This is a genomic window from Stenotrophomonas nitritireducens (genome assembly GCF_050984405.1).
GTDB classification, from domain to species: domain Bacteria; phylum Pseudomonadota; class Gammaproteobacteria; order Xanthomonadales; family Xanthomonadaceae; genus Stenotrophomonas; species Stenotrophomonas nitritireducens_B.
This window is the reverse complement of record NZ_CP158790.1, coordinates 283,288-338,873: the sequence shown is the minus strand read 5'-3', so window position 1 is coordinate 338,873 and position 55,586 is coordinate 283,288. Positions and strand designations below refer to the sequence as shown.

General features: G+C 70.7%; 54 protein-coding genes (2 of these 54 only partly in view). 33 read left to right on the top strand and 21 right to left on the bottom strand.

Annotated elements, in window-relative coordinates:
• On the top strand, positions 1–62 hold the final stretch of the coding sequence (locus ABTV91_RS01525) for a cytochrome c oxidase assembly factor Coa1 family protein (RefSeq protein WP_433852891.1). 427 nt of this gene lie to the left of the window's left edge; the window shows 62 of its 489 coding nt (coding positions 428–489); the start codon falls outside the window, past its left edge; the stop codon is at positions 60–62.
• Positions 63–100: 38 nt separating this feature from the next.
• A complete protein-coding gene (locus ABTV91_RS01520; protein ID WP_433852890.1) occupies positions 101–1,891 on the top strand; it encodes a DUF885 domain-containing protein in 1,791 nt (596 codons plus the stop codon).
• A 130-nt stretch (positions 1,892–2,021) separates the two neighbouring features.
• Here the strand turns inward: ABTV91_RS01520 and ABTV91_RS01515 are convergent, their stop codons facing one another.
• Positions 2,022–2,444, bottom strand: coding sequence for a hypothetical protein (locus ABTV91_RS01515; RefSeq protein ID WP_433852889.1), 423 nt, complete (start codon positions 2,442–2,444; stop codon positions 2,022–2,024).
• A gap of 135 nt (positions 2,445–2,579) precedes the next feature.
• On the opposite strand from ABTV91_RS01515, the gene ABTV91_RS01510 reads away from it, so the two are divergent.
• From ABTV91_RS01510 to ABTV91_RS01495, 4 genes are all read left to right on the top strand, one after another.
• Positions 2,580–2,822 carry a hypothetical protein gene (locus ABTV91_RS01510; protein ID WP_433854090.1) on the top strand — a complete coding sequence of 81 codons (243 nt, stop codon included), beginning with the start codon at positions 2,580–2,582 and terminating at the stop codon, positions 2,820–2,822.
• Between the two features lie 79 nt (positions 2,823–2,901).
• Positions 2,902–3,816 carry a bestrophin family protein gene (locus ABTV91_RS01505; RefSeq protein ID WP_433852888.1) on the top strand — a complete coding sequence of 305 codons (915 nt, stop codon included), beginning with the start codon at positions 2,902–2,904 and terminating at the stop codon, positions 3,814–3,816.
• Positions 3,817–3,844: 28 nt separating this feature from the next.
• Entirely contained in the window at positions 3,845–4,834 is a 990-nt protein-coding gene (gene hemB / locus ABTV91_RS01500) for a porphobilinogen synthase (protein WP_433852887.1), read from the top strand.
• A 1-nt stretch (position 4,835) separates the two neighbouring features.
• Positions 4,836–5,138 carry an SHOCT domain-containing protein gene (locus ABTV91_RS01495; protein WP_433852886.1) on the top strand — a complete coding sequence of 101 codons (303 nt, stop codon included), beginning with the start codon at positions 4,836–4,838 and terminating at the stop codon, positions 5,136–5,138.
• Between the two features lie 365 nt (positions 5,139–5,503).
• On the opposite strand, the gene ABTV91_RS01490 is transcribed toward ABTV91_RS01495, so the two are convergent.
• Positions 5,504–6,385, bottom strand: coding sequence for a TolB family protein (locus ABTV91_RS01490; protein WP_433852885.1), 882 nt, complete (start codon positions 6,383–6,385; stop codon positions 5,504–5,506).
• Between the two features lie 53 nt (positions 6,386–6,438).
• On the opposite strand from ABTV91_RS01490, the gene aroE reads away from it, so the two are divergent.
• Positions 6,439–7,287 carry a shikimate dehydrogenase gene (gene aroE, locus ABTV91_RS01485; protein WP_433852884.1) on the top strand — a complete coding sequence of 283 codons (849 nt, stop codon included), beginning with the start codon at positions 6,439–6,441 and terminating at the stop codon, positions 7,285–7,287.
• Positions 7,288–7,292: 5 nt separating this feature from the next.
• A complete protein-coding gene (locus tag ABTV91_RS01480) occupies positions 7,293–7,640 on the top strand; it encodes a hypothetical protein (RefSeq protein WP_433852883.1) in 348 nt (115 codons plus the stop codon).
• Between the two features lie 136 nt (positions 7,641–7,776).
• On the opposite strand, the gene ABTV91_RS01475 is transcribed toward ABTV91_RS01480, so the two are convergent.
• Complete coding sequence (locus ABTV91_RS01475) at positions 7,777–8,250, bottom strand: REP-associated tyrosine transposase (protein ID WP_433852882.1); 474 nt, start codon at positions 8,248–8,250, stop codon at positions 7,777–7,779.
• Between the two features lie 338 nt (positions 8,251–8,588).
• On the opposite strand from ABTV91_RS01475, the gene dinG reads away from it, so the two are divergent.
• The gene (gene dinG / locus ABTV91_RS01470; protein ID WP_433852881.1) at positions 8,589–10,688 is read left to right on the top strand and encodes an ATP-dependent DNA helicase DinG; all 2,100 of its coding nucleotides are present in this window, start codon (positions 8,589–8,591) and stop codon (positions 10,686–10,688) included.
• Between the two features lie 172 nt (positions 10,689–10,860).
• On the opposite strand, the gene ABTV91_RS01465 is transcribed toward dinG, so the two are convergent.
• The 8 genes from ABTV91_RS01465 to ABTV91_RS01430 form a co-directional block, all read right to left on the bottom strand.
• Positions 10,861–11,124 carry a hypothetical protein gene (locus ABTV91_RS01465; protein WP_433852880.1) on the bottom strand — a complete coding sequence of 88 codons (264 nt, stop codon included), beginning with the start codon at positions 11,122–11,124 and terminating at the stop codon, positions 10,861–10,863.
• 63 nt (positions 11,125–11,187) lie between these two features.
• Positions 11,188–11,775 (bottom strand): YdeI/OmpD-associated family protein, encoded by a 588-nt coding sequence (locus ABTV91_RS01460; RefSeq protein WP_433852879.1) that lies wholly within the window; start codon positions 11,773–11,775, stop codon positions 11,188–11,190.
• 94 nt (positions 11,776–11,869) lie between these two features.
• Positions 11,870–13,249, bottom strand: a complete 1,380-nt coding sequence (locus ABTV91_RS01455; RefSeq protein ID WP_433852878.1) for an amino acid permease — start codon at positions 13,247–13,249, stop codon at positions 11,870–11,872.
• 374 nt (positions 13,250–13,623) lie between these two features.
• Positions 13,624–14,487, bottom strand: coding sequence for a hypothetical protein (locus ABTV91_RS01450; protein WP_433852877.1), 864 nt, complete (start codon positions 14,485–14,487; stop codon positions 13,624–13,626).
• Positions 14,484–14,981: a 3-isopropylmalate dehydratase gene (locus ABTV91_RS01445; RefSeq protein WP_433852876.1), complete on the bottom strand. Its 498-nt coding sequence runs from the start codon at positions 14,979–14,981 to the stop codon at positions 14,484–14,486. The genes ABTV91_RS01450 and ABTV91_RS01445 overlap by 4 nt, the downstream gene beginning before the upstream one ends.
• Entirely contained in the window at positions 14,978–16,249 is a 1,272-nt protein-coding gene (locus ABTV91_RS01440) for an aconitase/3-isopropylmalate dehydratase large subunit family protein (RefSeq protein WP_433852875.1), read from the bottom strand. Before ABTV91_RS01440 ends, ABTV91_RS01445 begins: the two co-directional genes overlap by 4 nt.
• Positions 16,246–17,046 (bottom strand): GntR family transcriptional regulator, encoded by an 801-nt coding sequence (locus ABTV91_RS01435; RefSeq protein ID WP_433852874.1) that lies wholly within the window; start codon positions 17,044–17,046, stop codon positions 16,246–16,248. Before ABTV91_RS01435 ends, ABTV91_RS01440 begins: the two co-directional genes overlap by 4 nt.
• A 228-nt stretch (positions 17,047–17,274) precedes the next feature.
• Positions 17,275–18,060, bottom strand: a complete 786-nt coding sequence (locus tag ABTV91_RS01430) for a GntR family transcriptional regulator (protein WP_433852873.1) — start codon at positions 18,058–18,060, stop codon at positions 17,275–17,277.
• A gap of 56 nt (positions 18,061–18,116) precedes the next feature.
• Between ABTV91_RS01430 and ABTV91_RS01425 the strand changes: the two genes are divergently transcribed.
• The 8 genes from ABTV91_RS01425 (at position 18,117) to ABTV91_RS01390 (ending at position 25,220) form a co-directional block, all read left to right on the top strand.
• Positions 18,117–18,896, top strand: a complete 780-nt coding sequence (locus ABTV91_RS01425; RefSeq protein WP_433852872.1) for an enoyl-CoA hydratase/isomerase family protein — start codon at positions 18,117–18,119, stop codon at positions 18,894–18,896.
• A gap of 7 nt (positions 18,897–18,903) precedes the next feature.
• Complete coding sequence (locus ABTV91_RS01420) at positions 18,904–19,236, top strand: DUF1330 domain-containing protein (RefSeq protein WP_433852871.1); 333 nt, start codon at positions 18,904–18,906, stop codon at positions 19,234–19,236.
• Positions 19,233–20,276, top strand: a complete 1,044-nt coding sequence (locus ABTV91_RS01415; protein ID WP_433852870.1) for a nitrilase-related carbon-nitrogen hydrolase — start codon at positions 19,233–19,235, stop codon at positions 20,274–20,276. Before ABTV91_RS01420 ends, ABTV91_RS01415 begins: the two co-directional genes overlap by 4 nt.
• Positions 20,269–21,690, top strand: coding sequence for an aldehyde dehydrogenase family protein (locus ABTV91_RS01410; RefSeq protein ID WP_433852869.1), 1,422 nt, complete (start codon positions 20,269–20,271; stop codon positions 21,688–21,690). Before ABTV91_RS01415 ends, ABTV91_RS01410 begins: the two co-directional genes overlap by 8 nt.
• Positions 21,691–21,892: 202 nt before the next feature.
• On the top strand, positions 21,893–23,080 hold the full coding sequence (locus ABTV91_RS01405; protein ID WP_433852868.1) for a class I SAM-dependent methyltransferase: 1,188 nt from the start codon (positions 21,893–21,895) through the stop codon (positions 23,078–23,080).
• A complete protein-coding gene (locus tag ABTV91_RS01400) occupies positions 23,077–23,439 on the top strand; it encodes a hypothetical protein (RefSeq protein ID WP_433852867.1) in 363 nt (120 codons plus the stop codon). Before ABTV91_RS01405 ends, ABTV91_RS01400 begins: the two co-directional genes overlap by 4 nt.
• Positions 23,440–23,486: 47 nt before the next feature.
• A complete protein-coding gene (locus tag ABTV91_RS01395; protein WP_433852866.1) occupies positions 23,487–23,993 on the top strand; it encodes a DUF3598 family protein in 507 nt (168 codons plus the stop codon).
• A gap of 81 nt (positions 23,994–24,074) precedes the next feature.
• Positions 24,075–25,220, top strand: coding sequence for a nitrilase-related carbon-nitrogen hydrolase (locus ABTV91_RS01390; RefSeq protein WP_433852865.1), 1,146 nt, complete (start codon positions 24,075–24,077; stop codon positions 25,218–25,220).
• Positions 25,221–25,482: 262 nt separating this feature from the next.
• On the opposite strand, the gene ABTV91_RS01385 is transcribed toward ABTV91_RS01390, so the two are convergent.
• From ABTV91_RS01385 to ABTV91_RS01350, 8 genes are all read right to left on the bottom strand, one after another.
• Positions 25,483–26,637, bottom strand: coding sequence for a CaiB/BaiF CoA transferase family protein (locus tag ABTV91_RS01385; RefSeq protein WP_433852864.1), 1,155 nt, complete (start codon positions 26,635–26,637; stop codon positions 25,483–25,485).
• Between the two features lie 17 nt (positions 26,638–26,654).
• Positions 26,655–27,800, bottom strand: a complete 1,146-nt coding sequence (locus ABTV91_RS01380; RefSeq protein WP_433852863.1) for a CaiB/BaiF CoA transferase family protein — start codon at positions 27,798–27,800, stop codon at positions 26,655–26,657.
• Positions 27,801–28,114: 314 nt separating this feature from the next.
• Complete coding sequence (locus ABTV91_RS01375; protein ID WP_433852862.1) at positions 28,115–29,284, bottom strand: acyl-CoA dehydrogenase family protein; 1,170 nt, start codon at positions 29,282–29,284, stop codon at positions 28,115–28,117.
• 11 nt (positions 29,285–29,295) lie between these two features.
• The gene (locus tag ABTV91_RS01370) at positions 29,296–29,814 is read right to left on the bottom strand and encodes a MaoC family dehydratase (protein WP_433852861.1); all 519 of its coding nucleotides are present in this window, start codon (positions 29,812–29,814) and stop codon (positions 29,296–29,298) included.
• Between the two features lie 85 nt (positions 29,815–29,899).
• On the bottom strand, positions 29,900–30,751 hold the full coding sequence (locus ABTV91_RS01365) for an HpcH/HpaI aldolase/citrate lyase family protein (RefSeq protein WP_433852860.1): 852 nt from the start codon (positions 30,749–30,751) through the stop codon (positions 29,900–29,902).
• The gene (locus ABTV91_RS01360) at positions 30,748–31,614 is read right to left on the bottom strand and encodes a polysaccharide deacetylase family protein (RefSeq protein ID WP_433852859.1); all 867 of its coding nucleotides are present in this window, start codon (positions 31,612–31,614) and stop codon (positions 30,748–30,750) included. Before ABTV91_RS01360 ends, ABTV91_RS01365 begins: the two co-directional genes overlap by 4 nt.
• A gap of 23 nt (positions 31,615–31,637) precedes the next feature.
• Positions 31,638–32,480, bottom strand: a complete 843-nt coding sequence (locus tag ABTV91_RS01355; protein WP_433852858.1) for an SDR family NAD(P)-dependent oxidoreductase — start codon at positions 32,478–32,480, stop codon at positions 31,638–31,640.
• A gap of 17 nt (positions 32,481–32,497) precedes the next feature.
• Positions 32,498–32,809, bottom strand: a complete 312-nt coding sequence (locus ABTV91_RS01350) for a hypothetical protein (protein WP_433852857.1) — start codon at positions 32,807–32,809, stop codon at positions 32,498–32,500.
• A gap of 141 nt (positions 32,810–32,950) precedes the next feature.
• On the opposite strand from ABTV91_RS01350, the gene ABTV91_RS01345 reads away from it, so the two are divergent.
• From ABTV91_RS01345 to ABTV91_RS01295, 11 genes are all read left to right on the top strand, one after another.
• Entirely contained in the window at positions 32,951–34,174 is a 1,224-nt protein-coding gene (locus ABTV91_RS01345) for an MFS transporter (RefSeq protein WP_433852856.1), read from the top strand.
• Positions 34,175–34,199: 25 nt separating this feature from the next.
• Positions 34,200–34,874 (top strand): isochorismatase family protein, encoded by a 675-nt coding sequence (locus tag ABTV91_RS01340; RefSeq protein WP_433852855.1) that lies wholly within the window; start codon positions 34,200–34,202, stop codon positions 34,872–34,874.
• Positions 34,871–35,806 (top strand): polysaccharide deacetylase family protein, encoded by a 936-nt coding sequence (locus ABTV91_RS01335; protein WP_433852854.1) that lies wholly within the window; start codon positions 34,871–34,873, stop codon positions 35,804–35,806. The genes ABTV91_RS01340 and ABTV91_RS01335 overlap by 4 nt, the downstream gene beginning before the upstream one ends.
• A complete protein-coding gene (locus tag ABTV91_RS01330) occupies positions 35,803–36,723 on the top strand; it encodes a polysaccharide deacetylase family protein (RefSeq protein WP_433852853.1) in 921 nt (306 codons plus the stop codon). Before ABTV91_RS01335 ends, ABTV91_RS01330 begins: the two co-directional genes overlap by 4 nt.
• Positions 36,724–36,780: 57 nt before the next feature.
• Positions 36,781–38,460 carry an electron transfer flavoprotein-ubiquinone oxidoreductase gene (locus ABTV91_RS01325; RefSeq protein WP_433852852.1) on the top strand — a complete coding sequence of 560 codons (1,680 nt, stop codon included), beginning with the start codon at positions 36,781–36,783 and terminating at the stop codon, positions 38,458–38,460.
• A 37-nt stretch (positions 38,461–38,497) separates the two neighbouring features.
• A complete protein-coding gene (prpB, locus tag ABTV91_RS01320; RefSeq protein WP_433852851.1) occupies positions 38,498–39,385 on the top strand; it encodes a methylisocitrate lyase in 888 nt (295 codons plus the stop codon).
• A gap of 268 nt (positions 39,386–39,653) precedes the next feature.
• A complete protein-coding gene (locus ABTV91_RS01315; protein ID WP_433852850.1) occupies positions 39,654–40,541 on the top strand; it encodes a DUF1838 family protein in 888 nt (295 codons plus the stop codon).
• A gap of 77 nt (positions 40,542–40,618) precedes the next feature.
• The gene (locus tag ABTV91_RS01310) at positions 40,619–43,093 is read left to right on the top strand and encodes a TonB-dependent receptor (RefSeq protein ID WP_433852849.1); all 2,475 of its coding nucleotides are present in this window, start codon (positions 40,619–40,621) and stop codon (positions 43,091–43,093) included.
• An 82-nt stretch (positions 43,094–43,175) separates the two neighbouring features.
• A complete protein-coding gene (locus ABTV91_RS01305; protein ID WP_433852848.1) occupies positions 43,176–44,543 on the top strand; it encodes a flavin monoamine oxidase family protein in 1,368 nt (455 codons plus the stop codon).
• A gap of 57 nt (positions 44,544–44,600) precedes the next feature.
• Positions 44,601–45,773 (top strand): acyl-CoA dehydrogenase family protein, encoded by a 1,173-nt coding sequence (locus tag ABTV91_RS01300; protein WP_433852847.1) that lies wholly within the window; start codon positions 44,601–44,603, stop codon positions 45,771–45,773.
• A gap of 4 nt (positions 45,774–45,777) precedes the next feature.
• On the top strand, positions 45,778–47,334 hold the full coding sequence (locus tag ABTV91_RS01295; protein WP_433852846.1) for an FAD-binding oxidoreductase: 1,557 nt from the start codon (positions 45,778–45,780) through the stop codon (positions 47,332–47,334).
• A 142-nt stretch (positions 47,335–47,476) separates the two neighbouring features.
• Here ABTV91_RS01295 and ABTV91_RS01290 read toward each other — a convergent pair whose 3' ends face one another.
• Together ABTV91_RS01290 and ABTV91_RS01285 are read right to left on the bottom strand one after the other, a co-directional pair.
• Positions 47,477–48,220 (bottom strand): GntR family transcriptional regulator, encoded by a 744-nt coding sequence (locus ABTV91_RS01290; RefSeq protein ID WP_433852845.1) that lies wholly within the window; start codon positions 48,218–48,220, stop codon positions 47,477–47,479.
• Positions 48,221–48,234: 14 nt separating this feature from the next.
• Positions 48,235–49,476 carry an acetyl-CoA hydrolase/transferase family protein gene (locus ABTV91_RS01285; RefSeq protein ID WP_433852844.1) on the bottom strand — a complete coding sequence of 414 codons (1,242 nt, stop codon included), beginning with the start codon at positions 49,474–49,476 and terminating at the stop codon, positions 48,235–48,237.
• A 136-nt stretch (positions 49,477–49,612) separates the two neighbouring features.
• Here ABTV91_RS01285 and ABTV91_RS01280 point away from each other — a divergent pair, with 136 nt between their 5' ends.
• The 5 genes in view from ABTV91_RS01280 to ABTV91_RS01260 are tightly spaced (at most 10 nt apart) and all read left to right on the top strand, a layout consistent with a single transcriptional unit that may run on beyond the window.
• Positions 49,613–50,974 carry an MmgE/PrpD family protein gene (locus ABTV91_RS01280; RefSeq protein WP_433852843.1) on the top strand — a complete coding sequence of 454 codons (1,362 nt, stop codon included), beginning with the start codon at positions 49,613–49,615 and terminating at the stop codon, positions 50,972–50,974.
• Positions 50,965–52,356: an MmgE/PrpD family protein gene (locus tag ABTV91_RS01275; RefSeq protein ID WP_433852842.1), complete on the top strand. Its 1,392-nt coding sequence runs from the start codon at positions 50,965–50,967 to the stop codon at positions 52,354–52,356. The genes ABTV91_RS01280 and ABTV91_RS01275 overlap by 10 nt, the downstream gene beginning before the upstream one ends.
• Entirely contained in the window at positions 52,353–53,750 is a 1,398-nt protein-coding gene (locus ABTV91_RS01270) for a phenylacetate--CoA ligase family protein (RefSeq protein WP_433852841.1), read from the top strand. The genes ABTV91_RS01275 and ABTV91_RS01270 overlap by 4 nt, the downstream gene beginning before the upstream one ends.
• Positions 53,751–53,760: 10 nt before the next feature.
• Positions 53,761–55,158 (top strand): amidase, encoded by a 1,398-nt coding sequence (locus ABTV91_RS01265; protein ID WP_433852840.1) that lies wholly within the window; start codon positions 53,761–53,763, stop codon positions 55,156–55,158.
• Positions 55,155–55,586 carry the 5' end (the start) of a CaiB/BaiF CoA transferase family protein gene (locus tag ABTV91_RS01260; RefSeq protein ID WP_433852839.1) on the top strand. 825 nt of this gene lie beyond the right edge of the window, so only the first 432 of its 1,257 coding nucleotides appear in the window; the start codon lies at positions 55,155–55,157; the stop codon falls past the right edge of the window. Before ABTV91_RS01265 ends, ABTV91_RS01260 begins: the two co-directional genes overlap by 4 nt.

Here is a 55,586-nt window from a genome sequence, read left to right as displayed (position 1 = left end):
CGCCGGTGGACCTGCGCGACGCGCGCGACCGCGACTGCACGATCTTGCCGCGTTGCCGCTGACTGCGTAGGGTCACGGCTCCCCTTCCGGAGCCGCGCGCATGAAACCCATCGTCCTCGCCGTCGCCCTTGCCCTGGTCGCGCCGCTGCCGCTGGCCGCGGCCGCCACGCCTGCGTCCAAGGCCGCTCCGGCCGCGCCGGCGTGGGTGGCGCACAGCAACGAGCTGGCGCAGATCCTGCTGCGCGCGCAGGCGCCGTTCCGGCCGGAGATGGCCAGTTTCTTCGGCGTGCCGGGTTATGACGACAAGGTCGTCGACCTGGGCCCGGACAACGCCGCGCGCTATCGCGCCGCGCTGGAGAAGGCGCGCGCGCAGCTGCGCGAAAAGCTCCAGCTCGAACGCGACCCCAACGTGCGCCAGGACCTGGAGATCATGATCGCCGCGGCCGGGCGCAGCATCGAGGGCAGCGCGCTCGAGGAGCAGCACCTGATGCCGTGGGTGGACGTGCCGCAGAGCGTGTTCGGCGGGCTCAACGGCCTGCTTTCCGCGCAGGTCGCGCCGGAACGCCGCGCCAGGGCGCTGGACCGGCTCAAGGCCTATATCGGCCAGGCGCCGGGCACGCAGCCGCTGGCCACGCTGGCGCGGCAGCGCTACACCGAAAGGAGCGGCACGCCGGGCCTGCTGCAGCCGACGAAGATCGAGGTCGAGCAGGCGCTGGCCAACGTCGATACCTACATCGCCGGCATCGGCAAGCTGTTCGCCGAATACGACATCGAGGGCGCCGACGAGGCGCTGGCCACGCTGTCCACGCAGATGAAGGACTACATCGCCTGGACGCGGCAGGAGGTGCTGCCACAGGCGCGCACCGACACGCGCCTGCCGCCGGAGCTGTATGCCTTCCAGCTCAAGGACGTGGGCGTGGACGTCGATCCGGCGCTGCTGGTGCAGCGCGCGCAGCTGGAGTACATGGAAACCCGCGCGATGATGCGCCAGCTGGCGCCGCTGGTGGTGCAGGCCAAGGGTCTGAAGGTCGGGGATGCGAACGACCCAGTCGCGGTGATCCGCGCGCTGAAGCAGGACAAGATCGGCAACGACCGCCTGCAGGCGCACTACCGCGGCGTCATCGATGCCATCGACCCGATCATCCGCCGCCAGCGCATCGTCGACGTGCCGCAGCGGCCGCTGCAGATGCGCCTGGGCAGCGAGGCGGAGAGCGCCGCGTCGCCGGCGCCGCACTACCTGCCGCCGCCGCTGGTCGGCAACAGCGGCCAGCAGGGCACCTTCGTGCTGCCGCTGGGCAATCCGGCCTCGGGCGGCGAGGCGCAGTACGACGACTTCAACTTCGGTTCGGCGGCGTGGACGCTGAGCGCGCACGAAGGCCGGCCCGGCCACGACCTGCAGTTCGCGGCGATGGTCGAACGCGGCATCTCGCTGGCGCGTACGCTGTTCGCGTTCAACTCGGTCAACGTCGAGGGCTGGGCGCTGTACGCCGAGGCCGAACTGGTGCCGTTCGAACCGCTGGACGGGCAGATGATCGCCCTGCAGTTCCGTCTGCTGCGCGCCGCCCGCGCCATGCTCGACCCGATGCTCAACCTCGGCCTGACCGACCGCGAACAGGCGCGTAGGGTGCTGATGGAAGGCGTCGGCCTGTCCGAGGCCATGGCCACCCAGGAGCTGGACCGCTACACCGTGCGCGCACCCGGCCAGGCCTGCAGTTACTTCTACGGCTACACGCGGATCATGGAACTGCGCATGCGCACCGAACTGGCGCTGGGCGACCGGTTCGACCGCCTGGCCTTCAACAATTTCCTGCTCGACCAGGGCCTGCTGCCGCCGGACCAGCTGGCCGCCGCGGTCGATGAAGTATTCATTCCGGCCCAGCGCCGGAAGTAAACAGAAAGGGCGCCATGCGGCGCCCTTTCCCTGCGTTTACGCAGAAGCAGCTTCAGCCCGAAACTCCCGCAGAGGGTGAAGCCTCCCGGGCGTCTGCCATTGCCGGCTCGCGGCGGACGCTCGCGCGGGGCTACTTGCCGGCGCCCGGCGGCACCCAGATCGCCACGCCCGCGGCGCGCTTCTGCTGGGTGGGGATGCCCACGCTCAGGCCGCCGCCGGTATGCCGGCCGTAGCTGCCGGCGCCGACCGACATGCCCACCGGCGAGCCGCCGGCGCCCACGCCCATCAGGATCACGCCGTTGGCGCCGAGCGCGGCCGCCTCGCGCTTGAGCCGGGCGATGGCTGCGTCGGTCTGGCCCTGGGTGCCGAAGCCGACCGCGCTGGAGGCCTCCAGCTGGGCGATCTCCACCGCGCCGGCCGGCGGCGTGGAGTAGATCTGCACGCTGGCCGGATCGACCGGCGCGCGCGCCTGGCCCAGCATGACCCGGGAGGTGCTGGCGCAGCCGGCGGTGGCCAGGGCGATGCCCAGTGCGATGGCGAGCGGGAATTTCATGGCGTCACTCCCCGGTGGGTGGTGCGGGCATCATCGGCGCCCGTGCGTGAATCGGCCGCGAACCGGCCGGGTGCTTGATCGCCGGCGTTTCCGGGCTATCGTGCGCGCAGTATCCGCTGGAGAAACGACATGGGACTGATCAGCCTGGTCTGGGGCATCGTGGCGCTGCTGTGGATGGTGTTGGCCTTCATCCCGTTGCTGGGCTGGGGCAACTGGTTCCTGATTCCCTTCGCGGCGGTCGGCGCGGTCATCGCCGCCATCGCCCTGCTGTTCACCCGCGCCGGCAACCGCAGCCGCGCCAAGGCGGGGCTGCTGCTGAACGTGGCGGTGATCGTGGTCGGCGTGATCCGCCTCAGCCTGGGTGGCGGCTTCGTCTGACCGGCAGGCGTAGAATGGCGGGCCCTGCCGGCAGTCCGTTCCGGCGCACAGGGCCCGCAGCCGGCGCGACCCCCCACCGATGATCATCCGACCCCGCCCCCGCGGCTGGCAGCTGCTGTACATCCTGCGCGGTTCGATCGTGCCGGCCATCGCCCCGCGGGTGCTGGCGATCGGCGCGCTGGCGGTGGCCGTGGCCCTGTTCGCCAAGCTGCATCATCCGTTCGCGGCCGATGGCCTGGCGGTGGCGCCGTTCACCCTGCTGGGACTGGTGCTGTCGATCTTCCTGAGCTTCCGCAACAACGCCTGCCACGAGCGCTGGTGGGAAGGCCGCAAGCTGTGGGGCCAGCTGCTGATCGAAGCGCGCAGCTTCGTGCGCCAGGCCAACGCGCTGCTGGCCGACGACGCGCCGCTGCGCCGGCGCGTGTCGCGGCTGCTGGTCGGGTTCGCCCACGCGCTGGCCGCGCGCCTGCGCGGCCGCGACGAGGCCGCCGCGGCCGCGCCATGGCTGGCGCCGGACCAGCAGGCCGTGCTGCAGCGGCGGAACATTCCCGATGGCCTGCTGGCGCTGGTCGCGGCTGAACTGGCCGCGCCGCTGCGCGCGGGCCGGCTCGACCCCTATCTGTACGGCCGCTTCGAGGAACGCCTGCACGCGCTGTCCACGGTGCAGGCGGCCTGCGAGCGCATCGCCGGCACGCCGCTGCCGTTCGCCTACACCCTGCTGCTGCACCGCTGCGCGTGGCTGTTCTGCGTGCTGCTGCCGTTCGGCCTGGCCGGCGCGCTGGGCTGGGCCACGCCGGTGGTGTCGATGCTGCTGGCCTACGCGTTCTTCGGCCTGGACCAGCTGGGCGAGGAGCTCGAGGAGCCCTTCGGCCTGGAACCCAATGACCTGCCGCTGGACGCGATGGTGCGCACCGTCGAGATCGACGTGCTCGACGCCCTGGGCGAACGCCCGCTGCCCGAACCGCTGCAGCCGCAGGGCTACCTGCTGCAATAAGCCATTCCCCCGTCTCCGGAGTACCGCCATGTTCCATCCCCGTTACCGCCCGCGCCGCATGCGCCATGACGCCTTTTCGCGCCGGCTGATGCGCGAGAACACCTTCACCGCCGACGACCTGATCTGGCCGGTGTTCGTGCACGAACTGGCCGGGCGCGCGCCGGTGGCGTCGATGCCCGGCGTGGAGCGGCTGTCCATCGACGAGCTGCTGCGCGAGGCCGAGCAGGCGCTGGAGCTGGGCGTGCCGGTGATCGACCTGTTCCCGGTGGTCGATCCGGCGTGCAAGTCGCTCGACGCCGCCGAGGCATGGAATCCGGACGGCCTGGCGCAGCGCGCGGTGCGCGCGCTCAAGCAGCGCTTCCCCGAGCTGGGGGTGATGACCGACGTGGCGCTGGACCCGTTCACCGTGCACGGCCAGGACGGCATCATCGACGAGCGCGGCTACGTGCTCAACGACGTCACCGTCGATGCGCTGGTGAAGCAGTCGCTGTCGCATGCCGAGGCCGGCGTGGACATCGTCTCGCCCTCGGACATGATGGACGGGCGCATCGGCGCGATCCGCCAGGCGCTGGACGACGCCGGCCACATCAACACGCGCATCATGGCCTATTCGGCCAAGTACGCCTCGGCGTTCTACGGCCCGTTCCGCGACGCGCTGGGCAGCGCCGGCAACCTCGGCAAGGCCGACAAGCACACCTACCAGATGGACCCGGCCAACAGCGACGAGGCGCTGCGCGAGATCGCGCTGGACCTGGAGGAAGGCGCGGACATGGTGATGGTCAAGCCGGGCATGCCGTACCTGGACGTGGTGTACCGGGTGAAGCAGGAGTTCGGCGTGCCGACCTTCGCCTACCACGTCAGCGGCGAGTACGCGATGCTCAAGGCGGCCGCCGCCAACGGCTGGCTGGACGAGCGCCGCTGCGTGATGGAGACCATGGTCGGCTTCAAGCGCGCCGGCGCCGATGGCGTGCTGACCTACTACGCGCCGCAGATCGCGCGCTGGCTGCGGGAAGGCTGAGATGGACGCACCCGGCATGCAGCCCTGGCAGTGGGGGGTATGGGTGGTCGGCGTGACCGCGTTCGCGGTGGTGATCGGGTTGGTGATCGCCGCCGTGCTCCGCGCCGCGCGGCGCCCGCCGGAACTGCCGTCGGCCGCGCAGCGCTTGCAGCGGCAGTCGCCGCAATCGCCGGAGATCGACGCACTGCTGCGCGAACTGGCCGGGCTGCAGCAGAGCGGCCGGATCAGCGAGGTCGAGTACGAGCGGCGTCGCGCCGACGTGCTCGCCGGGAAGCCGGCCCCTGACAACGACAGCCAACCGTAGGTGCGGGGCTTGCCCCGCATGAAACCTTCCCGGTGGAGCCCGTACCGGGCAAGCCCGGTACCTACGGGCGCGCTGCCGCAACCCTCGCACTCTGTGGATGTGAGGCTTGCACCGCCTGCAGCCTTCCCGGTGAAGCCCGTGCCGGGCGAGCCCGGCACCTACGGCCGGCTGTCGCAACCCTCGCGCTTCGTGGATGCGGGGCTTGCCCCGCATGACGCCTTCCCGGTGGAGCCCGTACCGGGCGAGCCCGGCACCTACGGGCCCGCTGCCGCAACCCTCGCGCTTCGTGGATGCGGGGCTTGCCCCGCATGACGCCTTGACCGATCTCACCGCCGCGCCATGCACGCGGTCGGCGAGGGCGTCGCCTATCGGCAGTCGCCGCCGCCATCGCTGGCCGGGGCGCGCATCCGGTACAGGTCGAAACCGCCGGCGCGCGGCGCGCGCGCATGGCCGCTGACCAGCAGCTCGCCCGGCGTGCTGGCGTCGGGCAGCGCCGCGCGGGTGTCGCCGTCGGCGGTGTTGAACGACAGCGCCAGCGGTTCTGCCGCGCTCCATCGGCCGTCGCGGCAATGCGACAGCTGCAGCTGCGCGCCGCCCCCGGCGTTGCCACGCGCGAACACCAGCGCGCGTCCACCGGCCAGCCAGGCGCCGTCCAGTTCGTCGCCCGCGCCATTGATGCCGGCCATCGGCCGCAGTGCGGCGAAACCGTCGCCGTCGCGGCGCGCGCTCCACAGGTCCCAGCCACCGGCCCCGCCGGCACGGTTGCTGGCCAGCAGCAGGGTGCCGTCGTCCTCGCGCAGCGCGGGCGAGCGTTCGTCGTCGGCGCCATTGACCCCCGCGCCGAGGTTCTGCGCCGGGCCGAAGCCGCCATCGTCCAGCAGCGGCGCGCGGTACAGGTCGTAGCCGCCGTGGCCGCCGTCGCGGTTGGAGGCGAAGTACAGCCAGTGGCCGTCGGCGCTGAGGAATGGATCGACCTCGTCGGCCATGGTAGCGAGCGGCAGCGGGCGCGGCTCGGTCCAGCGCGGGTCCTGCCACGTGGCCTGCCACAGGTCCCAGCCGCCGGCGCCGCCGTCGCGGTTGCTGGCCCAGACCAGGCGCCGGCCGTCGGCCGAGCGCGTGGCGCGCAGTTCGTCGGCGCGGGTGGAAACCACGCCGATGCCTTCGATGCCGAACTCGGCCAGTGCCGTCACCCGCGGCGCAAAGAGTAGACTCGCAGACAGCGCGAGCAGCAGCGATCGGGTCCGCATGGAGGTTCCGCAAGCCAGGGATCGCGCCAGTCTAGGTCATGCAGAGGATCATCATGAGCGCCGCCCGCTACGCCGTCTTTGGCCAGCCCATCGCCCACTCGCAGTCGCCGCGCATCCAGGCCGCCTTCGGCAGGGCGCAGGGGATCGAGATCGACTACCGCGCCATCGAGGCTTCGCCGCAGGAGTTCGCCGCGGCGCTGGAAGCCTTCGCCGCCGGCGGCGGCGTGGGCGCCAACGTGACCCTGCCGCACAAGGAAGCGGCGTTCGCGCTGTGCGCCACCACCACCTCGCGCGCGCAGCGCGCCGGCGCGGTCAACACCCTTCTGCGCAAGGGCGACCGCTGGCATGGCGACAACACCGACGGCATCGGCCTGGTGCGCGACCTCACCGGCCGCCACGGCCTGGACCTGCGCGGGCGCCGCGTGCTGCTGCTCGGCGCCGGCGGCGCCGCGCGCGGCGTGGCGCCGGCGCTGCTCGATGCCGGCATCCTCGAGCTGGTCGTGGTCAACCGCACGCCCGAGCGCGCCGACGCCCTGGTCGATGCGATGAGCGAACCGGGCCGCGCCATCTCGGCGTACTGGGATGCGCTGCGCGAGCAGGGCGATTTCGAGCTGATCATCAATGCCACCTCCGCCGGCCGCGGCGAAGGCGCGCCCTTCAGCCTGCCGCTGTCGCTGGTCAACAGCCTGACCACCGCGGTGGACCTGAACTACGGCGAGGCGGCGATCCCGTTCCTCGCGTGGGCGCGCGCGGCCGGCTGCCGCAACTACTTCGACGGCCTCGGCATGCTGGTCGAGCAGGCCGCCGAGAGTTTCCAGCAATGGCATGGCGTGCGGCCCGAAACCGACGCGGTCTACGCCGGGCTGCGCGAACGCGCCGCCACCCTGGTCACCGCGGACTGAGCGGCATGGACCAGGCGCAACTGCTGAGCTCGCTGCTGGTATCGGTCGGTTACCGCCTGCCGGTGATGATCGCGCTGGGCGTGGCGCTGGTGCTGCTGCTGGGCGCACCGAAGGCGGTGGCGCGCAGCGCCGCGCTGTGGGCGCTGGCGATCCTGATGGCGACGACGCTGTTGGGCGCGCTGCTGGCGGTGCTGCCGCTGCTGCTGATCGCCGCCGGCAATTTCGACGGCATCGCCGCGCTGAACACCGCGCTGGGCATCGGCCACTTCGTGCTGTCGCTGCTGGAAGCGGCCGGCTTCGTGCTGCTGGCCTGGGCGCTGGCCAGGGCGCTGCGCGGGCAGGCGAAAGCCTGAGCCTGGGCGGATTGCCGCGAACCCGCGCCGGCAAGGTCCGGCACCTGCGGGATTCCAGGCTGGCTTGTGCCGGAGCGCTCCATGCGGAGGCCTATGCCTGGCGTAGATGCGGGGCTTGCCCCGCATGAAGCTTTGGCTATGAACCATCGATTCCCACATGGCGCGAAATCCATTGGCATCCCCAGTGCGGGTATTCGTGGACGTCGGCAACCAACCCGGCTCGTACCGGGTTGGCGACGATGTAGCGTGCCTGTCCGCGCAGATCTTCATCATCGCGCAGGCGATGGTTGTAGAAGCCGGGTTGCCAGATCGCGCCGCTCTGCCGCCGCACCTGGTTGATGGCCCTTGCGGATCGTGACTTGAAGCGGCGCAGGCAAGCGGAGAGCTCGCCTTGGTCGAGGGTGAACAACCAATGCAGGTGATCGGGCATCACTACCCAGGCGTGAGTCTGGCTGCTGCCCTCGTTGTCGCTGTACCGGAGTTGCTCGCGCACGACTTCGGCCATTGAGGCATCACGAAACAGGGCTTGCCGATGGCGCGTGTTCACGGTGACGGCATAGACCGCGCCCTGCATGGAATGGCGGCCTTTTCGGAGTTCTGGGCTGGGCATGGCGGCACCGTATCGACCCAGCAGCGACGGCGTGCATCAGTGATCTCCGCGATTTGTGTCGGAGCGCCACGCGGAGGCACGTGCTTGTCGTGGATACGGGGCTGTCCGCATGAAGCCACGTCGGTAAAGCTCCCGTGCCGGGCAAGCCCGGCACCTACGGATGGTGCCGGCGTAGGCGTATTTCGTGCCGTGATCCATGTCCGCCGTAGATGGGGGTTTGCCCCGCATGAACCCGCGCCGGTGAAGCTGCCGTGCCGGGCAAGCCCGGCACCTGCGGGGCATGCGTCGCGCTGGTATGGGAAAATGCCCGCCATGAACGGAGCAGGCGGCGGATCGGCGTGACGGAGAAAGTGGAAGCGCCGCGTGCGTTGACCGAGGAAGTGAAGACGGCCATCCGCGACGCCTACGCGAAGCTGCAGGCCAACACGCCCGGCTTCAGCACGCGGCGTTCGCAGAGCCAGATGATCGGCGTGGTCTCGCGCGCGCTGGCGACCGGCGGCGTGGGCGTGGTCGAGGCGCCGACCGGCGTCGGCAAGAGCCTGGGCTACCTGACCGCCGGCGTGCCCATCGCGCTGGCGTCGAAGAAGAAGCTGGTGGTCAGCACCGGCACGGTGGCGCTGCAGTCGCAGCTGGTCGAGCGCGACATTCCCAACTTCCTCAAGGCCACCGGCCTGCAGGCCACGGTGGCGCTGGCCAAGGGCCGCACCCGCTACCTGTGCACGCGCAACGCCGCCGAGGCGCAGGGCGAGGGCGCGCAGGACAGCATGTTCGGCGACGACGTGCCGCTCTACGACCGGCCGCTGGCGCCGATCGAGATGGACGTGGCCGGCAGGCTGATGCGCGCCTTCACCGAAGGGCGCTGGAACGGCGACCTGGACAACGCGCCGGAGGCGGTCACGCCCGGGCTGCGCCTGCGCATCACCACGCCGGCCTCGGGCTGCGCTGGGCGCCGCTGCGCCTATTCCACGCAGTGCCCGGTGCTGCGCGCGCGCAACGAGGTGCGCGAAGCGCAGATCGTGGTGACCAACCACGCGCTGCTGCTGTCGGCGCTGTCCATCGGCGAATCCGACAACGGCCAGCCGCTGATCGCCCCGCCCGGCGACATGCTGCTGGTACTGGACGAAGGCCACCACATCGGCAACGTCGCCATCGACCAGGGCGCGGCCAGCCTGCCGCTGGAGGACATGGCGCGGCGTACCGGGCGCCTGCAGATCGTCATCGCCGGCGCGTACCGCGCGGTGGACAAGGACAAGCTCGGCAACCTGCTGCCGAACGAGGCGATCGAAGCGGCCGCGCGCGTCAGCAGGCTGCTCAAGGCCTTCGCCGACGGGATCGCGCAGGTATGGACGCCGGCGCCGGACGAGCGCGAGCCGCTGTGGCGCGCCGCCAACGGCCGCCTGCCGGAGGCGTGGAAGCAGCCGATCGAAGAACTGGCCGACGAGACCCGCACCCTGCTCAACTGGGCCACGGCGGCCGCCGCGCAGGTGGCCAAGGGCAAGCCGGAGGACGCCGGCCACGAACGCCTGCAGCGCAGCCTGGGCATGGCGCTGGAGATGATCCAGCAGCAGTACGACCTGTGGGCCGGCTGGCGCCGTGAGGACAAGGAGGGCCAGCCGCCGATGGCGCGCTGGATCACCCTGACCCGCGACGGCGAGCACGTGCTGCACTGCTCGCCGGTATCGGCGGCGATGGTGCTGCGCAAGCTGCTGTGGGACGAGGTGGATTCGGTGGTGATGACCTCGGCCACGCTCACCGGCGGCGGCGATTTCCAGGCGCTGGCCATCGACAACGGCATTCCGGAAGAGGCGGAGATGGTATCGCTGGCCTCGCCGTTCGACCTGGCCAACCAGGCGCAGCTGGTGGTGCCGCCGTTCCCGGTGACGCCGGACGACCGCGAACGCCACCCGAAGGAGGTGGCGAAGTACCTGGCCGCGGAGCTGGACTGGGACAAGGGCAGCATCGTGCTGTTCACCTCGCGCTGGAAGATGGAGAAGGTGGCCGAGCTGATGCCCGCCACGCTGCGCAAAAAGGTGCTGGTGCAGGGCGAGGGCGCCAAGCAGAAGATGATCGACGAGCACCTGCGCCGCACCGCCGCGGGCGAGGGCTCGGTGCTGTTCGGGCTCAATTCGTTCGGCGAGGGCCTGGACCTGCCGGGCGAGGCCTGCACCACGGTGGTCATCACCCAGGTGCCGTTCGCGGTGCCGACCGATCCGCAGACCTCGACGCTGAGCGAGTGGTTCGAGAGCCGCGGGCTGAATTCCTTCAACCTGATCGCGATCCCGCACGCGCTGCGCACGCTGACGCAGTTCGCCGGGCGCCTGATCCGCACGTCCACCGACACCGGCCGCGTGGTCATCCTCGACTCGCGGCTGCTCACGCGCCGCTACGGCAAGCGCATCATTGACGCGCTGCCGCCGTTCAGGCGGGTGATCGGGTAGGCGCTCCTTGCGCGCGGCCGGATTCGTCGCACGCGCCCCGCAGGAGCGGCTTCAGCCGCGAAAGGGCTGTACCGGCAGTCCTCGATTCCAGCGACCAAGGAGGGGGGGATTTCAGTAGCGATTTCCCGGGAATGCCCTTTTCGCGGCTGAAGCCGCTCCTACGGCGGCGGGGTCATTCCTCGCGCTTGTTCAGCGCCGAGGTAACCGCCGCGGCGTCCTCGCGCGACAGGAACAGGTATTCCAGCTCGCAGCCGCCGAACCTGTCCTCCAGCTCCTGCATGCGCACCGGATGGCTGCCGAAGCGGTAGTGCTGGCTGCCGTCGTCGGTGTCCTCGACCAGATAGACGCCGAAGGACGGGGGATTGGTGAGGGTGCCTTCCAGCTTGACGGATGAAGGGTCGATGGCGCGCTGGATGAGGTCTTCGAGGTCGGTCATGGCGTTGCGTGGGGAGTCGGGTCGTGCTTTCGGGGGCAAGTGGAATCGTTGGCGGGGCCGGCGTCAATGCCTTTCGTGCTTCCAGTGGCGGCGCCTGCCCTGTTCCAGCCATTCGATGGCCTGGGCGATGCGCTGCTGGCGGGTGGTTTCGCGCCTGGCCTCGCCGATCCACTCCAGGTAGTCGCGCTGGGCGCCGGGCGCGAAGCCGTCGAACGTGGCCCTGGCCTGCGGTGCCGCGGCCAGCGCCTGCGCGAAGGCCGGCAGCATGGGTAGCGGCGGCCGCGGCGTGCGCTTGAGTGCCGGCGCGCCATCGTCGAGGCGCTGCATGGCCTGGCGCAGCTGGGCGGCGAATTCGCGTTTGCCGGGCAGGTCGGCGACCGACAGCAGCCGGCCGTACTGGCCCATGCCCTCGCCGGCGCCGCGGTCCCCGCCGTCGCGCGACCACAGGTTCAGCGCGGCATGCGCCTTGAACGCGGCCATGCCGCACAGCAGCCTGCCGCGGTGCAGGAAGGCCGGCATGCCCCATTTGATCGCTTCCTCGGCATCGGGGCAGGCGGCGTGCACGCGCTGGCGGATCTCGCGCAGGATCGGCTGCGCGAAGGCGGCGGCGCTGGCGATGTAGGCATCGACGCGGGGATCGGGAGTGGGCATGGCGGGCCTCGGTTGGGCGGAGCCTGCCGTTACCCGCGCGCCAATACAAGCCCGGCGCGCAACGGGCCCGGCATTCCCGGGCCCGGCGGCGTGCTCAGCCGCCGCGGAAGCGTCGTGCCAGGCCACTGACCACGGCGATGCCGGCGGTCAGCGCGGCCATCGACAGGAACTGCAGGCGGGTTTCCGGCGCCGACAGCAGCAGCGCGAAGATCAGCACCAGGATCGCCAGCGCCAGCACCGTCAGGTAGGGGAAGCCGGCCATGCGGAACGGCAGCGGCGTGCCCAGGCGTTCGGCGCGGCGACGCAGGATCAGCTGCGAGACCAGGGTGATGGTCCACACCAGCAGGCAGGTCGAGCCGACGACGTTCAGCAGCACCGGCAGCACCCGGTCCGGGTACAGCAGCTCCAGCACGGTGGCGGCGAAACCGAACAGCACGCTGGCCAGCACCGCCAGCACCGGCACCTGGCTGCGGCTGACGCGCGCCAGGCCGCGCGGCGCTTCGCCGCGCGCGGCCAGCGAATGGATCATGCGCGAGGCGCCGTAGAGGTTGGCGTTGAGCGCCGACAGCAGGGCGATCACCGCGATCAGGGTGATGGCCGCGGCCGCGCCGGGGATGTTGGCGACCTGCAGCACCGCGGCGAACGGCGATTTCAGCGATTCGCTGGTCCACGGCACCACGGCGATGATCACGCCGATCGAGCCGATGTAGAACACCAGGATGCGCCAGGCCACGGTGCGGATCGCGCGCGCCAGGCTGCGCTCGGGGTCCTGGGTCTCGGCGGCGGCCACCGCCACGATCTCGGTGCCGCCGAAGGCGAACACCACCACCAGCAGCGCCGCGCCGACGCCGGCCAGGCCCTTGGGCGCGAAGCCGCCGTGGTCGAACACGTTGGACAGGCCCGGCGAGGCCACGCCCGGCAGCAGCCCGCACAGCAGGGCGATGCCGACCAGGATGAAGGCCACGATCGCGGCGACCTTGAGGATGGCGAACCAGAACTCGAACTCGCCGTAGTTGCGCACGCCCATCAGGTTGATGACGGTGAACACCACCATGAACGCCAGCGAGGTCAGCGGCACCGACAGCTGCGGCCACAGCGTCGCCAGCAGGCCGGCCGCGCCCACCGATTCGGCGGCGATCACGATCACCAGCTGCACCCACCACAGCCAGCCGATGGTGGCGCCGGCGGTGGCGCCCAGCGCGTCGGCGGCGTACACCGAGAACGCGCCGCTGGCCGGCCGCGCCGCGGCCATCTCGCCCATGGCGTGCATCATGATGATCACCAGCGTGCCGGCGACCAGGTAGGACAACAGCACCGCCGGGCCGGCGGCCTGGATGCCCACGCCCGAACCCAGGAACAGGCCGGCGCCGATCGCGCTGCCCAGGCCCATCATGATCAGCTGGCGCGGTTTGAGCGCGCGTTCCAGTTTCTGCGACGGCGGAGCCGGGTCGGCAACGGACGGATTGGCAGGCATCGGCGGGCTTCGGAGGGCGGAAAGGGCGACACCATACCGCGTCGGCCGCCGGCCGTGCCTGTTCCGTTGGTTGGGCGGCGCGTGCGCCTGCAGCAATTCCACGGGATCCGCTGCGGGTACTTTTCCCATTGTCCGGGCGGATCACCGGATCATGCCGTGCAGCCGTGCAGCCGTGCAGCCGCGCGAAGCGGCCGCAGGGACGCGGGGCACCGTCTTCCCCTTCTCCCCGTGGGAGAAGGTGCCCGAAGGGCGGATGAGGGGCGGGGCCAGGCACGGGAATCCATCCAGGCTGCGCGAGGCTGCGCCTTGCGCCGTCCCTGCGTCGGTGCCAGCGGTAGCGGCGAGCTGCTCGCCGGGGAGAACGGGATTCGACCTCAGGCGTCCGGTGGGGCCAGCAGTTCGATGTGCTCGCCGGCGATGCCGCGCAGGCTGTGGCGCCCATCGGGCAAGGACTGGATGCGCCAGCCGGCGCCGCGCAGGGCGGCGGTATCGGGTGCGGGCAGGCGCAGGCACAGGCTGTGCAGGCCGGCGCCGCGCCGCGCGGGCGTGGGCGGCAGGTCGACCTGGTCGATCTCGACCAGGCATTGACCGGGCATCGGCACCACCGCCACCGGGTAGCGGTCTTCCAGCGGCCTGCCGTGGGCGCGGTTGAGCACGGTGATCCGGGTATCGAACGCCCAGCCGCCGGCGCCGAGCAGCGCCGACCAGGCGGCCTGCGAAGCGGCACGGTCGGGCGTGCTGGTCACGCCGATGAAGGGCACCGCCACGGCGTCCCGGGTCATCGGCAGGTCGAACGGCGGCACCGCGGCCTTGACCTGGGTGAGGTAGAGCAGTTCGCCGGCCGGGCCCAGCACCTGCGCGGCGCGGATGGCGTCGCTGAACTCCAGGTCCGCCGGTGCGCCCAGCACGCGGAACGGCGCGCGCAGGCCGGCGGCGAGCGCGTCGATGTCGCCGACCAGCACTTCCAGCGACAGCCAGCCGTGGCGGAACATCGGCTCGCCGACCACCGCCCCGCGGTCCTCGATCACCCGCAGCACCGGCTGGCCCGCACTGTTGGCCAACCAGGCGAGCGGCGCACCGGCGAGCTCCGGCAGCTCGAGCGCGGCGGCATCGGCGGCGCCGAGCGTGCCGTGCCGCTGCACGGTCATTGCCAGCTGCGCGGTGTAGGCCGCGCACAACGCCGCCAGGTCCGGCGCGAGCACGGTGGCGTGGACGATGCCCTGGCGCGGCGTGCTCATGCGCGGCGCTCCGTCGCCAGCCGGCGTTCCAGCCACGGCATCAGCCCGCCACCGGCGACGATGTCCATCAGTTCCGGTGGGATCTTCTCGCAGGCGAACGTGCGGCCGGTGCTGTGGTTGAGGATGCGGCCTTCGAGCGGGCGCACTTCCAGCTCGTCGCCGCGCGCGGCTTCCAGGTCGGCGCAGACCAGCGCCGGCACGCCGAGGTTGAGCGCGTTGCGGTAGAAGATGCGCGCGAACGATCGCGCGACGATCGCGCCCACGCCCAGTTCGGCCAGCGCCTGCACCGCCTGTTCGCGCGAGGAGCCGATGCCGAACGATTCGCCGCCGACCACGATGTCGCCGCGCCTGACCTCGCGCGCGAAATCCGGGTCCACCGCTTCCAGGCAGTGGCTGGCGAGCACGGCCAGCGGCTCGCGCATGTACGGGCCGGGGGCGAGCACGTCGGTATCGATGCGGTCGCCGAACACGAAGGCCTTGCCGCGGACGTTCATGCGTTTTCTCCCAGCAGTTCGCGCGGATCGCAGATTTCGCCCTTCACCGCGGCGGCGGCGACGCTGTAGGGCGAGCCGAGGTAGACCTGCGCCTGCGCCGAGCCCATGCGGCCCTTGAAATTGCGCGCGGTGGTGGAGATGCAGGTCTCGCCGCCGCCGAGCATGCCGGCGCCCATGCCGGCGCAGGCGCCGCAGCCGGACGGCAGCAGGATCGCGCCGGCCTCGGTCAACGCGGCCAGGGTGCCGTCGGCGGCGGCCTGCGCGGTCATCGCCACCGACGCCGGCGCGATCAGCAGGCGCGTGCCGCGCGCGACCTTGCGGCCCTTCAACACCTGCGCGGCCATGTGCAGGTCGGCGAGCTTGGCGCCGGTGCAGGCGCCGATGTAGGCCTGGTCCACGCGCACCCGGGCGTGCTCGCCGACCGGGCGGCTGTTGGCCGGACTGTGCGGCGCGGCCACGTGCGGGGCGATGCGCGTGGCGTCGTAGCGGTGCACGTGCAGGTAACCGGCGTCGGCGTCGCTGCGCCATTGCGCGATGTCGCCGGCGAACGGCCTGCCGGCCGCCTCCAGCGCCGCCAGCGTGGTCGCGTCCGGCTCGACGATGCCGGTTTCCGCGCCCAGCTCGGCGGCCATGTTGCACAGGGTCAGGCGCTCGTGCATCGGCAGCGCCCGCACCGCATCGCCGCCGAACTCGAACACCTGGCCTTCGTTGCCCATGCCGTGCTCGCCGCACAGCATCAGCATCACGTCCTTGGCGCTGACGCCGGCGCCGAGCGCGCCGTCGAGCTGCACGCGGGTGGTATGCGGCACCCGCAGCCACACCTCGCCGGTGACCAGCGCGCCGGTGATGTCGGTGGCGCCCATGCCGACCATGAAGGCGCCGAACGCGCCGCCGCTGGGCGAGTGCGAATCGCCGCCGACGCAGAACATGCCCGGCTGCACGTGGCCGTGTTCCTGCAGCACCACGTGGCAGATGCCGAGCATGTCGTAGTGGGTCACGCCCTGCGCCTGCGCCCAGCGCCGGGTGAAGGCGAGGATGTCGGCGCTTTCCAGGTCCACCGCCGGCACGAAGTGGTCCGATACCACCACGACCTTGTCGGCGTCCCACACGCGGGCGCCGAGCTGTTCCAGGCGCGCGGCGACCCGCCGTGGTCCGCCGGAGTCGTGCATCATCAGCAGGTCGAGGCGGGCGGTGAGGATTTCCCCGGGATGCGCGGCGGCGCGGCCGCAGGCGCGGGCAAGGATTTTTTCGGCAAGCGTCGCGCTCAAGCGCTGGTCTCCGGCAGGTCGGGCTCATGGTCCAGCCGCATCTGGTAGCGCAGCTGGTCGGGTCGGTACTGGATCTCGAGCAGGTCCAGCAGCTGCCGGTCGCGCCCGTAGGCGCGCCGCTCCAGGGTCAGCACGGCCTGGCCGAGCGTCATCTGCAGGTGCAGGGCCGGCAACGCGCCCACGCGCTGCGCCGAGACGCTCTGCCTGACCTGCGAAAAGCCGATGCCGCAGCGGCGGAACAACGCGATGCGCGAGCCGCGGGCCAGGTGGTCGGCGTCGAAATCGGGGTGGTCGGTGCGGGTCCAGCTGGCGTAGTAGCCGAACGGAAGGCCGTGGCGGTAGCGCACGCGCACGCAGCGCACAAGCGTCTCGTCCGGCCCGCTGTCGAACGACGCGCGCACCGGCGCCGGCGGCACCGCGCGTTCCCAGCCCAGCAGCCGCACGCGCGTGTGCTCGGCCAGGATGTCCAGGCTGTGCATCAGTTCGCCCAGCGGCGCCTTCAACGGCATCGGGATGCCGTGGCCGCCGCCCGGGCGCCCGCCGCATACGCGGGTGCCAAGGCCGCGCTGGCGCAGCAGCAGGCCCTGTTCGGCCAGCGGCTGCAGCGCCTGCCGCACCGTGACCCGGGAAATGCCCAGGCAGCGCGCCAGTTCCTCCTCGCGCGGCAGCCGCTCGCCGTCGGCGATCTCGCCGCGCTCGATGAGCCCGCGCAGGAATGCCTGGAGCTGGTGGTACAGCGGCGCGGGCAGGTCGCGGCGCAGCACGCCTTTCAGCGATTGGGCGGTGAACGGGTCCACGGCACTCCGTTGGTGCAGGTAATACTAATGATATATCTATATGTCTAAATGGCCGCCGTGGCAATGGGGGCGGTGGCGCACACGCCGCGCCCCTGCGCTGTGACAGCGCCTCACCTCACGTGATGTCACATCACATGAGGCGCATCACCGCTTCGGGTGGCGAATCGCGCGCACGGCCGTCGCGGCGGAGGCCGCCGCCGGGCAGGGTCGTGTCGGGAGAGCGGCCGCTCAGGCCGTGGCGTCGTCCACGTCCAGGGTCATCTGGTAGGTGAACTGGTCGGGGCGGTACTGCACCGCCAGCAGGTCCAGCAGGCGGCCGTCGCCGTCATAGGAGCGGCGCTCCAGCGAGAGCAGGGCGGTGCCGGGCTCGACCTTCAGGTGCATGGCGCTGATGGCGTCGGCGTTGACCGCGGACAGCACCTGCTCGACCTGCCGGATCTGGATGCCCACGGTCTTGAACAGCTTCAGGCGCGAGGTGCTGGCCAGCCGCGCCTCGTTGAATTCCGGGTGCTCGGTGCGGGTCCAGCTGCTGTAGTAGCCGAACGGGGTGTCGCCGCGCAGGCGCAGGCGGATGGCGTGCACCAGGGTGTCGCGCGGGCCGCTGTCGAACAGCGCCCGGATCGGTTCCGGCGGCACCGCGCGGCGGAACTGCAGCAACTGCACGCGGGTGTGCTCGGCCAGCACCTCCAGGCTTTCCAGCAGCCCGGTGAGCGGGCTGTGCATCGGCTTGGGCCGCGAACGGTGGATGACGTGCGTGCCCTTGCCGCGGCGGCGCTCGACCAGGCCTTCGGCGGCCAGCTCGTCCAGCGCCCGCTTGGCGGTGATGCGCGAGACGCCGAAGCCCTCGGCCAGGTCGAACTCGGTGGGGATGCGGCTGCCGCGCGGGATCTCGCCGTTGAGGATGCGGTCGCGCAGCAGGCTGAACATCTGGTGGTAGAGCGGCGTCGGCAGGTCGTTGCGCAGCAGTTTGTGCGCGTTGGAACTCAGCAGTGCGGCCAGCGTGTCCTGTGACATTGTCGCTTCACCCTCCTTTGGCTTAATGCTATAACGATATGACAAAAGGATCGGCCATGATCGCTGAAGACACCGTGATTGCCTGGAACCGTGACGGCGCGCTCGCCCGCATCGGCATCCGCCGCCCGGACAAGCGCAACGCCCTGGCCACTCCTCACTGGGCCGCGCTCGAGGCCGCGCTGGACGCCGTCGCCGCCAGCGATGCCCAGGTCGTGGTGCTGGCCGGCGTGCCCGGCGCGTTCAGCGCCGGCGCCGACATCGACGAGCTGGGCCAGCTGCTGGCCGCGCCCGGCGCCTTCGCCGCCAGCAACGCCCAGGTGCAGCGCACCCAGCTGAAGCTGCAGCGCCTGCCGCAGACCACGCTGGCGGTGATCGACGGCGCCTGCGTCGGCGGCGGCCTCGGCCTGGCGCTGGCCTGCGACCTGCGCCTGGCCAGCCCGCGCGCCCGCTTTGCCATCACCCCCGCCAAGCTCGGCCTAGTCTACAGCCCGGACGACAGCCGCCGGCTGGTCAACACCGTGGGCCTGGCGCGCGCGCGGGAGATGCTGCTGACCGGGCGCCTGCTCGATGCGGCCACCGCGCTGGACTGGGGCCTGGTCAACCAGCTGGCCGGCGACGATGGCCTGGAAGCGCTGGAGCAGGCGCAGCTGCAACTGTTGCTGGCGAGCTCGGGGCAGGCGCGGCGCGGCATCAAGACCGTGCTCGGCCATCTTGGCGGCGATGCCGGCATCGACCTGGCGCAGGCGCAGGCCGCGTTCGACGACGCCTTCGCCAGCCGCGATTTCGCCGAAGGCGCCGCCGCCTTCCTCGAAAAGCGCGCGCCGCGCTTCGGCTGAGCCGCGCATGCCCGCCTACCTGATCATCGAAGCCCGCATCAGCGACCCGCAGGGCTTTGCCGCCTACGCACGGGCCACGCCGGCGGTGGTGGCCCGTTACGGCGGCCGCTACCTGGTGATGGGCGGCAGCCAGGAGAGCCTGGAGGGCGAGCACGCGCCGGCGCGCACGGTGGTCTCGTGCTGGCCCGACCGCGCCGCCGCGCTGGCGTTCTGGCATTCGCCCGAGTACGCGGCGCTCAAGCCGCTGCGCGCCGGCACCGGCGTTTTCCGCGTGCTGCTGGCCGACGGCGTGCAGGCGCAGCCGCTTCCCGAATCCGCAACCGGAGATTCCACCCCATGACCGACGCCTACCGCGCGTTGGCGCTGCAGACCACCTGCCGCGCGATCAACGCCTGCTCCACGCCCGAGGACGCCGCCGCCGCGGTGGCCGACAACATCGACCGCGTCGGCCGCCAGATCCGCGCGTCCAAGGCCTTCATCGGCGCCGACCTGAAGCTGGTGGTGCTGCCCGAGTACTTCGCCACCAGCTATCCGCTGGGCGACACGATTCCCGGCTGGGCCGCCAAGGGCTGTTTCGACATGCACGGCGCCGAGTACGAACGGCTGGGCCGCATCGCGCAGGACAATGGCGTCTACCTGTGCGCCAACGCCTACGAGCGCGACCCGCATTTCCCCGGACTGTACTTCCAGTCGTCGGTGATCCTGGACGACAGCGGCAACCAGATCCTGCGCTACCGCCGGCTGATCTCGCTGTACGCGCCGAGCCCGCACGACGTCTGGGACCGCTACCTGGACGCGTACGGCATCGATGGCGTGTTCCCGGTGGCGCATACGCCGCTGGGGCGGCTGGCCTGCATCGCCTCGGAGGAAATCCTCTACCCGGAAATCGCACGCGCACTGGGCCTGCGCGGCGCCGAGGTGATTCTGCATTCGACCAGCGAGGTCGGCAGCCCCGAGCTGACGCCCAAGGACATCGCCAAGCGCGCCCGCGCCATCGAGAACATGGCCTACGTGGTGTCGGCCAACACCGCCGGCATCAGCGGCGTGGACATCCCGCTGGGCAGCGCCGACGGCATGAGCAAGATCGTCGACGACCAGGGCCGGGTGCTGGCCGCGGCCGCGGCGGGCGAGTCGATGGCCGCCTATGCCGACCTGGACATCGCCGGCCTGCGCCGCCGCCGGCTGCGCCCGGGCATGGGCCACGTGCTGTCGCGGCTGCCGCAGGCGGCGATCAGCGCCGGCCTCGGCGCCACCGCGCTCAAGCCCAACGCGCTGCTCGACGGCGACACCCTGAAGATCCCGCAGCGGGCCGATTTCGCCGCCCGCCAGAAAGCCACCATCGAGGCGCTGCTGGGCGCCGGAGTCCTGGGCCATGACTGAGACGAGCACGCTGCCGCTGCGCAATCCGCGCACCGGCGAGATGGAAGGCGGACTGCGGGTCACGCCGGCTGACGAGGTGGCCGCCGCCGCCGCCGTGCTGCGCGCCGCGCAGCCGGCATGGGAGCGGCAGGGCATCGAGCGCCGCTGCGAACGGCTGGCGGCGCTGGCCGAGGCGCTGGCCGCGCGCCGCGACGCCATGATCGAGGTGCTGCTGGCCGACACCGGCCGCTGGCACGAATCGGTGATCGAAGTGGACGGCACGCTGGCGGCGATCCGCCGCTGGGCGGCGCAGGCGCCGGCCAGCCTGGCCGAACCGGCGCCGCGCCAGGACGCCATTCCCTTCATCCAGGCCCACCAGACCTGGGTGCCGTACCCGGTGGTCGGCGTCATCAGCCCATGGAACTTCCCGCTGATGCTGACCCTGATCGATGCGGTGCCGGCGCTGGCCGCCGGCTGCACGGTGCTGGCCAAGCCCAGCGAGGTGACCTCGCGCTTCGTACCGCTGCTGCGCGATGCGCTGGCCGCGGCCGGCCTGGAAGAGGTGTTCGCGCTGGTCACCGGTGCCGGCGCCACCGGCCAGGCGGTGATCGAGGCCAGCGACCATGTCTGCTTCACCGGCTCGGTGGCGACCGGGCGCAGGGTGGCCGAGGCCTGCGCGCGCCGCTTCATCCCGGCCTCGCTGGAACTGGGCGGCAAGGACCCGGCGCTGGTGCTGTCCGACGCCGACGTCGCCCGCGCCGCGCGTGCGCTGGCCTGGGGCAGCTTCGTCAACGGCGGGCAGAGCTGCATGTCGATCGAGCGCGTCTATGTCGAAGCGCCGGTGGCCGAGGCCTTCATCGCCGCGCTGGTGAAGGAGGCGGCCGCGCTGGAGCTGGCATGGCCGGACCCCAGGCAGGGCCGGATCGGGCCGATCATCGCCGCGTCGCAGGTCGAACTGGTGCGCCGGCACCTGGCCGAGGCGCTGGCCGGCGGCGCGCGCGCGCTGACCGGCGGCGAACTGGTCGAGCACGGCGGCACCTGGTGCCCGCCGACGGTGCTGGTGGACGTGAGCGACGACATGGCGGTCATGCGCGAGGAAAGCTTCGCCACCGTGCTGCCGGTGAAGGTGGTGGCCGACGAGGCCGAGGCCATTGCGTGCGCCAACGCCAGCGAGTTCGGGCTGTCGGCGGCGGTGTTCTCCGGCGACCCGGAGCGCGCGCAGCGCGTGGCCCGGCAGCTGAACGCCGGCGCCGTCTCGATCAACGACGCCAGCCTCACCGCCATGGTGCAGACCGCCGAGAAGCAGAGCTTCGGCCATTCCGGCCTGGGCGGCTCGCGCATGGGCAGCGGTTCGATCCGCCGCTTCGTGCGCGCGCGGGCGCTGCTGGTCAACGGCGGCGTGGCCTCGCCGTGGTGGTTCCCGGCGGCGGAGTGAGGCGGAGTGGGGCCGCGCGCCTGGCGTCGCCCCTGTGGATCGGACCATCCTCTCGTCTTCGCCGCGTGCGTGTGGCAGCGGAGTGGATCGGCACGTCCGGGCACCGCCCCGGGATACATACCTGGGGGCGCTTGACCGTCACGATCCATATGACATATAGGTATGTCATTAGTACATATAGTCGGTGACAGGAGACTTCGCGATGAGCCAGCAAGCCCTTCCCCCGAGTTGGCAGCATGTCGGCCGCCACGCGCTGTTTCCTGAAAGCACGCTCGACGACACCACCCGCTTCGACTTCCTGGCCAACATGAACGGCTATCTGGCCACGCGGCTCGGCCCGAAGGTCAAGCTGGCCTACGAGCAGCGGGTCAGGCCGGCCTTCGAGAAGGAGAAGGGCCACGCGCCGCAGAGCCGCCACGAGGTGCGCAAGGCGATGGCCGGCGACCCGGTCTACCAGACCTGGAGCGCCCTGCGCCGCAACACCATGGAGATGCGCCAGCAGGCCGGGCGCGGGCTGGTGCTGCGGCAGCTCGACGCGCTGGTGGAGAAGGCACGCGCGCTCAATGCCGGCGACGACGGCCTGCAGCTGGACCCGTCCGTGCGCGTGCCGCGTTACGCCAGCGCGGTGGACATCCACTGCATGCCCGGCGGCTACCACACCGAACTGGTCGCCGACGATGTGTCGGCGGCGGCCAACTACGACTGCGGCATCTTCGCCACCACCGGCGGCATGCTCGGCCGCTACAACGACGGCGGCGGCCAGGCGCTGGCGCAGTGGCTGAAAGAGGAACACCCGCAGTTCAGGCCGCGCCGCATCCTCGACATCGGCTGCACCTGCGGCCACAACGTGGTGCCGCTGGCGCAGGCCTTCCCCGAGGCGGAGGTGATCGCGGTGGACGTGGCCGCGCCGATGCTGCGCTACGGCCATGCCCGCGCCCGCGCGCTGGGCGTGCACAACATCGTGTTCCGCCAGGCCAACGGCGAGGCGCTGGACTACCCGGACGGCCATTTCGACCTGATCACCACCGCGATGTTCTGGCACGAAAGCTCGGCCACGGCGATGCCGCGCAAGCTGCGCGAGATCAACCGCCTGCTCGCGCCCGGCGGCCTCACCGCGCACCTGGAGCAGCCGCAGTACCACGGCATGGACGTGTACGAGCAGTTCATGCGCGACTGGGATACCTACAACAACAACGAGCCGTTCTGGGGCGTGATGCACGAGTACGACCTGCGGCGGATGATGGCCGCGGCCGGCTTCGACCCGGAGCGCTACTTCGAGACCAGGGTGCGCGGCGTGGTGGACCGGGACATCTTCCCGGTGGCCAGCGCGCAGGGCGAGGACCACGGCCGCGCCGCGCTGTGGACCATGTTCGGAGCGTGGAAGGCATGAACGGCATCGACCCCATCGCACTGGCCGGCAGCCGCGCCCGCGGCAAGCGTCCGTACTTCTTCAAGGACCCGGACGTGGAGCGCGTGCTCTCCATCGCCATGGCCATCGCCATGGAGAACGCGGTCACCCACCAGCGGCTGGACGCGCTGGAGCGGCTGATCGAGCAGAAGGGCCTGCTCAGCCGCGCCGAGCTGGACCAGTTCCGCCCCGACCGCGAGGCCGAAGCGCAGCGCACGCTGTGGATGCAGGAATACATCGCCCGGGTGCTGCGCATCGTGCAGCAGGAGACCGAGGCGCTGCAGGACACCGGCATGGACGTGCCGATGGAACAGGTCATGGACGAGCTCCGCGACCCATGAACCAGGCGCAGCGCGCCGCACAACCGCAACAGCCACAAGGAATGCACATGATCGACCTGAGCAAGCACATGCCCTACCTGGCCAAGCACGACGGCGTGTGGGACGGCGTGTACCGCTACTACGACGCCGAGGGCAACAAGACCGACGAGCACCGCTCGCGCCTGGTCTGCCGCATCACCGGCGACGATGCGATGCCCTACCACCAGACCAACCATTACAGCTGGGCCGATGGCCGCACCGAGATCCGCGACTTCCCCACCACCTATAGCTTCGGCCGCATCATCTTCGACAACGAGCTGATCTACGGCTGGTGCACCGAGATCCCCGAGGACGACCACCACCGCACGCTGATGCTGCACTGGCAGCGCAAGGGCGAGGAGGGCATCGAGCTGTACGAGATGATCCAGCTCTCGGACTGCGGCACGCTGCGCAACCGCATCTGGCACTGGTACAAGAACGGCGTGCTGATCCAGCGCACCCTGATCGACGAGAAGTTCGTCAGCCGCGACTGGCGCAAACTCAGCGGCCCCAGTTTCGCCGGCGACCCGATCTGAGCCATTCCATTGCATGAGTAGCGGCCGCCACTGCGCCGCGCGCGGCGTGGCGGCCTGCCGTCGCACCAGGGGAGGTGATCGATGAGCAGTTCCCGACGTTCGTTCCTCGCCGGCGCCGCCGGGCTGGCTGCGCTGGGTGGCGTCGGCGGCAGCCTGCTGGGCATGCCCGGCGCTTCGCACGCGGCCACCGGCAAGGGCGCCGACGCGCCCAGCCTGCGCACCGACGGCACCTACGACACGGTCGAACTGGCCAAGCCGGCGTGGACCCTGGGCCTGGCGCAGACCCGCGTGCACAGCTTCGAGCCGAGCCAGACCCGCACCGCGCTCAAGCGCAACCTCGAGCACATGCTGGAGACCATCGACCGCGCGTTCTATTTCGGCGCGCGTCCGGACCTGCTGCAGTTCCACGAATTCCCGCTGCAGGGCTGGCGCCGCTGGACGCGCAAGGAGGCCTACCAGCTGGCGATCGAACTGCCCGGCGTGGAGAGCGAGGCTATCGCCGCCAAATGCCGCCAGTACGACACCTGGATCGTATTCGGCGCCTACGTGCGCGACCCGGACTGGCCAGGGCATGTGCTGTCGATCACCACGGTGATGGACAACACCGGCCGCATCGTCGACAAGCACTGGAAGGCGCGCAACATCAAGGGCGTGTTCCCCGGCTTCGAGCTGTTCACCACCACCATCTACGACGTGCTCGACCGCTACGTGGAGATGTACGGCCGCGACGCGGTGATCCCGGTGACGCGCACGCCATTGGGCAACCTGGCCACCAGTTCGGCGCAGCGCGAGCCGGAACTGTTCCGGGCGATGGCGATGAAGGGCGCCGAGGTGTTCCTGCGCACCGCTTCCGGCGGCTTCATGCCGCTCGATGTGCAGGCCTGCGCGCTGTACAACGGCGTCTACAGTTCGATCGTCAACAACTCGATCTCGCCGGACAACGGCCCGTTCTTCGACGACCCCGGCAGCGGCGGCACCGCGCTGTACGGCCCCAACGGCGAAGCCATCGCCACGGCGAGCAGCCTGCACGAGCAGCTGGTGGTGGGTCGCATCCCGATCGCCGAGCTGCGCGCGCGCAAGCGCCAGCCGGTGGTGCACATGGAGCTGTACCGCGACATCTACGACGGCTACCACAGCAAATACGCGCCGAATCTCTGGTCGCAGTACCTGCCCGAGTCGCTGGAGGACGCCGCGCGCTACGTGCGCGACAAGTCGCGCTGGAAGTAGCGCCGATCCTTCTCCCCGTGGGAGACAGCCTGGCAGGAGCGCCACGCTGCACGGCGAAGCCGCCCGAAGGGCGAGGCACTCCAGGGCACGCGTGCCTTGGAGCACCGAGGGGAGAGGAGCTTTCTCATTGGTGATCCGTAAAACTCGTGCCCGAACGATGACGTTGTTCCTTCTCCCTTCGGGAAAAGGTGCCCCAGAGGGGCGGATGAGGGTACGGGCGAAGCGCGATGGCGTGCGGACTGCATGGCCTCGCCCCTTGCCCTCACCCCAACCCCTCTCCCGAGGGGAGAGGGGCTTTGTCGCCGAGCCCCAGCTCGGCCAGCACCGCGGCGGTGGATTCGCCGACGACGTCCAGGTGCGGGTTGATGCGCCCCGGCTCGTTGGCGAAGCGGATCGGGATGCCGAGATGGGTGCCGCCCTGTCCGTCGGTCCACACCATGCCGCGGGCGTGCGTATGCGGGTCGGCGAAGGCTTCGGTCAGGGTCTTCACCGGCGCCCAGCACACGTCCACGTCCTGCAGGAACGCGGTCCACGCGGCCAGCGTGCGGGTGGCGAAGGTGGCGGCGAGGAAATCCTTGACCGGGTCCTGGCCCGGGCCGGGCGGCAGGTGGCAGAGCGGTACCAGGTCCGGGCGGCCCAAGGCGTTGAGCAGGTTCTCCGCGAACTTGTGCTCGGCGCCGCCCAGCGCCAGCCAGCGGTCGTCGGCGCAGCGGTACAGCTTGTACAGGGCATTGCCACCCCAGCTGCGCTCCTCGTGCACCACCGGGTCGCGGCCCAGCGCAAACGGCGGCCCAAGCACGTTGGGCAGCCAGGCCATCAGTGCGTCCTGCATCGACAGGTCGATGAAGTCGCCTTCGCCGCTGCGCTCGCGGCGCAGCAGCGCCATCAGGATGCCGGCCAGCGCCATCAGCGAGCCGGCCATGTCGGCCACCGGCATGTGCGGCGCGGCCGGCGTGCCGTCGGGCGCGCGGTTGAGGCTGACCACGCCGCTGTCGGCCTGCATCGCCAGGTCGTGCGCCGGGCGCAGCGCCTTCGGGCCGGTCTGGCCGTAGGCGCTGATGGCGCAGTAGACGATCCCCGGGTTGATCGCTTTGCAGCTGGCGTAGTCGATGCCCAGCCGCGCGGCCACGCCGGGGCGGAATGCCTCCACCACCACGTCGGCCCAGGCCACCAGGCGCGCGAACGCGGCCTTGCCGGCGGCGCTCTTGAGATCGAGCGCGATGCAGCGCTTGCCGCGGTGGGTGTTGCGGAACCAGGTGCTGTGGCCGGCCTGCTTGAGCCCGACCTCGCGCACCGGCTCGCCGCCGGGAGGCTCTACCTTGATCACCTCGGCGCCATGGTCGGCCATCATCATCGTCAGGTGCGGCCCCGGCAGGAACAGCGACAGGTCCAGCACGCGCACGCCTTCCAGTTTCATCGCAGGCTCCCGGCCGTTCAGTCGTCGTGATCGTGCAGCAGCGCGCCGGCGTCCGCGTCGAGCGCGGGCGCGGCGCGCCCGGACAGGCGCACGCCGTCGAGACGGATCGGGCTGCGCAGCATGCGCTGCGTGCCGCGCGGGTGCTCGACGTCCTGCAGCATGTCGACCTCGCGCACATAGGGGTTGTCCAGCGCCTGGGCGATGTCCAGCACCGGCGCGATCGGGATGCGGCCGGCGAACAGCTGCGTCCAGTACGCGGTGGGTTGGGTGGACAGCACCTCGTCGACCAGCGCCGTCAGTTCCTCGCGCACCTGCCGGCGCGCGGCGAAATCGGCGAAGCGCGGTTCGGCGGCCCAGGCCGGGTTGCCGATGCCCTCGACGAAGACCTGCCAGAACTTCTCCAGCATGCACATCACCATCACCCAGCCATCGGCAGTACGGAACACCTGGCACGGCACGGTGGACGGATGCGCGCTGCGTGGCAGGCGCCCGGTGCGGTGGCCGGCGTTGAGGTACCAGGTGGCCGGGTAGCTGAGCTGGTGCAGGGCCACGTCGAACAGGCTCACGTCGACGTCGCGGCCGACGCCGCCGCGCATGGCGCCGATCACCGCCGCCAGCAGGGCCATCGCCATGGTGGTGCCGGTCATGTAGTCGACCATCGACAGGCCGAAGCGCGCCGGCGGCGCGTCCGGCTCGCCGGTCAGCGCCATGAAGCCGGCTTCGGCCTGCATCAGGTAGTCGTAGCCCGGCCAAGCCGTGCGCGAGTTGTCGCGGCCGTAGGCGGACAGGTGCGCGCAGACGATCTTCGGGTTGAGCGCCGACAGGGCGGCATAGTCCAGGCCCAGCCTGGCCGGCTGGTCGCCGCGCAGGTTGTTGAGCACCGCGTCGGCGCCGGCCACCAGCCGCTCGAACGCGGCGCGGCCCTCGGCCGACTTCAGGTCCAGCCGCAGCGAGCGTTTGTTGAGATTGAAGGTCTGGAAGAACAGGCTGTCGTCGTCGCCGAGGAAGTACGGGCCGGTAGCACGCGAGACATCGCCGCCCGGCGGGGACTCGATCTTGATGACTTCCGCGCCGAGGTCGGCCAGGTGCATCGAACCATAGGGGCCGGCGCCGTACTGCTCGACGGCGAGGATGCGCAGGCCTTTCAGGGGCAGGTCTTTCATGGGGGCCTCGTGGAAGTGGCGAAGTTCCCTTCTCCCTTGGGAGACAGCCTGGCAGGATTGCCAGGCTGCACGGCGAAGCCGCCGAAGGGTGCGGCACAGGGATGTGCCGGATGCAGGTGCCCCGCAGGGCGGATGAGGGGCCGGGCGAAGCCTCGTGCGATCAGGCATTGCGGGGCTTTGCCCGTACCCTCACCCCAACCCCCGCTTCGCGCCCCGGCCCTTGCGCTGGCGCAAGGGCGTTCGAGGGGCAGCGAACCGGTGGTTCGCAAACTGCCCCTCTCACCCCGCAGGGAGAGGGGCTTCAAGTTCAAGCTTCAGATCGGATTGCGCGCCACCAGCTGCCTGGAAATGATGATGCGCTGCATCTCGTTGGTGCCTTCGCCGATGCACATCAGCATCGCGTCGCGGTGGAAGCGTTCGATGTCGTACTCCACCGAGTAGCTGTAGCCGCCGAAGATGCGCATGCCTTCCTGCGCGCAGAACGCGCCGGTCTCGGTGGCGAAGTACTTGGCCATGCCCGCTTCCATGTCGCAGCGTTCGCCCTTGTCGTAGGCGTTGGCGGCGCTGTCGATCAGCAGCTTGGACGCTTCCACGCGCGCGGCCATCTCGCCCAGCTTGAGCTGGATGGCCTGGTGTTCGGCGATCGGCTTGCCGAAGGTGGTGCGTTCCTGCGCGTATCGCACCGACAGCCGCAGCGCGCCTTCGGCGATGCCGCAGCCGCGCGCGGCGACGTTGATGCGGCCCAGTTCCAGCCCGCCGATGGCGTGGTGGAAGCCGCGCCCCTCCTCGCCGCCGAGCAGGCAGTCGGCCGGCACGCGGTAGTCCTGGAACACCAGCTCGCAGGTGTCGATGGCCTTGTAGCCGCTCTTCTGCAGCTTCTTGGCGACCACGAAACCCTCGCCCTTCTCGGCGATGAACATGGACATGCCCTTGTGCCGCGGCTGCGCGCCCGGGTCGGTCTTGGTCAGCAACAGGGCCATGTTGCCGTGCAGGGAGTTGGTGATCCAGGTCTTGGCGCCGTTGATGACGTAATGGTCGCCTTCGCGACGCGCGACGGTGCGGATCGCCTGCAGGTCGGTGCCGGCGTTGGGTTCGGTGAGCCCCAGCGCGGCGCGCAGTTCGCCGGTCGCCATGCGCGGCAGGTACTTGCGCTTCTGCGCCTCGGTGCCGCAGCGTTCGATCGCCGAAGCCACGATCAGGTGCGAGTTGAAGATGCCGGTCGGCGCCATCCACACCGACGAGACCTTGATGACGATGCGGGCGTAGATGCGCGCCGGCAGGCCGAGGCCGCCGTACTCGGGCGAGATGGTCGCGCCGAACAGGCCGAGGTCCTTCATCTCCTCCACCAGCTGGTGCGGGTACTTGTCCTCCAGGTCATATTCGCGGGCGATGGGCGCGACGGACTTCTCGATCCAGTGGTCGATCGAGTCCATCAGCGCCTGTTCTTCCTCCGGACCCCAGAGTTGGTCGATATCGGTGCTCATGGCTGCGCCCTTCAGTAGTTGACCTTGTCTTCGACCGAATGGCCGCGCCGGGCGATCAGCATGGTGCGGTTGAAGGTGCACACCAGCGTGCCGTCCTGGTTGTAGCCGTTGGTGCGGCAGGTGACGATGCCGGCGCCGGGGCGCGACTTGGATTCGCGCTTCTCCAGCACTTCCGATTCGGCGGTGAGGGTGTCGCCGACGAACAGCGGATGGGTCATGCGGATGTCGGTCCAGCCGAGGTTGGCCACCGCCTTCTGGCTGACGTCGGTCACGCTCATGCCCACCATCAGCGCCACCGTCAGCGGCGAGCACACGATCACCTTGCCGAACTCGGAGGCCTTGGCGTACTCCTTGTCGAAATGCATCGGGTGGGTGTTCATGGTCAGCAGGGTGAACCAGGTGTTGTCGGTCTCGGTGATGGTGCGGCCGGGACGGTGCTCGTAGATGTCGCCGACGTTGAAGTCTTCGTAATGGCGGCCGAAGGTTTCGCGGAAGCGGTTTTCGGCGATCTGCTTGACGTTCTGAACCATGGTGGTGTCCTTTTCGCGGGGCGGTGGGCTGGCGCTGGGCGCAGCCTGGTCAAAGAGGGCGGTATGGCCGGGATGAAGGGGGCGATCAGCCGGCGCGCACGCCGTGCGCGCCGAGCGCGATGGCGCGTTCGGCGGCGATCTCGATGGGGCGGTCCACCAGCTTGCCGTCGAGCTGGATCGCCTCGCCGCCGCTGGCGGCCAGCGCGGCGATCACGCGCTGCGCGCGTTCGTACTCGCTGGCGGTGGGCAGGTAACGGCTCTGGATCGGTTCGACCTGGGCCGGGTGGATCGCGGCCTTGGCGGTGAAGCCCAGTTCGATCACCCGGTCGGTCTCGGCGACGAGGCCCGCTTCGTCCTTGATGTCCAGGAACGGCACGTCCAGGCAGCCGACGCCGGCTTCGGCGGCGACGGTGGCCAGCTGCACGCGCGGGTGGAAGAAGCTGTCCCAGCCGGCGCGGCCGCGCAGCGCGACGATGTAGTCGAAGCCGCCGAACATCAGCGCCTGCAGGCGCGGCGTGGCCGCCGCCAGAGCGCGTGCGTCGAGCAGCCCGCGCGGCGTTTCGATCTGGGCGATGAACACGGTATCGACGGCGGCCAGCGCTGCGTCGGCCTGGCGCAGCTCGGCCACGGTTTCGACCTTGGGCAGCATCACGAATGCCGGCTTCAGGCCGGAGGCGGCCAGCGCGGCCAGGTCGGCCTGGCCCAGCGCGGTGGACAGCGGATTGATGCGCAGGCCGATCTCGCCGTGGCCGGCCGGCGCGTCGGCGAGGAAGGCGAACAGCGCCGCGCGCGCGCTTTCCTTGTCGGCCGGGGCGACCGCGTCCTCCAGGTCGATGCAGACCTGGTCGGCGCCGGTGGCGATGGCCTTGGCGTAACGCTCCGGGCGCGAGCCGGGCACGAACAGCAGGCAGCGGCGGGGATTGGGCGCGGCGGTCATGGCGCGGGCACCTGCGCGGCGAAGTGCTCGGCGATCTGGCGGCGGGTGGCGTACCAGGTGCCGGGCTTCTGCGCGACGTACTGCAGGAACTTCTCGAACGCGCCGATGCGGCCGGGGCGGCCGATGATGCGCAGGTGCAGGCCCAGCGACATCACCTTGGGCGCGTGCGCGCCTTCGGCGTACAGCGTGTCGAAGCTGTCGACGGCGTAGTCCAGCCAGTCCTTCGGCAGGTAGGACGGCGCGACCCACATCTTCATGTCGTTAGTGTCCAGCTGGTAGGGCACCACCACCATGGGCCGGTCGCTGCCGTCGACCTCGCCCCAGAACGGCGCGTCGGCCGAGTAGTCGTCCATGTGGTACAGGAAGCCTTCTTCCTGCAGCAGCCGGCGGGTGGCGCCGGTGTGCAGGTAGCGCGACAGCCAGCCGGCCGGGCGCACGCCGATGGTCTTCTCGATGCTGTCGGCGGCGTCGCGGATGAACTGCCGTTCCTGCGCCTCGTCGAAGCGGAACTGGTGGATCCAGCGGTGGCCGTGCGAGCACACCTCGTGGCGGCTGCCGCGCAGGTAGGCGGCCACCGCGGGCGCGCGCTCCAGCGAGACGGCGGCGGCGGTGTAGGTGGAGGTCACGCCGTACCGGTCCAGCAGCGCGGCCACGCGCGCGTGGCCCTCGTTGATGCCGTAGCGGTAGTTGGACTCGTTGCCGTAGTTGCGCACCGGCTTGGACAGGGTGACGTGCAGCTCGTCCACCGGCTCGGTGATCCTGTCGCCCTGGCCGACGTTGTACTCGGACAGTTCCTCGACGTTGACCACGACCGACAGCGCCAGGCGCGCGTCGTTGGGCCACTTGTAGCTTGCTTGGCTCATGGGGGTTCTCGGGATGGGGGCTGTCAATGCATTTCCTCGCCGCCGGAGACGTTGAGCGCCTCGCCGGTGACGTAGACCGCATCGTCCGAACACAGGAAGGCGGTGGCCGCGGCGGTGTCCGTGGCCAGGCCCGGGCGTCCCAGCGGGATGCGCGCGCGCATGTCGGCCAGGTACTGCTCCACGCTGCGCCCGGTCTTGGCCGCGAAGTACTCGTTCTGCCACGCGCCCAGCCCGGTGGTGACATGGTTGGGGCAGACCGCGTTGACGGTGATGCCGTGCGCGCCCAGCTCCAGCGCCGCCACCCGGGTCAGGCCGACCAAGCCGTGCTTGGAGGCGCAGTAGGCCGCGGCATGCGGGAACGGCGACTTGGCCGCCTGCGAGGCGATGTTGACGATGCGTCCGCCGCCCTGGGCGGCCATCTGCCGCGCGGCGTGCTTGCTGCACAGGAAGGCGCCGCGCAGGTTGACCCCGAGCACCGCGTCCCACTCGCCCGCTTCCATCTCCAGCAGCGGCTTCATCAGGTAGCCGATGCCGGCGTTGTTGACCAGGATGTCGAGGCGGCCGAAGCGCGCCACGGTGGCGGCGACCACCGCCTCGACCTGGGCTTCTTCCAGCACGTCCAGCGCCATCGCCACGCACTCGCCGCCGGTGGCGGCGGCCAGGCCGGCGGCGACCTGCGCCATTTCCTCGTCGGTGCCGACCGCGGTTACCGGCATTTCCGTACCGCGGCTCTTGCCGATGTCGGTCAGCACGACCTTGCAGCCTTCCTCGAGCAGGCGCCGGGCGATGCCTTCGCCCAGGCCGGCGCGGCGGCCGGCGCCGGTGATCAGGGCGACCTTGCCCTGCAGTTCGGGATAACGGGCCATGGGCGGTTCCTTCTGGCTTACAGGGCGCTGGCGAGGATGAACAGGGGGTTGTCGGCGTAACGCTGCTGGAACTGCGCGGCGCCGGCCTGCGCGGCCGGGTCGGACAGGTCGGCGAGGAAGGCGTCCATGTCCGGTACGCGGATGATCTCCACGTACTGGTAAGGCGAGGGGCCGTCGCCGACCAGCAGGCCGCCGGCCCGGAGCACCTCGAACGTCTCCACCGAGGGCAGGCCGTTGACCACCGGCAGGTCGCTGTCGCGCGCCCAGGCCTCGTATTCCTCGCGGCTGACGCCGGGCTTGAGGTTGAACAGCACGACGATGGTTTGCATGGCTTCCTCCGGGGGGAAAGACTGTGGCACACTTTGTCCGGACAAAGTGTAGGCATGCCATCCGCTCCCGGTCAACGCCGGCGGCGGAAATCCCCCGCCGGCGTATCTACCTGCCATGACCCAACCTGCAGAGGTGTTCAGATGAAGCGTTATTACCCGTGGCTGATGGCGGTAATGGGGATGCTGGTGCTGCTCGTATCGAACGGGCTGGTCATCACCGGATTGACCGCGTTCGACGAATCGCTGCTGCGCGAGTTCGGCTGGAGCCGCAGCGAGCTGAAGCTGCGCGACCTGATCACCCTGGTGCTGGCCGGCTGGACGGCGCCGTTCCTGGGCGCGGTGATCGACAAGGTCGGCCCGCGCAAGCTGATCCTGGCCGGGCTGGTGCTGCTGGCGGCGCTGTACGCGGCCTATGCGCACGTGCATTCGCTGACGCATCTGTACCTGATCCATCTCGGCTTCGCGCTGGTCCTGGTGGCCGCCGGCCTGAACGTGGCGGTCATCTACGTCTCGCAGTGGTTCGTCGCCCAGCGCGGCACCGCCATCGGCATCGCCCTGGTCGGCACCAGCCTCGGCGGCATGGTGTTCCCCAAGCTCGGCGTGCACCTGCTGCAGGGCATGGACTGGCGCAGCGCCTTCCTGTGGGAGGCGTTGGTACCGCTGGCCTGCCTGCTGCTGGCGCTGCTGCTGGTGCGCAGTCCGCGCCCGGGCGGCATCCCGCCGTGGGGCGCGGACAAGGCCGGCGCCGGCGCCGGCAGGAGCGCCACGGGCCTGCCCGACCTCGGCTATCGCCAGGCGCTGCGCACCCGCACCTTCTGGGTGCTGGCGTTCGTGGCCATGACCACGTTCTTTTCGATCATGGCGGTATCGGCCAACCTGTTCCTGCACATGCGCGACCTCGGCTTCGCGCCGCAGCAGGCCGGCAATGCGCTGGGCCTGATGTTCGGCCTGGCGATGGTCGGCAAGTTCCTGTTCGGCATGCTCTCGGACCTGTTCCCGGCCAAGCGCGTGTTCCTGCTCAACCTGTCGATCATGGCCGCCGGCGCGGTGGTGCTGGCGACGCTGCGCGCGGACCTAGTGTGGTATTCGCTGGTGCTGTTCGGCCTGGGCTGGGGTGGGCTGTACACCATGATCCAGCTGCTGGCGGTCAACGCCTTCGGCCTGGCCGCGGCTGGCCGCATCCTCGGCACCATCACCCTGCTCGACGCGACCACCGCCGGCCTGGGCATCTGGCTGACCGCCAAGATCTTCGACGTCACCCGCAGCTACCAGCCGGCCTTCGTGCTGATCTGCGTGCTGGTCGCGCTTGCCCTGCTGGCCGCCACCCTGGTGCGCGACGAACGCGCGCGCCTGGCCCGCGCCTGATCCCGCCGCAACGGAGAACCTTCCCATGCCCGTGATGGAAACCTCCCCGCTCACCGCCCGCCAGTACTGGGAGCAGGTCAAGGCCAACCCCAACCGCGCGAAGTTCGGCTTCGGCCGGCGCCCGGCCATCGTCAACATCGACGTGCAGCGCGCCTACACCGACCTGGCCGCGTTCAGGACCGCCTACGAAACCGACCCGCGCCAGATCGAGCACATCAACGCGCTGTCGGCGCAGGTGCGCGCGCTTGGCCTGCCGGTGGTGTGGACCTACGTGGCCTACCTGGAGTCGGGCGAGGACGCCGGCGTCTGGGGCACCCGCACCGACACCCCGGACTCGCTGCAGAACATCAAGCACGGCTCGGAGCGCGCGCAGTTCGACCCGCGCGCGGACGTGCGGGAGGGCGACATCGTCATGCACAAGCGCATGGCCAGCCCGTTCTTCGAAACCCACCTGTGGTCGCTGCTGACCTTCCACCGCGTCGACACGCTGATCGTCACCGGCGGCTCCACGTCCGGCTGCGTGCGCGCCTGCGTGATCGACAGTCTCTCGCGCGGCTACCGCACCCTCGTCCCGGAGCAGTGCGTGGCCGACAAGCACGAGATCCCGCACTTCGCCAACCTGTGCGACATCATGCTCAAGTACGGCGACGTCGAGGACGTGGATGCGGTCGCCGCGCAGCTGCAGGCGCTGCGCGCATGAACGCCGCCACCCGCTCCGATCCGGGCCTGTACGACTACTGGCCATGGGACAGCCGGCCGAAGATCACCTGGCCCGGCAACGCGCGCGTGGCGCTGTGGATCGCGCCCAACATCGAGTTCTACGAGTACGCGCCGCCGCCCAACCCGCAGCGCAGGGCCTGGCCGCGGCCGTTGCCGGACATCCTCGGCTACGGCACCCGCGACTACGGCAACCGCGTCGGCCACCAGCGCATGATGCGGGTGATGGACCGCTACGGCCTGCGCGGTTCGGTGTCGCTGTCCACCGCCATGCTCGAGCACCACCCGGAAGTGATCGCGATGGCCGCCGAGCGCGACTGGGAGTTCTTCAGCCATGGCATCTACAACACCCGCTACACCTACGGCCTGGACGAGGCGCAGGAGCGGGAGATGATCCAGCACTCGATGGCGCTGATCGCCGAGCGCACGGGCCAGCACTGCGATGGCTACCTGGCGCCGGCGCTGTCGCATTCGGACGCCACCATCGACCTGTTCGCCGAGGCCGGCGGCCTCTATACCTGCGACCTGTTCCACGACGACCAGCCCACCCCGGTGAAGACCCGTTCCGGCAGGCGTTTCGTGTCGGTGCCGTATTCGCTGGAACTCAACGACACCATCGTCTACGTCACCAACAGGATCGAGCCGCGCCGCTACGGGCAGATGATCAAGGACGCCTTCGACCGGCTGTACGCCGAAGGTGGGCAATCGGGCACGGTGATGTGCGTGCCGCTGCATGCCTACCAGGTCAGCCATCCGCACCGGCTGGCGGCCTTCGAGGAGGCGATGGACTACATCTGCGGCCACGACGGCGTGTGGAAGGCCACCGGCCGCGAGATCGCGCGGCACTACCTGGACCATCACTACGACGACGCGCTGGCCTCGATGGCGGCGGTTGCCGCGGAGGACGCCGCATGAGCCTGGACCACGGCTATCTCCAATACCCGCGCCTGCGCCATGGCATGGACCACGACCGCTACGGCTGGTCGATGCTGGCGCAGCGCCCGGCGGTGCGCTGGCCGGGCGACAGGCCACTGGCGCTGTGGATCAACCTGTCGCTGGAGCATTTCCCGCTCGACCCGAAGGGCGAGGGCTTCAAGCCGCACGGTTCGATGGTGATGCCATACCCGGACCTGCGCCACTACACCCTGCGCGATTACGGCAACCGGGTCGGCGTGTTCCGCGTGCTCGACGCGCTGGAACGGCACGGCCTGCAGGCCAGCGTCGCGGTCAACGGCGAGCTGGCGCTGCGCTATCCGGCGCTGCTGCGGCGGCTCAAGGCGCGCGCCGCCGAGCTGGTCGCGCACGGCTGGAACATGGACAGCGTGCACCACGGCGGCCTGTCGCCCGAACGCGAAGCCGGGTACATCGCGCGCACGCTGGAGGCGCTGGCGCCGTGGTCGGATACGCCGATCCGCGGCTGGCTGTCGCCGGCGCGCTCGCAGTCGGAGAACACGCCCGAGCTGCTGCGCCAGGCCGGCATCGAATGGTTCGGCGACTGGGTCAACGACGAACTGCCGTATGCGTTCGCCACCGCGCACGGCCCGCTGACCGCGCTGCCGCTGTCGATGGAACTGGAGGATCGCTTCATCGTCGGCGAGAACCTGCACGCCGAGTCCGAGTACGCCGACCAGATGATCGACGCCTGCGAGTTCCTGCTGGAAGAGGCGCAGCGCAGCGGCCAGGGGCGGCTGCTGGCGCTGAGCCTCCATCCGTGGGTGATGGGCCAGCCGCACCGCATCGGCCATCTGGAACGGGTGTTCGCGCACCTGGCCGGGCGCGCCGCGCTGCTGTGGAACGCCACGCCCTCGCAGATCGTCGCCGCCGCCCGCTGAGGCGGCTCCTGCAGCCAGACGCCGCCGCGCCCGCGGCGGCATATCCAAGAGACGCGCATGAGCAGCGAAACCTCCTCCACCCTCCCGCCGCGCGAAGCGATGGAGTTCGACGTGGTGATCGTGGGCGCCGGCCCGGCCGGGCTGTCCACGGCCATCCGCCTGCGCCAGCTGGCGGTGGAGAAGGGCCAGGAGCTGACGGTGTGCGTGCTGGAGAAGGGCTCCGAGCCGGGCGCGCACATCCTGTCCGGCGCGGTGATGGACCCGCGCGCCCTGAGCGAGCTGTTCCCGGACTGGAAGGAAAAGGGCGCGCCGCTGAAGCAGGCGGTGACCCGCGACGAGTTCCTGTTCCTGGACGCCACCGGCGCCAAGGCCACGCCCAACTGGCTGCTGCCCGAATGCTTCCAGAACCACGGCAACTACATCGTCAGCCTGGGCGAGGTGACGCGCTGGCTGGCGCAGCAGGCCGAGGCGCTGGAAGTGGCGATCTTCCCGGGCTTTGCCGCCGCCGAGGTGCTGTTTGATGAGAACGGTGCGGTGATGGGCGTGGCCACCGGCGACATGGGCATCCACAAGGACGGCACGCCGGGCCCGAACTTCGAGCGCGGCATGGAGCTGCATGCCCGGTACACGATCTTCGCCGAAGGCTCGCGCGGTCACCTCGGCCGCCAGCTGATCAGCAAGTTCAAGCTCGACGCCGGCAAGGACCCGCAGAGCTACGGCATCGGCATCAAGGAGCTGTGGCAGATCGACCCGGCCAGGCACGAGCCGGGGCTGGTGGTGCATGCCGCCGGCTGGCCGCTGGACGACGACACCTATGGCGGCGCGTTCCTGTACCACGCCGACGGCGGCAAGGTGTCGATCGGCTACGTGGTGGGTCTGGACTACAAGAACCCCTGGCTGAGCCCGTTCGAGGAGTTCCAGCGCTTCAAGACCCACCCGGCGATCCGCAAACACCTGGAAGGCGGCAAGCGCATTGCCTATGGCGCGCGCGCGATCACCGCCGGCGGCATCCTGTCGCTGCCCAAGACGGTGTTCCCCGGCGGCGCGCTGGTCGGCTGCGAGGCCGGCTACCTCAACGTCAGCCGCATCAAGGGCAGCCACGCGGCGATCAAGACCGGCATGCTGGCCGCCGAGGCGGCGTTCGAGGCGCTGGCGGCCGGGCGCTCGCGCGATGAGCTGGCTGCCTACCCGCAGGCCTTCGAGAACAGCTGGCTCAAGACCGAGTTGCTGCAGTCCAAGAACTTCAAGCAGTGGTTCAAGAAGGGCCGCACCCTGGCCACGCTGATGACCGGCATCGAGCAGTGGCTGCTGCCCAAACTGGGCCTGCGCAACGCGCCGTGGACGATCCACCGCACGAAGGCCGACCACGAATGCCTGGAGCCGGCCAGCCAGCACACGAAGATCGACTACCCCAGGCCTGACAACGTGCTGACCTTCGACCGGCTGAGCTCGGTGTTCCTGTCCTCGACCAACCACGAGGAAGACCAGCCCAGCCACCTGACGCTGAAGGATGCGACGGTGCCGGTGCGCATCAACCTGGCGCAGTACGCCGGCCCGGAGGCGCGCTACTGCCCGGCGGGGGTGTACGAGTTCGTCGGCGAGGGGGCCGACACGCGCCTGCAGATCAACGCGCAGAACTGCGTGCACTGCAAGACCTGCGACATCAAGGACCCGACCCAGAACATCGTGTGGGTGACCCCGCAGGGCGGTGGCGGGCCCAATTACCCGGCGATGTGAGATCCCGCGCGCATCGCCCAACCACAGAGGAACACCCATGAGCATTGCCAGTCCCGGCGCCCGTTTCCGCGCCGCATTGAAGGAAGAGCGGCCGCTGCAGATCCCCGGCACGATCAACGCCAACCACGCGCTGCTGGCCAAACGCGCCGGCTTCCGCGCCATCTACCTGTCCGGCGGCGGTGTCGCCGCCGGTTCGCTCGGCCTGCCGGACCTGGGCATCGCCACGCTGGACGACGTGCTCACCGACATCCGCCGCATCACCGATGTCTGCGACCTGCCGCTGCTGTCGGACATCGACACCGGCTTCGGCCCGAGCGCGTTCAACATCGCGCGCACGGTGAAGTCGCTGATCAAGGCCGGCGCCGCCGCCTGCCACATCGAGGACCAGGTCGGCGCCAAGCGCTGCGGCCACCGCCCCAACAAGGAAATCGTCACCAAGGCCGAGATGGTCGACCGGGTGAAGGCGGCCGCGGACGCGAAGACCGACCCGGACTTCTTCCTGATCGCGCGCACCGACGCGATCCAGATGGAAGGCGTGGACGCGGCGATCGAGCGCGCCGTGGCCTGCGTCGAGGCCGGCGCCGACGGCGTGTTCGCCGAAGCCTCGTACGACCTGGATACCTACCGGCGTTTCGCCGCGGCGGTCGGCGACGTGCCGCTGCTGTCCAACCTCACCGAGTTCGGGCAGACGCCGTTGTTCTCGACGGAAGAGCTGGCCTCGGCGGGCGTGGCGATGTGCATCTATCCGCTGTCGGCGTTCCGCGCGATGAACAAGGCCGCCGAAAACGTCTACACCGCCATCCGCCGCGACGGCCACCAGCGCAACGTGGTGGACACCATGCAGACCCGCGAGGAGCTGTACGAGCGTATCGGCTACCACGCCTTCGAACGCAGCCTGGACAGCACGTTCGCGGCGAAGAAATAGCCATTGGAAGTGGCGCGTGCGGCGCCGTCCGCACGCGCAACCGGGTTGTGCGCCGCATCACTTTCCGGCCGCTGCCCGATCCTGCATCGCCGCATTGCCGCGCCCACCGGGCGCCGCCGGGGGAATGGCGAAATTCCGCTTCAAATGTCTGGACATTTAAGATCTATTGATATACCCATATGTCATTGGTGACGGCGCCGCCGTCGTCGCATCGCACGCCACGATGCAGCGCCTGGCGCATCGAAGGCAATCCAACGAGAGGTGGTACGTGAACAACGTTTCCCGTTTGCTGGCAGTCGCGAAGAAGGGGTGGGGCCTGACGGTGCTGGCCGCCGCCCTGCTCCCGGTCCACGCCGCGGCCCTGGACATCGACGCGGCCGCCGACGCCGCCGAATCCATGATGAAACTGCGCTGTTCGCTGGACCCGTCGCAGGACGTGGTGGCGTGGTGGAAAGGCACCCTGTTCCAGCAGGAAACGGGCAAGGCGCCGGTTCCGCTGATGGGCTTCGAGGGCTACAACATCTGCCGCTCGGAGAAACAGGCCGACGGCACCTGGCGCATGCTCTCGCGCGAGCTGACCTTCTACCGCGACCTGAAGACCGGGCAGATCCTGGAGACCTGGGACAACCCGATCAGCGGCAAGCGCAACACCGTGGTCGACGTCGCCAACGATCCGGTGAACCAGGCGTTCAACCCGCCGGGCCGTCCGCCGATGGCGCTGCCGTGGGTGAAGGCGGGAGACCGCCTGATGCTCACCCTGAACATCCCGCTGTCGTATCCGAATCCGCTGCAGCCCGATGCGTTCCCGCTGGAATCCTCGGGGCCGGTCTATGCCGGGTCCGAACACTTCATGTTCTTCGCCTCGCGCAGGGACATGGAGAACCCGGCGCTGAAGAGCGTGCCGCTGGACTACAGCTGGACGCGCACCGGCCCCTGGCTGCCGTGGATGGAACTGGGCCAGCGTCCCGGCGGCCTGCTGTACGTGGCGCAGGGCGCCAAGCTCGGCTCGCTCGACGACCTGCCGCAGGACATCCGCGAGCGCGTGCGCACGCGCTATCCGCAGTACGCCAAGGCCCCGGCGGCCTGGGCGCAGCCCAATGTCACCAGTTGGACCTACTACCGGGATCTGAAGTCCAGGCCCGCCGCCAGGGATTGAGGCAGGCACCGTCCCACTCTTCCATCGCGGCGGCGCGCTCTCTCCCGCCTGCCGCCTCCAGCCGGGAAAACGAAACCATGAAGCACGCAAAACCCGATCAGCTCTGCGCTTCCATCGCACTGGCCCTGCTGCTGGCGGCAGGGCCCGCGGCCGCCGCCGACACCGCCGCCGAGCCGGCCGGCGACCAAGGGCAGGCGGCCTCGCCCAGCGTCACCCAGCTCGACTCGGTGGAGGTGACCGCCCGCGGTATCCGCGAAACGCTGCAGAAGACGCCGCTGCCGGTCACCGCCATCTCCGAGGAGGCCATCGAGCGGCGCGGCCTGGTGGACCTGCGCGACGTGGCCAACATGACCCCGGGCTTCTCGTTCCGCTCCACCTTCGGCCGCTACCAGGACGCGCCGGTGATCCGCGGCATGTCCAACATGTCGCCGCCGGCCTCCAACGACATCAACACCAATGCCTCGCTGTTCATCGACGGCATCTACGTCAACGGCGACATGTCCAGCTTCGGCCTGGAGAACATCGCCCAGGTCGAAGTGCTGCGCGGCCCGCAGGCCGCCGCCTTCGGCCGCAGCACCTTCGCCGGCGCGGTCAACTACATCACCCGCCGTCCCGGCAGCGCGCCGGGCGGCAAGCTGACCCTGGGCGCGGGCAACCACGGCCAGGAGAAGCTGGGCCTCTATTACGCCGGCGGCACCGAGGATGGCCGCTTCGGTTACGAGGCCAGCGTCAACAAGCGCGGCAACGACAGCCTGTTCTACAACGCCGCGTCCGGCCGCAAGGACCTCGGCGGAAGCGAGACGCTGAGCGCCATGGGCGCCATCGCCTGGTCGCCGACCGACAACCTGGACATCGTCGCGCGCGTCAGCCGGCAGAAGACGCGCGACGAGCACGTGGCGATCACGCTGATCGGTTCGGACAAGAACAACTGCTACCTGCCCACGCAGACCCCGAACCCGAACGACCCGCCCAACTACATGGTCTCGCGCACCAAGGGCTACTACTGCGGCACCCTGCCGCTGCCGGACGAGTGGCGCATCCATACCAACGGCTTCCTGGCCAAGGGGCTGATGCCGGGACTGAAGAGCGACGCCACGCGCACCAGCGTGAAGATCGATTACAACTTCGACAATGGCTGGCTGCTCAGCGCCATCACCGGCATCAACCGCCAGGAGCGCTACAGCGCGCTGGACCAGAGCTACGACGCGGTCCCGGCGCTGGTCGTCCCGGCCGGCCCGGTCAACATCACCGTGCCGGGCGCGCTGCAGACCTTCGGCCTGAACCGCTCCAAGGACTGGTCGCAGGGCCTGCGCCTGAGCAGCGACCAGGAGCGCGACCTGGCCGGCCTGATCGGCGCGTACTACTACCAGGCCGAGGGCCTGCCCGGTTACACCGGCGACCTGGGCACCGGCGTGCCGGTGCGCTCCGATCCGGGCAACAAGACCGTCAACCGCGCCGTGTACGGCCAGCTGCGCTGGCACATCAACGACAAGTGGACGACCTCGCTGGAAGCGCGCTATGCCGAGGACGAACTGAGCCTCAACGGTTCCAACTCCGCGGTGGTCAGCGGCGTCGCCTACACCCGCAACTACAGCGCCTCGGCCAAGTACTACAGCTTCACCCCGCGCTGGACCCTGAGCTACCAGGCCACCGAGAACGTCAACCTGTTCGGCCTGGTGGCCAAGGGCAACAAGCCCGGCGGCTTCAATACCTTCGCCTACGACGCGCGCCTGACCGACCAGGCCAGCGCCGACCTGATCGCGCAGGGCCTGAACAAGGTGCACGAGGAGGAAGTCACCAACTACGAGCTCGGCATCAAGAGCGACTGGCTCGACAACACCCTGCGCCTGAACGCCAACGTGTACCAGATCGACTGGGAGAACCAGGGCCTGACCGTGTCCGGCACGGCGTACCAGCGCAACGGCACGCCCTACGTCAACACCTACACCGTCAACGTCGGCGAGACGCGCATCCGCGGCTTCGAGCTGGAAGGGCAGTGGGCGTTCGCGCCGGGCTGGCTGGCCTCGGTGGTCTACGCCTTCACCGATTCGGAGATCCAGAAGTTCTTCTCGGCCGACCAGGCCGACCTGCTGTCCGACGCGTCCAACCCGAACCCGAACGCCAGCAGCCCGCTGGCCAACGTGGCCGGGCACAAATCGCCGTTCGTGCCGCGCAACAAGCTGACCGTGGGCCTGGCCTACGCCGGCGAGCTGGCCAACGGCTGGGGCTACGACGCCAACTGGGACACCACCTACGAAGGCGCGCGCTACATCCAGGTGCACAACCTGGCCAAGTTCGGCGCCTCCACGCTGAGCAACCTGCGCCTGAGCCTGACCCCGAACGAGTCGTGGCGCATCAGCGCATACGTGACCAACGTATTCGACGACGACACGCCGCAGGGCGGCCTGCGCTACCTGAGCTTCACCGCGCCGCGGATCATGGTGCCCAACGCCGCGCCCGCGACCGGCTACAGCTCCGTGCAGCAGCGCGATTTCGGCATCAGCGCGCCGATGCCGCGCATGTTCGGCGTCGAGGTGAACTACCGGTTCTGACCGGCCGTCCCGCCGCGCGTCGCGGCGGGTTCCCCACCTGGAGCAGGCGGCAGTGAACAGGAGAGAACTTCTGGGCGGAGCGATGGGGGCGGCCACTCTGGCGGCGCTGCGGCCGGCGGTCGCGGCCGCCGGCACCGCCGACGCGATCGTGGTGGGCGGCGGCCTGTCCGGGCTCGCCGCCGCGCATGCGCTGGAAGCCGGCGGCGCGCGCGTCACCGTGCTGGAAGCGAACCCGCGCGTCGGCGGCCGCCTGCATACCGTGGAGCGTGACGGCCTGCGCTTCGAGGTGGGCGGGGTCGAGGTCGGCACCGGCTACGCGCGGGTGCGCGCGCACGCGCAGCGGGTCGGCGTGGACATCGTGCCGCCGTCGGTGGCGCTGCCGCGCCCGGCCGACCTGGGGTTGGCATTCGGCGATGATCTCGTCCGCGCCACGGAATGGGAAAGCAGCCGGCACAACGTCCTGCAGGGCAGGGAGCGTGGGCTGCTGCCGCCGTTGCTGCTGCCGGCCGCGCTGGGCGCGGCGGGGCTGGCGTCGGTGGCCGGCTGGCAGGACCCGGACAACGCGGCGCTGGACATTCCCCTGTCGGACTACCTGGCCGGCAAGGGATGGTCGCCGCAGGCGATCGCGTGGATGGACATCGGCAGCAGTTTTTCCTCGGTGCATGCGATCAGCGCGCTGGACGCGCTGCGCCGCGATGCGCTGCGCCGCTTCGGCGCGCAGGGAACCGGCTGGGTGCGGGGCGGTAGCCAGGCGCTGCCGGAAGCGATGGCCGCGCACTTGGCGCGTCCGCCGGTGCTGGGCGCGCGGGTGGTGCGGGTGGACGGCACGCCGCATGGCGTGGAGGTCCGCTGCGCCGACGGCCGGCGTTTCGACGCGCCGCACCTGGTGATGGCGCTGCCCAGCGGCCCGCTCGCCCGCATCGCCATCGATCCGGCGCCGCCGCCGGCGCAACGCCAGGTGTGGGCCGACCGCCGCTACAACGCGGTCACCACCGTTCACCTGCGCGCGACCCGCCGCTTCTGGGAGCAGGACGGCCTGCCGCTGTCGCTGTGGGGCGACGGCCCGCTGCAGCGCCTGTTCGCGGTCCCCGGCGCCACGGCCGGGGAGGACCGCCTGGTCCTGTGGCTCAACGGCGCGGCGGCGCACCAGGCCGACCGGCTGGAGCGCGATGCGCGCCTGGCCTGGGCGATCGCCGCGCTGGAGCGGCTGCGGCCGGCCGCGCGCGGCGCGCTGCGGCCGCTGGAGACCCGCAGCTGGGGCAGCGACCCGCTGGCCCACGGCGCCTATTCGGAAATCGCCCCTGGCCGTTTCGCCTCCACCCTGCGGTGGAACGCGGCGGTTTCCGGCCGGATCCACTTCGCCGGCGAACAGACCGAACTGCAGGCCCCGGGCATGGAAGCGGCGGTCAGGGCCGGCGAACGTGCGGCCGCAGCAATCCTTTCGGCCTGAATGGACTACCTTATTCGTTCACCTTCCCGGCCGTGACGGCAGCTTTTCGAGACAGCAATGACTTTGAAGACCCTCAACCCCTACGACCTGTTCGATGTGCGTTCGCTGCTGAGCGAGGAAGAGCGTGCCGTGCAGGACTCCGTCGCCCGCTTCACCGACGAGCGCGTGCTGCCGATCATCGGCGACTGCTTCGACCAGGGCCGCTTCCCGACCGAACTGATCCCGGAGATCGCCGACATGGGCCTGCTGGGCAGCTCGCTGCCGGAGCAGTACGGCGGCGCCGGCCTCAACGGCGTCAGCTACGGCCTGATCTGCCAGGAACTGGAACGCGGCGATTCGGGCCTGCGCAGCTTCGTCTCGGTGCAGAGCTCGCTGTGCATGTACCCCATCTACGCCTACGGCTCGGAAGAGCAGCGCATGCGCTGGCTGCCGGACATGGCGCGCGGCAAGGTCATCGGCTGCTTCGGCCTGACCGAGGCGCACGGCGGCTCGGATCCGGCCAGCATGAAGACCCGCGCGGTGAAGGACGGCGGCGACTGGGTCATCAACGGTTCCAAGATGTGGATCACCAACGGCTCGGTGGCCGACATCGCCATCGTCTGGGCCAACACCGACGAGGGCGTGCAGGGCTTCGTGATCGAAAAGGGCACGCCGGGCTTCACCGCCCAGGAGATCAAGCACAAGATGAGCCTGCGCGCCTCGGTGACCGGCGCGCTGTTCTTCGACAACGTGCGCGTGCCCGACGCCAACCGCCTGCCCAACGTGAAGGGCCTGAAGGGCCCGCTGGGCTGCCTGACCCAGGCCCGCTACGGCATCACCTGGGGCCCGCTGGGCGCCGCCATCGCCTGCCTGGACGAAGTGCTGGCCTACACCAAGGAACGCATCCTGTTCGGGCGCCCGGTCGCGGCGACCCAGAGCGCGCAGATCAAGATGGCCGACATGGCCCGCCGCATCACCGCCGGGCAGCTGCTGGTGCTGCAGCTGGGGCGCCTGAAGGACGCCGGGCAGATGCAGCCGCAGCAGGTGTCGCTGGCCAAGTGGAACAACTGCCGCCTGGCCATCGACATCGCCCGCGAGTGCCGCGACCTGCTCGGTGGCGCCGGCATCACCACCGAGCACGGCGCCATCCGCCATGCGCTGAACCTGGAGTCGGTGATCACGTACGAAGGCACCGAGACCGTGCACCAGCTGGTGATCGGCCGCGAGCTGACCGGCATCAACGCGTTCTGAAGCGATGGACGGCCTGCATGAGACGCTCCTGCAGGCCGTCGCACCGCGATTGCCGCCCGGCGCGGGGTTGATCACCGACCCCGCGCACCTGGCCTACCTCGCCACCGACGTGCATGCGCAGGGACAGCCGCTGCTGGCGGCGCTGCGCCCCACCGACGCCGGCCAACTGGCCGAGGCGGTCGGTACGCTGGTCGAGGCCGGCATCGCGGTGGTGCCGCGCGGTGGCGGCATGAGCTACACCGGCGGCTATCTGGCCGCGCGCCAGCCGAGCGTGCTGGTGGATACCGGCGGGTTGGACCGCATCGTCGAGATCAACGTCGAGGACGCCTACGTCGTGGTCGAGGCGGGCGTCACCTGGGAACGCCTGCGCCAGGCGCTGGACGCGCGCGGCGTGCGCACGCCGTACTTCGGCCCGATGTCCGGCTCGCACGCCACCGTCGGCGGCGCGCTGGCGCAGGGCAGTACGTTCCACGGCTCCGGCCGCCACGGTAGTTCCGCCGAGTCGGTGCTGGGGCTGGAGGTGGCCACGGCCCGCGGCGAGCTGCTGCGTACCGGCTCGGCGGCGGCCGGCACCGCGCCGTTCTTCCGCTGGCACGGTCCGGACCTGACCGGGTTGTTCCTCGGCGACTGCGGCCTGCTCGGGATCAAGACCCGCGCCACGCTGCGGTTGTTGCCCAGGTCCGCGCATGTGGACTACCTGTCGTGGCAGTTCGCACGGCCTGCGCAGCTGCTGGGCGCGATGGCGGCGCTGGCCCGCGCCGGCCTGCCGTCGGAGGTGGCGGCATTCGACCCGGGCCTGGCGCAGGTACGCATGCGTCGCGCCGGCCTTGGCGCGGATGCCAAGGCGCTGGGCAACGTCATCCGCAGGGACGGACTGCTCGGCGGACTCCGACTGGCCGCCAGGGGCCGCCGCTTCCTCGATCCGCACATGTTCAGCCTGCACGTCACCGTGGAAGGCGATTCGTCCGCCGAACTCGCCGCCCGCGTGGACGCGGCGCGCCGCGCGGTGGCCGGATCGGGCCACGAGGTGGAGAACAGCGTGCCCCGGGTGATGGCGGCCAACCTGTTCGCGGCGAAGAACGCGATGCTCGGGCCTTCAGGCGAACGCTGGGCGCCGGTGCACGGCATCGTCCCGCACTCGGCGGCCGTACGCCTGTTCGACGCGCTGCAGGCGCTGTTCGCGCGCGAGAAGGACGCCATGCAGCGCCATGGCCTGTTCGTCGGCACCCTGATGACCACCATCGGCGCGCAGGCCGTGCTGATCGAGCCGTGCCTCTATTGGCCGGATTCGCACAACGCCTTCCACCAGCGCACCGTCGACGCCGTGCACCGCGCCCGCATCGGCTGCCCGGACGACAATCCCGGGGCCCGCGCCGCGGCCGACGCGCTCAGGCACGCCATCGCCGGGGTCATGCGTGCCGAAGGCGCGGTCAATTTCCAGATCGGCAAGTTCTACCGCTACCGCGAAGGCCGCGACCCGGCCGCGCTGGCGCTGCTGGATGCGGTCAAGGCGCAGCTCGACCCGAAGGGACTGATGAATCCCGGCGTGCTGGCGCGCTGAGCGCGGCGCCGTGCACGACGTGCCGGACTTCCGTAGGACCGGCTTCAGCCGCGAAGGCTCCTGCTTCCTTCCAAGGCTGCAAAAACCTTCGCGGCTGAAGCCGCTCCTACGACGGATCCGGCTGGCCTTCGCGGCGTTCCGTCTACTGCCGGTGGTTGCGCGAGAGCACCATGGAGTAGGCGAAACGGCCCGGAGGATGCAGGCTGGTCGCCAGCATCAGCAGGCGGCCGTCGGCATCGCGATAGCGGCGCTGCACGCGCATCGCCGGTTCGCTCCGGCGGATCTCCAGCAGCCTGGCGTCGTCGGCGTCGAAGGACGCCGCATCGAACACCTGCTCCACGCGCGACAGCCGCGCCGGATCGAGGAAGCTGGCCACGGTGCGCGCGGTGCTGGCCGCATCCAGCAGTCTGGCCGCCGGAACGCCGGCGCGCACCGGCACCAGCATTTCGGTCACCGCGACCGCCAGCCGCGCCGGCTCTTCCAGGCGCAGGCCGCGCAGGCGCAGGTATTCCTTGCCCTCGCGGATCTCCAGCCGTTGCGCCGTCGCCGCGTCGGCCACCAGCCGCCCGGTCTCGACGATCTTCAGGCGCGTGGTGTTGCCGTACTGCATCAGCGTGTCGACGGTGTCCACTTCGTGTTCGTAGCGCATCGCCGCGCTCTGCGCGATCACCCGCGTGCCGGCGCCCGGCCGGCGCTGTACCAGGCCGGCGGCGATCAGCTGGGCCAGCGCCGCGCGCGCGGTATGGCGGCTGACCTCGAAACGCTCGCACAGTTCCAGTTCGGTGGGCAGCAGCGTGCCGACGGGATATTCGCCCTTCTCGATGGCGGCCTGCAGCAGGTCGCCCAGCTCGGCGTAGCGGGGTTTGCTGCGGCGCATACCGGTCATGTGTGCGGGTCCTTTCATAGCCTGAGCGAGAGGTCGTGCCAGCTGCGTTCCAACGATTGCCGGTGTTCCGGCGCCGCGATGGCGATCAGCGCGCGGGCACGGGCATGGACGTCGAGATGGCGCAGATCGGCGATGCCATGTTCGCTGACGATGCAGTCGGCATCGACGCGGGCAACGCTGACCGGGCCGGCGGGCAGCACCGGCACGATCCGGCTTTCGCCCTTCGGGGTGGCGGCCGGAAGCGCAATGATGCCGCGTCCGCCGGGCGATTGGCGAGCGCCCTGCAGGAAGTCGGGCAGGCCGCCGACGCCGCTGAGCTGGCGGCCGGACAGGAACTCGCCGTTGACCTGGCCGAGCAGGTCGACCGACAGCGCGCTGTTGATCGCGGCCAGGCGTGGAATCGCGCCCAGCACGGCGTGGTCGTGGGTATGGCCGACCTCGCGGAAGCCGACCACGCGCGGCACTGCCTCGTACAGCGCCTGCGTGCCCAGCGCCACGCCGGCCACCACCGCGTCGGGCGCTGCCGACAGCGCGCCGGATTCGAGCAGGCCGAGCAGGCCATCCGAAACCATGCCGCTGTGGATGCGCAGGTTGCGGCGCCCGCGCAACGCGCGCAGCACGCTCGATTGCAGGCGTCCAAGCCCCAACTGCAGCGTCGCGCCGTCTTCGACCAGCCCGGCGACGTTCGCGGCCACGCCATCCAGCGCGGCGTCGGCGGGCGGGTCGGCGACCTCCAGCAGCGGCGCGTCCTGCTCGATCGCCGCGTCGATGCGCGCCAGCGGAATCGACGGTCCGCGCGTGCGCGGCATGCGCGGGTTGATATGGGCCAGCACGCGCCGCGCGCGCGGCCACACCGCCGGGGTGAAGTCGCAGGCCACGCCGAACGAGCAGTTGCCGTCGTCGTCGGGCGGCGCCACCTGCACCAGCACCGTGTCGAACACCGTCCCGCTCAGCCAGCGCCATGCGGCGGTGTAGGTGATCGGCAGGTAATCGACGCGTCCGTCCAGCCAGGAAGCGCGCAGGTCGGCGCTGAGGAACAGCGTGCGCTGCCGCGCCCGCGGGTGCAGCCCGGCGAAATCGAAGGTGTTGACGGTGGGAATGTGCACGCCGGTGAAGCGCAGGCCCGCGCAGCGTTCCGGCGCCGCGCGCAGCCAGCGCTCGAACAGCAGCGAATGGCCGGCGCAGCCCGGCGCGAACACCTCCGGCCCCCGCGCGAGCAGGTCGAGGAAGGTGTCGGCATCCAGCGGTCTGGGCATGGGCGAGGATTGCGGCGTGCGGAAGATGGATCATATGATATGTCCGGACATTTGGGCTATGCTGCGGACGCCAGACTGCGTCCCGCATGCAGCAGCGCCAGTCCCGACCTCCACCGCCGAGTTGAACCGCAGCGCGATGCCCGCTTCTTCCGCCAGCCTCACCGAACAGCTCGCCCGGCGCCTGCGGCAACCGGTGGACGCCCCGGCGCGCCGGCGCGCGGCGCTGCTGATGGTCGACTGGCTGGGCTGCGCGCTGGGTGCGTCGCGGTATCCGCTTGCGGCGCAGCTGCGGCCGCTGGTGCGCGCGCAGCCGCCAGGCCGCGCGGCCGCGCTCGGCGCGGGCCGGCGCGATGCCGGCGACGCGCTGCTGCTGAACGCCGCGCTCGGCAACGTGCTGGAGATGGACGACGTGCACCGCGGCGCGATCCTGCATCCGGGGCCGGTGGTGATTCCGGTCGCGCTGGCCGCGGCGCAGGCCGAAGGCGCCGATGGCGCCGCGCTGCTCGACGCGGTGGTGCGCGGCTATGAAGCCACCATCCGCATCGGCCGTGCGCTGGGGCGCGGCCACTATCGTTACTGGCACCCCACCTCGACGGCCGGCGCCTTCGGCGCGGCCGCGGCGGCGGGCTCGATCCTGCGCCTGGACGACGACGCGCTGGCCGACGCGCTGGGCACGGCCGGCAGCCGCACCGGCGGGTTGTGGCAGATGCGCCACGAGCCGGTGCCGACCAAGTCGCTGCACAACGCCGAGGCCGCGCGCAGCGGCTGGCTGGCGGCGAAGCTGGCGCTGGCCGGCGTGCGCGGCCCGCGCCGCATCCTGGAAGGGGAGCAGGGCCTGTTCGCCGCCACCGCGCCCGACGCCGATCCGCTCGCCGTCGTGGCCGGGGGCGGCGACTGGCTGATCCACGACACCAGCCTGAAACCCTGGCCGGCCTGCCGCCACGCGCATCCGGCGATCGACGCGATGCGCGACGCGATGGCAGGGCTGCCCCCCGGCGCGCGGATCGACGGCGTGGAACTGTGGACCTACGCCGAGGCCCTGCGTTTCTGCGACCGGCCGGAACCGCGGGACGAAGCGCAGGCCAAGTTCAGCCTGCAGCATGCGCTCGCCTCCGTGCTGGTGCATGGCCGCCCACAGCTGGCGCACTACACCGCCGAGGCCTGCGGCGACGCCGAGGTGGCCGCGTGGCGCGGCCGCATCGTGCTGGCCGAGGATGCGGCAGCCAGCGCGCGTTTCCCCGCGCATTACGGCGCGCGCGTGCGGCTGCGGCTGGAGGACGGGCGTTGCGTGGAAGCCGGGCGCGTCGATGCCTGGGGCGATCCGGAATGCCCCATGCAGCCCGACGAGGTCGTGGCCAAGGCGGTGGAGCTGGCGCGCTGGGGCGGCATATCCGCCGGGCTGGCGCAATCCCTCTTCGGACAGGTGCGGGCGCTTGCCGACGGCGGCAGTCTGGACGGCCTGGACACGGTGCTGGCGAGGGTGGACCCATGCGATTGACCGAAGCCCTGCTGCGGCACGCGCGCACGCTGCGTTACGAGGATCTCGCCCCGGAAGCGGTGGCGGCCACGCGCACGTTCGTGATGGACTCGCTGGCGGTGGGACTTTCCGGCTCCGGCCCGCAGGTGCCGCTGACCGCCGCCGTGCGCGACAGCGTCGCCGCCTACGGCAGCGGCCGCGGCGCGCGCGCCTGGGTCACCGGCGAAATGCTGCCGGCGGCCAGCGCGGCGATGCTCAACGGCTACCAGATCCACAACCAGGAGTTCGACTGCGTGCACATGCCCGCGGTGGTGCATCCGATGGCGGTGATCATGGCCTCGCTGGTGGCCGCCGCCGAGCGGCGCGCCCACATCGACGGCGCGGCGAGCGATGGCCGCGCGCTGGTCGCCGCGCTCAACGTCGCCGTGGACGTGGCCACCCTGCTGGGCATCAGCGCGCGCGCGCCGATGCGCTTCTTCCGCCCGGCGATGTGCGGCGCGCTGGGCGCGGCCCTGGGCATCGCCCACCTGCACGGCGCCGACGAAGCGCTGCAGCGGCGCATGCTCGGCCTGACCTACAGCCACCTGTCAGGCACCATGCAGGCGCATGTCGAAGGCTCGCCCACGCTGGCGCTGCAGGTCGCGCTCAACGCCCGCGCGGTGCTCAGCTGCTGGGAACTGGCACGCAACGGATTTCCCGCGCCGCGCGAGGTGCTCGAAGGACCCTTCGGCTACCTGCCGTTGATCGAGGGCGGCTTCGATACCGGCCCGGCCCTGGCGAAACTGGCGGCGCGCGAGGCCCAGATCCTCGACGTCAGCCACAAGGTCTTCCCCACCGGCGGCGCCGCGCACGCCGCGCAGGACATGCTGATGGAACTGCGTCAGCAGCATGCGCTGGGCCTGGACGACGTGGCGTCGGTCGCGCTGCAGGCGCCGCCGCTGGTACGCCGCCTGGTCGGCCGCCCGTACGTGGGTGGCATGGAAACCAGCTATGCGCGGCTGTGCCTGCCGTTCCTGCTCGGCACGGTGCTGCTCGATGGCCGGGTCGGGCTGTCGGCCTACACCGCCGACCGGCTCGCCGACCCGCGCCTGGCCGCATTCGCCGGCAATGTGATCCTCGTGCCGAACGATTGCGAGGACCCCAATGCGCTGGTGCCGCAATCGATGGTGCTGACCCTGCGCGACGGCCGCGTGTTGCGCGGCCACCGCGACGCCGCCATCGGTTCGCCGCAACGCCCGCTGTCGCGGGCGCAGCAACTGGAAAAGTTCCACCACTGCCTGGACCACGCCGCGCGCCCGTTCGACGCCGCGCGCCGCGCCAGCCTGATTTCCCACTTCGACCAGCTGCAGGACATCGACGATGTGCGGCGGCTGGTCGACCTGCTGATCGTCGAGACGCCATGACCCACCCGACCTATTTCGAATCGTTCGACGTGAAGGAACTGCTGCGCCAGTTTCCGCTGGACCAGGCCTTCACCGACAAGTTCAGGCGCACCAGCCGCGAGCAACTGCGCGCCGAGCAGAACGCCATGTTCCTGCGCTGCGTCGCCCGCGCCTGGCAGATCCCGTTCTACCAGCGGCTGTGGGGCGGGGCCGGCATCGTGCCGGGCGACATCCGCAGCCTGGACGACATCACGAAGCTGCCGGTGTTCGGCAAGCACGAGATCATGGCCTCGGTGGAAGCCTGTCCGCCGCTGGGCGATTTCCACGGCTGGCGCGACGGCACCACCGCCGGCGACAAGCCGCTGGTGTTCCACACCACCTCCGGCACCACCGGCCGGCCGCAGCCGCTGGTGTTCTCGCCGCATTCGCGCGAGGTGCAGAACCTGCTGCTGGCGCGGTTGTACCGCTGGCACGGCATGCAGGCCGGCGACGTCGTGCACTCGGTCTACGGCCACGGCATGATCAACGGCGGCCACTACGTGCGCGAGGCGGTGACCCACTTCACCCAGGCGCTGTTCTGCTCGGCCGGCACCGGCATCGAGATGCGCTCGGCGCAGCAGGTGCAGCTGATGAAGAACATGGGCGCCACGGTGATCGTGGGCTTCGCCGACTACATCAAGAAGCTGGCCGACGTGGCGCGCGAAAACGGCCTGGAACCGGGCCGCGACATTCCCGTGCGCATGATCTGCGGCCACCTTGGCCGCGAATCGCGCGAGTCGCTGTCGGCGGCCTGGGGCGGCGCGCAGCTGTACGACTGGTACGGTGTCGGCGACACCGGCGCGATCGCCGGCCAGGGCCCGGACCAGGATGGCCTGTACCTGATGGAGGACGCGCAGTACGTGGAGATCCTCGACGTGGACAGCGGCGCGCCGGTGGCCGACGGCGAGGCCGGCGACATGGTGGTCACCTGCCTGTACAAGGACGACATCTACCCGATCATCCGCTTCAACACCCACGACGTGACCCGGGTGCTGACCACGCCGTCGTCGCTGGGCCTGAACCTGCGCCGCATCGAGGGCTTCCTCGGCCGCAGCGACAACATGGTCAAGATCCGCGGCATCAACGTGTTCCCGCAGGCGATGGCGCCGGTGCTGGAGGAACACGCCGCGTTCGCCGGCGAGTTCATCTGCATCGCCAGCCGCGACGACGCCGGCCGCGACGACCTCGCCGTGCACGTGGAAACCCGTGGCGCGCTCGACGACGCGGCGCTGGCCGCCGAGTTCGCCGCGCTGCTGCGGCAGAAGCTGGGCGTGGAGATGGGCGTGGTACTGGCCGCGCCGGGCGCGCTGGCGCCGCTGACCGGGATCGAGGTGCGGCAGAAGCCGGTACGCCTGATCGACAAGCGGTTCGGCTGAGGACGGGCGCGTGAGCAGGGCCGACGCACAGCTTCTTGGCCAGGACATGACCGCGCAGGCGGCGCTGCTGGCCTCCGGCGCGGTGAGCTGCGTGGAGCTGGTGACGCAGCAGCTGGCGGCGATCGAGGCCAGCCAGGCGGCCATCAACAGCTACCTCCATGCCGATGCCGGTGCCGCGCTCGCCGCGGCGGCGGAGTCGGACGCGCGCCGCCGCGACGGCCACGGGCGCGCGCTGGAAGGCCTGCCCATCGCGGTGAAGGACAACATCGACGTGGTCGGCATGGTCACCACCGCCGGCATGGAAACGCGCCGCGGCAATGCCCCGGCGCCGGCGGACAGCCCGGCCGTGGCCGGCCTGCGCCGCGCCGGCGCGCTCGTCCTCGGCAAGCTCAACATGCACGAAGCGGCGCTGGGCGCGGACAACGACAACCCGTTCTACGGCGCCTGCCACAACCCGCATCGCCCCGGCTTCACCCCTGGCGGTTCCAGCGGCGGCAGCGGCGCGGCGGTGGCGGCCGGGTTGTGCGCCGCCGCGCTGGGCACCGACACCATGGGTTCGGTGCGCATCCCCGCCAGTTATTGCGGCGTGGTCGGGCTGAAGCCGAGCTGGGGCGCGGTCAGCACACGCGGCAGCGTCGCGCTGTGCCGGCGGCTGGACCACGTCGGGCCGCTGGCGCGCTCGGCGCGCGACCTGCGCCTGCTGCTGCCGGCCATGGCCGGCTACGACCCGGACTGCGCGCAGTCGCGCGGCATCGTGTTCGCGCCGCCGCGCGAAGGGCCGCTGCGCATCGGCGTGGTCGATTTCGGCGACGGCGCCGGGATCGATGGCGACGTGCAGACCGCGTTCGATGAAGGACTGCGCCTGCTGTCCGCGCTCGGCCACGGCCTGCAGCCGCTGCCGGCGCCGGGCTTCGCGTCCGGCCGCGCGCGCCGCGCCGGGCTGCTGATGTGCGAGGCTGAACTGCTGGTCGAACACGCCGACGACTGGGCCGGCGACCGCAGCCGCTTCTCGCCGCTGCTGGCGAAGCTGATGGGTTGGGCCGAGGGCCGCAGCGCGGCGGAACTGGCGGCCGCCTCACAACGGGTGGACCGCGCCCAGGTGCAACTGCAGCAGTGGCTGGCGCGCTGCGACGTGCTGGCGATGCCGACCGCGCCGCAGCGCGCCTTCGCCTTCGGCACGCCGGTGCCGGCCAACCAGGCCGACCTCACCGCCTACGCCAACATGGCGGGCAATCCGGCGTTGTCGCTGCCGTTGCCGGTGGCCGCCGGCGAGCTGCCGGTGGGCATGCAGCTGGTCGGCGGCATCGGCGAGGAATACACGCTCATCGGCCTGGCCGAAGCCCTGCAGCAGGCGATGGCCTGGCAGCCGGCGATCCCCGATGCCTGCACCGCATGGTGGCCGCGATGAACCTGCTCGACGGCGTACGCGTGCTCGACCTGTCGCGCATCCTGGCCGGGCCGTGGGCGACCCAGGTGCTGGCCGACTTCGGCGCCGACGTCATCAAGGTCGAGCGTCCCGGCGCGGGCGACGACACCCGCGGCTGGGGGCCGCCGTTCCTGGAGGATGCCGACGGCAACGACACCACCGAGTCGGCGTACTACCTGTGCGCCAACCGCGGCAAGCGTTCGGTCGCCATCGATTTCACCCTGCCGGAAGGGCAGGCGCTGATCCGCGCGCTGGCCGCGCGGTGCCAGGTGCTGGTGGAGAACTACAAGGTCGGCGGGCTGGCGAAATACGGGCTGGACTACGCCAGCCTGCGCGCGGTCAACCCGGCGCTGGTGTACTGCTCGATCACTGGTTACGGGCAGGACGGTCCGTATGCGCAGCGCGCCGGC

What these genes read in the sequence shown, in the direction of transcription:
- ABTV91_RS01520 (WP_433852890.1), top strand. Translation starts at nt 101, where the DNA reads ATGAAACCCATCGTCCTCGCCGTCGCCCTTGCCCTGGTCGCGCCGCTG.
- ABTV91_RS01515 (WP_433852889.1), bottom strand. Translation starts at nt 2,444, where the DNA reads ATGAAATTCCCGCTCGCCATCGCACTGGGCATCGCCCTGGCCACCGCC.
- ABTV91_RS01505 (WP_433852888.1), top strand. Translation starts at nt 2,902, where the DNA reads ATGATCATCCGACCCCGCCCCCGCGGCTGGCAGCTGCTGTACATCCTG.
- hemB (WP_433852887.1), top strand. Translation starts at nt 3,845, where the DNA reads ATGTTCCATCCCCGTTACCGCCCGCGCCGCATGCGCCATGACGCCTTT.
- ABTV91_RS01495 (WP_433852886.1), top strand. Translation starts at nt 4,836, where the DNA reads ATGGACGCACCCGGCATGCAGCCCTGGCAGTGGGGGGTATGGGTGGTC.
- ABTV91_RS01490 (WP_433852885.1), bottom strand. Translation starts at nt 6,385, where the DNA reads ATGCGGACCCGATCGCTGCTGCTCGCGCTGTCTGCGAGTCTACTCTTT.
- aroE (WP_433852884.1), top strand. Translation starts at nt 6,439, where the DNA reads ATGAGCGCCGCCCGCTACGCCGTCTTTGGCCAGCCCATCGCCCACTCG.
- ABTV91_RS01480 (WP_433852883.1), top strand. Translation starts at nt 7,293, where the DNA reads ATGGACCAGGCGCAACTGCTGAGCTCGCTGCTGGTATCGGTCGGTTAC.
- ABTV91_RS01475 (WP_433852882.1), bottom strand. Translation starts at nt 8,250, where the DNA reads ATGCCCAGCCCAGAACTCCGAAAAGGCCGCCATTCCATGCAGGGCGCG.
- ABTV91_RS01465 (WP_433852880.1), bottom strand. Translation starts at nt 11,124, where the DNA reads ATGACCGACCTCGAAGACCTCATCCAGCGCGCCATCGACCCTTCATCC.
- ABTV91_RS01460 (WP_433852879.1), bottom strand. Translation starts at nt 11,775, where the DNA reads ATGCCCACTCCCGATCCCCGCGTCGATGCCTACATCGCCAGCGCCGCC.
- ABTV91_RS01455 (WP_433852878.1), bottom strand. Translation starts at nt 13,249, where the DNA reads ATGCCTGCCAATCCGTCCGTTGCCGACCCGGCTCCGCCGTCGCAGAAA.
- ABTV91_RS01450 (WP_433852877.1), bottom strand. Translation starts at nt 14,487, where the DNA reads ATGAGCACGCCGCGCCAGGGCATCGTCCACGCCACCGTGCTCGCGCCG.
- ABTV91_RS01445 (WP_433852876.1), bottom strand. Translation starts at nt 14,981, where the DNA reads ATGAACGTCCGCGGCAAGGCCTTCGTGTTCGGCGACCGCATCGATACC.
- ABTV91_RS01430 (WP_433852873.1), bottom strand. Translation starts at nt 18,060, where the DNA reads ATGTCACAGGACACGCTGGCCGCACTGCTGAGTTCCAACGCGCACAAA.
- ABTV91_RS01425 (WP_433852872.1), top strand. Translation starts at nt 18,117, where the DNA reads ATGATCGCTGAAGACACCGTGATTGCCTGGAACCGTGACGGCGCGCTC.
- ABTV91_RS01420 (WP_433852871.1), top strand. Translation starts at nt 18,904, where the DNA reads ATGCCCGCCTACCTGATCATCGAAGCCCGCATCAGCGACCCGCAGGGC.
- ABTV91_RS01415 (WP_433852870.1), top strand. Translation starts at nt 19,233, where the DNA reads ATGACCGACGCCTACCGCGCGTTGGCGCTGCAGACCACCTGCCGCGCG.
- ABTV91_RS01410 (WP_433852869.1), top strand. Translation starts at nt 20,269, where the DNA reads ATGACTGAGACGAGCACGCTGCCGCTGCGCAATCCGCGCACCGGCGAG.
- ABTV91_RS01405 (WP_433852868.1), top strand. Translation starts at nt 21,893, where the DNA reads ATGAGCCAGCAAGCCCTTCCCCCGAGTTGGCAGCATGTCGGCCGCCAC.
- ABTV91_RS01400 (WP_433852867.1), top strand. Translation starts at nt 23,077, where the DNA reads ATGAACGGCATCGACCCCATCGCACTGGCCGGCAGCCGCGCCCGCGGC.
- ABTV91_RS01395 (WP_433852866.1), top strand. Translation starts at nt 23,487, where the DNA reads ATGATCGACCTGAGCAAGCACATGCCCTACCTGGCCAAGCACGACGGC.
- ABTV91_RS01390 (WP_433852865.1), top strand. Translation starts at nt 24,075, where the DNA reads ATGAGCAGTTCCCGACGTTCGTTCCTCGCCGGCGCCGCCGGGCTGGCT.
- ABTV91_RS01385 (WP_433852864.1), bottom strand. Translation starts at nt 26,637, where the DNA reads ATGAAACTGGAAGGCGTGCGCGTGCTGGACCTGTCGCTGTTCCTGCCG.
- ABTV91_RS01380 (WP_433852863.1), bottom strand. Translation starts at nt 27,800, where the DNA reads ATGAAAGACCTGCCCCTGAAAGGCCTGCGCATCCTCGCCGTCGAGCAG.
- ABTV91_RS01375 (WP_433852862.1), bottom strand. Translation starts at nt 29,284, where the DNA reads ATGAGCACCGATATCGACCAACTCTGGGGTCCGGAGGAAGAACAGGCG.
- ABTV91_RS01370 (WP_433852861.1), bottom strand. Translation starts at nt 29,814, where the DNA reads ATGGTTCAGAACGTCAAGCAGATCGCCGAAAACCGCTTCCGCGAAACC.
- ABTV91_RS01365 (WP_433852860.1), bottom strand. Translation starts at nt 30,751, where the DNA reads ATGACCGCCGCGCCCAATCCCCGCCGCTGCCTGCTGTTCGTGCCCGGC.
- ABTV91_RS01360 (WP_433852859.1), bottom strand. Translation starts at nt 31,614, where the DNA reads ATGAGCCAAGCAAGCTACAAGTGGCCCAACGACGCGCGCCTGGCGCTG.
- ABTV91_RS01355 (WP_433852858.1), bottom strand. Translation starts at nt 32,480, where the DNA reads ATGGCCCGTTATCCCGAACTGCAGGGCAAGGTCGCCCTGATCACCGGC.
- ABTV91_RS01350 (WP_433852857.1), bottom strand. Translation starts at nt 32,809, where the DNA reads ATGCAAACCATCGTCGTGCTGTTCAACCTCAAGCCCGGCGTCAGCCGC.
- ABTV91_RS01345 (WP_433852856.1), top strand. Translation starts at nt 32,951, where the DNA reads ATGAAGCGTTATTACCCGTGGCTGATGGCGGTAATGGGGATGCTGGTG.
- ABTV91_RS01340 (WP_433852855.1), top strand. Translation starts at nt 34,200, where the DNA reads ATGCCCGTGATGGAAACCTCCCCGCTCACCGCCCGCCAGTACTGGGAG.
- ABTV91_RS01335 (WP_433852854.1), top strand. Translation starts at nt 34,871, where the DNA reads ATGAACGCCGCCACCCGCTCCGATCCGGGCCTGTACGACTACTGGCCA.
- ABTV91_RS01330 (WP_433852853.1), top strand. Translation starts at nt 35,803, where the DNA reads ATGAGCCTGGACCACGGCTATCTCCAATACCCGCGCCTGCGCCATGGC.
- ABTV91_RS01325 (WP_433852852.1), top strand. Translation starts at nt 36,781, where the DNA reads ATGAGCAGCGAAACCTCCTCCACCCTCCCGCCGCGCGAAGCGATGGAG.
- prpB (WP_433852851.1), top strand. Translation starts at nt 38,498, where the DNA reads ATGAGCATTGCCAGTCCCGGCGCCCGTTTCCGCGCCGCATTGAAGGAA.
- ABTV91_RS01310 (WP_433852849.1), top strand. Translation starts at nt 40,619, where the DNA reads ATGAAGCACGCAAAACCCGATCAGCTCTGCGCTTCCATCGCACTGGCC.
- ABTV91_RS01305 (WP_433852848.1), top strand. Translation starts at nt 43,176, where the DNA reads ATGGGGGCGGCCACTCTGGCGGCGCTGCGGCCGGCGGTCGCGGCCGCC.
- ABTV91_RS01300 (WP_433852847.1), top strand. Translation starts at nt 44,601, where the DNA reads ATGACTTTGAAGACCCTCAACCCCTACGACCTGTTCGATGTGCGTTCG.
- ABTV91_RS01295 (WP_433852846.1), top strand. Translation starts at nt 45,778, where the DNA reads ATGGACGGCCTGCATGAGACGCTCCTGCAGGCCGTCGCACCGCGATTG.
- ABTV91_RS01290 (WP_433852845.1), bottom strand. Translation starts at nt 48,220, where the DNA reads ATGACCGGTATGCGCCGCAGCAAACCCCGCTACGCCGAGCTGGGCGAC.
- ABTV91_RS01285 (WP_433852844.1), bottom strand. Translation starts at nt 49,476, where the DNA reads ATGCCCAGACCGCTGGATGCCGACACCTTCCTCGACCTGCTCGCGCGG.
- ABTV91_RS01280 (WP_433852843.1), top strand. Translation starts at nt 49,613, where the DNA reads ATGCCCGCTTCTTCCGCCAGCCTCACCGAACAGCTCGCCCGGCGCCTG.
- ABTV91_RS01275 (WP_433852842.1), top strand. Translation starts at nt 50,965, where the DNA reads ATGCGATTGACCGAAGCCCTGCTGCGGCACGCGCGCACGCTGCGTTAC.
- ABTV91_RS01270 (WP_433852841.1), top strand. Translation starts at nt 52,353, where the DNA reads ATGACCCACCCGACCTATTTCGAATCGTTCGACGTGAAGGAACTGCTG.